Source organism: Vibrio rarus (genome assembly GCF_024347075.1).
In the GTDB taxonomy this organism is placed as follows: Bacteria; Pseudomonadota; Gammaproteobacteria; order Enterobacterales; family Vibrionaceae; genus Vibrio; species Vibrio rarus.
In genome coordinates, this window is the sequence record NZ_AP024900.1 from 2536431 (window position 1) to 2594101 (window position 57671).

General features: G+C 43.5%; 54 protein-coding genes and 10 tRNA genes (2 of these 64 cut by a window edge). 19 read left to right on the forward strand and 45 right to left on the reverse strand.

What is annotated here, in order from left to right; genetic code table 11:
- On the reverse strand, window positions 1-944 hold the 5' portion of the coding sequence (locus OCU56_RS11525) for a replicative DNA helicase (RefSeq protein ID WP_261873351.1). Its footprint begins 457 nt before the window's first position; 944 of the gene's 1401 nt are visible here — the first part of the coding sequence; its start codon is at window positions 942-944; its stop codon lies beyond the left edge, outside the window.
- 260 nt (window positions 945-1204) lie between these two features.
- Between OCU56_RS11525 and OCU56_RS11530 the strand changes: the two genes are divergently transcribed.
- On the forward strand, window positions 1205-1927 hold the full coding sequence (locus OCU56_RS11530) for a DUF481 domain-containing protein (RefSeq protein WP_261874814.1): 723 nt from the start codon (window positions 1205-1207) through the stop codon (window positions 1925-1927).
- A 64-nt stretch (window positions 1928-1991) separates the two neighbouring features.
- Here OCU56_RS11530 and rplI read toward each other — a convergent pair whose 3' ends face one another.
- The 17 genes from rplI to tsaE form a co-directional block, all read right to left on the reverse strand.
- On the reverse strand, window positions 1992-2444 hold the full coding sequence (rplI, locus tag OCU56_RS11535; RefSeq protein WP_261873352.1) for a 50S ribosomal protein L9: 453 nt from the start codon (window positions 2442-2444) through the stop codon (window positions 1992-1994).
- Window positions 2445-2477: 33 nt separating this feature from the next.
- Window positions 2478-2705 carry a 30S ribosomal protein S18 gene (gene rpsR / locus OCU56_RS11540; protein ID WP_000090472.1) on the reverse strand — a complete coding sequence of 76 codons (228 nt, stop codon included), beginning with the start codon at window positions 2703-2705 and terminating at the stop codon, window positions 2478-2480.
- Window positions 2706-2721: 16 nt separating this feature from the next.
- Complete coding sequence (gene priB, locus OCU56_RS11545) at window positions 2722-3024, reverse strand: primosomal replication protein N (RefSeq protein ID WP_261873353.1); 303 nt, start codon at window positions 3022-3024, stop codon at window positions 2722-2724.
- Between the two features lie 8 nt (window positions 3025-3032).
- Window positions 3033-3422 carry a 30S ribosomal protein S6 gene (rpsF, locus tag OCU56_RS11550; protein WP_261873354.1) on the reverse strand — a complete coding sequence of 130 codons (390 nt, stop codon included), beginning with the start codon at window positions 3420-3422 and terminating at the stop codon, window positions 3033-3035.
- A gap of 285 nt (window positions 3423-3707) precedes the next feature.
- Window positions 3708-4445, reverse strand: coding sequence for a 23S rRNA (guanosine(2251)-2'-O)-methyltransferase RlmB (rlmB, locus tag OCU56_RS11555; protein ID WP_261873355.1), 738 nt, complete (start codon window positions 4443-4445; stop codon window positions 3708-3710).
- A 12-nt stretch (window positions 4446-4457) separates the two neighbouring features.
- Window positions 4458-6914, reverse strand: coding sequence for a ribonuclease R (gene rnr / locus OCU56_RS11560; RefSeq protein WP_261873356.1), 2457 nt, complete (start codon window positions 6912-6914; stop codon window positions 4458-4460).
- Window positions 6915-7016: 102 nt separating this feature from the next.
- The gene (gene nsrR, locus OCU56_RS11565) at window positions 7017-7442 is read right to left on the reverse strand and encodes a nitric oxide-sensing transcriptional repressor NsrR (RefSeq protein ID WP_261873357.1); all 426 of its coding nucleotides are present in this window, start codon (window positions 7440-7442) and stop codon (window positions 7017-7019) included.
- A 247-nt stretch (window positions 7443-7689) separates the two neighbouring features.
- Window positions 7690-9006 (reverse strand): adenylosuccinate synthase, encoded by a 1317-nt coding sequence (locus tag OCU56_RS11570; RefSeq protein WP_261873358.1) that lies wholly within the window; start codon window positions 9004-9006, stop codon window positions 7690-7692.
- Between the two features lie 138 nt (window positions 9007-9144).
- Complete coding sequence (locus tag OCU56_RS11575; protein WP_261873359.1) at window positions 9145-9330, reverse strand: DUF2065 domain-containing protein; 186 nt, start codon at window positions 9328-9330, stop codon at window positions 9145-9147.
- A gap of 72 nt (window positions 9331-9402) precedes the next feature.
- Window positions 9403-10383, reverse strand: coding sequence for a protease modulator HflC (gene hflC / locus OCU56_RS11580; RefSeq protein WP_261873360.1), 981 nt, complete (start codon window positions 10381-10383; stop codon window positions 9403-9405).
- 2 nt (window positions 10384-10385) lie between these two features.
- The gene (hflK, locus tag OCU56_RS11585) at window positions 10386-11585 is read right to left on the reverse strand and encodes an FtsH protease activity modulator HflK (RefSeq protein WP_261873361.1); all 1200 of its coding nucleotides are present in this window, start codon (window positions 11583-11585) and stop codon (window positions 10386-10388) included.
- Window positions 11586-11630: 45 nt separating this feature from the next.
- Entirely contained in the window at window positions 11631-12920 is a 1290-nt protein-coding gene (hflX, locus tag OCU56_RS11590; protein WP_261873362.1) for a ribosome rescue GTPase HflX, read from the reverse strand.
- 49 nt (window positions 12921-12969) lie between these two features.
- Window positions 12970-13230 carry an RNA chaperone Hfq gene (gene hfq / locus OCU56_RS11595; RefSeq protein WP_261873363.1) on the reverse strand — a complete coding sequence of 87 codons (261 nt, stop codon included), beginning with the start codon at window positions 13228-13230 and terminating at the stop codon, window positions 12970-12972.
- Window positions 13231-13391: 161 nt separating this feature from the next.
- Window positions 13392-14324, reverse strand: coding sequence for a tRNA (adenosine(37)-N6)-dimethylallyltransferase MiaA (miaA, locus tag OCU56_RS11600; protein ID WP_261873364.1), 933 nt, complete (start codon window positions 14322-14324; stop codon window positions 13392-13394).
- Window positions 14317-16323, reverse strand: coding sequence for a DNA mismatch repair endonuclease MutL (mutL, locus tag OCU56_RS11605; RefSeq protein WP_261873365.1), 2007 nt, complete (start codon window positions 16321-16323; stop codon window positions 14317-14319). The genes miaA and mutL overlap by 8 nt, the downstream gene beginning before the upstream one ends.
- Complete coding sequence (locus tag OCU56_RS11610) at window positions 16320-17990, reverse strand: N-acetylmuramoyl-L-alanine amidase (RefSeq protein WP_261873366.1); 1671 nt, start codon at window positions 17988-17990, stop codon at window positions 16320-16322. Before OCU56_RS11610 ends, mutL begins: the two co-directional genes overlap by 4 nt.
- Complete coding sequence (gene tsaE / locus OCU56_RS11615; protein WP_261873367.1) at window positions 17987-18451, reverse strand: tRNA (adenosine(37)-N6)-threonylcarbamoyltransferase complex ATPase subunit type 1 TsaE; 465 nt, start codon at window positions 18449-18451, stop codon at window positions 17987-17989. The genes OCU56_RS11610 and tsaE overlap by 4 nt, the downstream gene beginning before the upstream one ends.
- A gap of 198 nt (window positions 18452-18649) precedes the next feature.
- On the opposite strand from tsaE, the gene queG reads away from it, so the two are divergent.
- A complete protein-coding gene (gene queG, locus OCU56_RS11620; RefSeq protein ID WP_261873368.1) occupies window positions 18650-19762 on the forward strand; it encodes a tRNA epoxyqueuosine(34) reductase QueG in 1113 nt (370 codons plus the stop codon).
- Between the two features lie 568 nt (window positions 19763-20330).
- Here the strand turns inward: queG and OCU56_RS11625 are convergent.
- The 11 genes from OCU56_RS11625 to orn all read right to left on the reverse strand — a co-directional run bounded on the left by OCU56_RS11625 (window position 20331) and on the right by orn (window position 22315).
- A tRNA-Met gene (locus tag OCU56_RS11625) sits at window positions 20331-20407 on the reverse strand.
- A gap of 58 nt (window positions 20408-20465) precedes the next feature.
- Window positions 20466-20541 (reverse strand) — tRNA-Gly (locus tag OCU56_RS11630).
- Between the two features lie 40 nt (window positions 20542-20581).
- Window positions 20582-20658: transfer RNA gene (locus OCU56_RS11635), tRNA-Met, on the reverse strand.
- A 55-nt stretch (window positions 20659-20713) separates the two neighbouring features.
- Window positions 20714-20789: transfer RNA gene (locus OCU56_RS11640), tRNA-Gly, on the reverse strand.
- 40 nt (window positions 20790-20829) lie between these two features.
- A tRNA-Met gene (locus tag OCU56_RS11645) sits at window positions 20830-20906 on the reverse strand.
- Between the two features lie 58 nt (window positions 20907-20964).
- Window positions 20965-21040, reverse strand: a tRNA-Gly gene (locus OCU56_RS11650).
- A gap of 40 nt (window positions 21041-21080) precedes the next feature.
- A tRNA-Met gene (locus tag OCU56_RS11655) sits at window positions 21081-21157 on the reverse strand.
- Between the two features lie 56 nt (window positions 21158-21213).
- Window positions 21214-21289: transfer RNA gene (locus tag OCU56_RS11660), tRNA-Gly, on the reverse strand.
- A gap of 40 nt (window positions 21290-21329) precedes the next feature.
- Window positions 21330-21406 (reverse strand) — tRNA-Met (locus OCU56_RS11665).
- Between the two features lie 168 nt (window positions 21407-21574).
- A tRNA-Gly gene (locus OCU56_RS11670) sits at window positions 21575-21650 on the reverse strand.
- Between the two features lie 119 nt (window positions 21651-21769).
- On the reverse strand, window positions 21770-22315 hold the full coding sequence (gene orn, locus OCU56_RS11675; RefSeq protein ID WP_261873369.1) for an oligoribonuclease: 546 nt from the start codon (window positions 22313-22315) through the stop codon (window positions 21770-21772).
- Window positions 22316-22484: 169 nt separating this feature from the next.
- Between orn and rsgA the strand changes: the two genes are divergently transcribed.
- Both rsgA and asd read left to right on the forward strand, forming a co-directional pair.
- On the forward strand, window positions 22485-23540 hold the full coding sequence (gene rsgA, locus OCU56_RS11680; RefSeq protein ID WP_261873370.1) for a small ribosomal subunit biogenesis GTPase RsgA: 1056 nt from the start codon (window positions 22485-22487) through the stop codon (window positions 23538-23540).
- A gap of 70 nt (window positions 23541-23610) precedes the next feature.
- Entirely contained in the window at window positions 23611-24471 is an 861-nt protein-coding gene (gene asd / locus OCU56_RS11685; protein ID WP_261874815.1) for an archaetidylserine decarboxylase, read from the forward strand.
- Between the two features lie 43 nt (window positions 24472-24514).
- Here asd and OCU56_RS11690 read toward each other — a convergent pair whose 3' ends face one another.
- Window positions 24515-25162, reverse strand: coding sequence for a TetR/AcrR family transcriptional regulator (locus OCU56_RS11690; protein WP_261873371.1), 648 nt, complete (start codon window positions 25160-25162; stop codon window positions 24515-24517).
- A gap of 93 nt (window positions 25163-25255) precedes the next feature.
- Between OCU56_RS11690 and OCU56_RS11695 the strand changes: the two genes are divergently transcribed.
- The 5 genes from OCU56_RS11695 (at window position 25256) to OCU56_RS11715 (ending at window position 30099) form a co-directional block, all read left to right on the forward strand.
- On the forward strand, window positions 25256-26158 hold the full coding sequence (locus OCU56_RS11695) for a 1,4-dihydroxy-2-naphthoate polyprenyltransferase (RefSeq protein WP_261874816.1): 903 nt from the start codon (window positions 25256-25258) through the stop codon (window positions 26156-26158).
- Between the two features lie 87 nt (window positions 26159-26245).
- Window positions 26246-26761: a ribonuclease E activity regulator RraA gene (rraA, locus tag OCU56_RS11700; protein WP_261873372.1), complete on the forward strand. Its 516-nt coding sequence runs from the start codon at window positions 26246-26248 to the stop codon at window positions 26759-26761.
- A 182-nt stretch (window positions 26762-26943) separates the two neighbouring features.
- Window positions 26944-28359 carry an SLC13 family permease gene (locus OCU56_RS11705; protein WP_261873373.1) on the forward strand — a complete coding sequence of 472 codons (1416 nt, stop codon included), beginning with the start codon at window positions 26944-26946 and terminating at the stop codon, window positions 28357-28359.
- Window positions 28360-28391: 32 nt separating this feature from the next.
- Window positions 28392-29111, forward strand: a complete 720-nt coding sequence (locus OCU56_RS11710; protein ID WP_261873374.1) for a glycerophosphodiester phosphodiesterase — start codon at window positions 28392-28394, stop codon at window positions 29109-29111.
- Window positions 29112-29211: 100 nt separating this feature from the next.
- Window positions 29212-30099 carry a DMT family transporter gene (locus tag OCU56_RS11715; protein ID WP_261873375.1) on the forward strand — a complete coding sequence of 296 codons (888 nt, stop codon included), beginning with the start codon at window positions 29212-29214 and terminating at the stop codon, window positions 30097-30099.
- Here the strand turns inward: OCU56_RS11715 and epmA are convergent.
- Window positions 30096-31070 carry an elongation factor P--(R)-beta-lysine ligase gene (gene epmA, locus OCU56_RS11720; protein ID WP_261873376.1) on the reverse strand — a complete coding sequence of 325 codons (975 nt, stop codon included), beginning with the start codon at window positions 31068-31070 and terminating at the stop codon, window positions 30096-30098. The two genes, OCU56_RS11715 and epmA, sit on opposite strands and share 4 nt — an antisense overlap.
- Before the next feature lie 227 nt (window positions 31071-31297).
- Between epmA and frdA the strand changes: the two genes are divergently transcribed.
- Genes frdA through frdD form a run of 4 tightly spaced genes read left to right on the forward strand, consistent with a single transcriptional unit; the run spans window position 31298 to window position 34614 of the window.
- Window positions 31298-33121: a fumarate reductase (quinol) flavoprotein subunit gene (gene frdA / locus OCU56_RS11725; protein ID WP_261873377.1), complete on the forward strand. Its 1824-nt coding sequence runs from the start codon at window positions 31298-31300 to the stop codon at window positions 33119-33121.
- On the forward strand, window positions 33118-33858 hold the full coding sequence (locus tag OCU56_RS11730; protein ID WP_261874817.1) for a succinate dehydrogenase/fumarate reductase iron-sulfur subunit: 741 nt from the start codon (window positions 33118-33120) through the stop codon (window positions 33856-33858). Before frdA ends, OCU56_RS11730 begins: the two co-directional genes overlap by 4 nt.
- Entirely contained in the window at window positions 33858-34241 is a 384-nt protein-coding gene (frdC, locus tag OCU56_RS11735; RefSeq protein ID WP_261873378.1) for a fumarate reductase subunit FrdC, read from the forward strand. Before OCU56_RS11730 ends, frdC begins: the two co-directional genes overlap by 1 nt.
- Before the next feature lie 10 nt (window positions 34242-34251).
- Window positions 34252-34614 carry a fumarate reductase subunit FrdD gene (gene frdD / locus OCU56_RS11740; RefSeq protein ID WP_261873379.1) on the forward strand — a complete coding sequence of 121 codons (363 nt, stop codon included), beginning with the start codon at window positions 34252-34254 and terminating at the stop codon, window positions 34612-34614.
- A gap of 82 nt (window positions 34615-34696) precedes the next feature.
- On the opposite strand, the gene efp is transcribed toward frdD, so the two are convergent.
- A complete protein-coding gene (gene efp, locus OCU56_RS11745) occupies window positions 34697-35263 on the reverse strand; it encodes an elongation factor P (RefSeq protein WP_261873380.1) in 567 nt (188 codons plus the stop codon).
- Between the two features lie 34 nt (window positions 35264-35297).
- Here efp and epmB point away from each other — a divergent pair, with 34 nt between their 5' ends.
- The gene (epmB, locus tag OCU56_RS11750) at window positions 35298-36323 is read left to right on the forward strand and encodes an EF-P beta-lysylation protein EpmB (protein WP_261873381.1); all 1026 of its coding nucleotides are present in this window, start codon (window positions 35298-35300) and stop codon (window positions 36321-36323) included.
- Window positions 36324-36450: 127 nt separating this feature from the next.
- Here the strand turns inward: epmB and OCU56_RS11755 are convergent, their stop codons facing one another.
- From OCU56_RS11755 to OCU56_RS11780, 6 genes are all read right to left on the reverse strand, one after another.
- Window positions 36451-37014, reverse strand: a complete 564-nt coding sequence (locus tag OCU56_RS11755) for a VC2662 family protein (protein WP_261873382.1) — start codon at window positions 37012-37014, stop codon at window positions 36451-36453.
- Between the two features lie 177 nt (window positions 37015-37191).
- Window positions 37192-38778 (reverse strand): ABC-F family ATPase, encoded by a 1587-nt coding sequence (locus OCU56_RS11760; RefSeq protein WP_261873383.1) that lies wholly within the window; start codon window positions 38776-38778, stop codon window positions 37192-37194.
- 103 nt (window positions 38779-38881) lie between these two features.
- Complete coding sequence (locus tag OCU56_RS11765; RefSeq protein WP_261874818.1) at window positions 38882-40318, reverse strand: ATP-binding cassette domain-containing protein; 1437 nt, start codon at window positions 40316-40318, stop codon at window positions 38882-38884.
- A 159-nt stretch (window positions 40319-40477) separates the two neighbouring features.
- Complete coding sequence (gene pulA, locus OCU56_RS11770; RefSeq protein ID WP_261873384.1) at window positions 40478-44386, reverse strand: pullulanase-type alpha-1,6-glucosidase; 3909 nt, start codon at window positions 44384-44386, stop codon at window positions 40478-40480.
- 362 nt (window positions 44387-44748) lie between these two features.
- Window positions 44749-46395, reverse strand: coding sequence for a chaperonin GroEL (groL, locus tag OCU56_RS11775; RefSeq protein WP_261873385.1), 1647 nt, complete (start codon window positions 46393-46395; stop codon window positions 44749-44751).
- Window positions 46396-46454: 59 nt separating this feature from the next.
- Entirely contained in the window at window positions 46455-46745 is a 291-nt protein-coding gene (locus tag OCU56_RS11780) for a co-chaperone GroES (protein WP_017027336.1), read from the reverse strand.
- Between the two features lie 228 nt (window positions 46746-46973).
- Between OCU56_RS11780 and OCU56_RS11785 the strand changes: the two genes are divergently transcribed.
- Window positions 46974-48323 carry an MATE family efflux transporter gene (locus OCU56_RS11785; protein WP_261873386.1) on the forward strand — a complete coding sequence of 450 codons (1350 nt, stop codon included), beginning with the start codon at window positions 46974-46976 and terminating at the stop codon, window positions 48321-48323.
- 67 nt (window positions 48324-48390) lie between these two features.
- Here the strand turns inward: OCU56_RS11785 and cysE are convergent, their stop codons facing one another.
- From cysE to OCU56_RS11805, 4 genes are all read right to left on the reverse strand, one after another.
- Window positions 48391-49212, reverse strand: a complete 822-nt coding sequence (gene cysE / locus OCU56_RS11790) for a serine O-acetyltransferase (protein WP_261873387.1) — start codon at window positions 49210-49212, stop codon at window positions 48391-48393.
- 27 nt (window positions 49213-49239) lie between these two features.
- Window positions 49240-50265: an NAD(P)H-dependent glycerol-3-phosphate dehydrogenase gene (gene gpsA / locus OCU56_RS11795; protein WP_315973177.1), complete on the reverse strand. Its 1026-nt coding sequence runs from the start codon at window positions 50263-50265 to the stop codon at window positions 49240-49242.
- Between the two features lie 169 nt (window positions 50266-50434).
- Window positions 50435-50911: a protein-export chaperone SecB gene (gene secB / locus OCU56_RS11800; protein ID WP_261873388.1), complete on the reverse strand. Its 477-nt coding sequence runs from the start codon at window positions 50909-50911 to the stop codon at window positions 50435-50437.
- 64 nt (window positions 50912-50975) lie between these two features.
- Window positions 50976-51449 (reverse strand): rhodanese-like domain-containing protein, encoded by a 474-nt coding sequence (locus OCU56_RS11805; protein WP_261873389.1) that lies wholly within the window; start codon window positions 51447-51449, stop codon window positions 50976-50978.
- 354 nt (window positions 51450-51803) lie between these two features.
- On the opposite strand from OCU56_RS11805, the gene gpmM reads away from it, so the two are divergent.
- Together gpmM and OCU56_RS11815 are read left to right on the forward strand one after the other, a co-directional pair.
- On the forward strand, window positions 51804-53342 hold the full coding sequence (gene gpmM, locus OCU56_RS11810; protein ID WP_261873390.1) for a 2,3-bisphosphoglycerate-independent phosphoglycerate mutase: 1539 nt from the start codon (window positions 51804-51806) through the stop codon (window positions 53340-53342).
- 66 nt (window positions 53343-53408) lie between these two features.
- Window positions 53409-54572: a murein hydrolase activator EnvC family protein gene (locus OCU56_RS11815; protein WP_261873391.1), complete on the forward strand. Its 1164-nt coding sequence runs from the start codon at window positions 53409-53411 to the stop codon at window positions 54570-54572.
- Window positions 54573-54632: 60 nt separating this feature from the next.
- Here the strand turns inward: OCU56_RS11815 and zapB are convergent, their stop codons facing one another.
- Window positions 54633-54875, reverse strand: coding sequence for a cell division protein ZapB (gene zapB / locus OCU56_RS11820; protein ID WP_261873392.1), 243 nt, complete (start codon window positions 54873-54875; stop codon window positions 54633-54635).
- Window positions 54876-55170: 295 nt separating this feature from the next.
- Between zapB and glpX the strand changes: the two genes are divergently transcribed.
- Window positions 55171-56178, forward strand: coding sequence for a class II fructose-bisphosphatase (gene glpX, locus OCU56_RS11825; RefSeq protein ID WP_261873393.1), 1008 nt, complete (start codon window positions 55171-55173; stop codon window positions 56176-56178).
- Between the two features lie 36 nt (window positions 56179-56214).
- Here the strand turns inward: glpX and OCU56_RS11830 are convergent, their stop codons facing one another.
- The gene (locus OCU56_RS11830) at window positions 56215-56637 is read right to left on the reverse strand and encodes a DUF805 domain-containing protein (protein ID WP_261873394.1); all 423 of its coding nucleotides are present in this window, start codon (window positions 56635-56637) and stop codon (window positions 56215-56217) included.
- 10 nt (window positions 56638-56647) lie between these two features.
- Entirely contained in the window at window positions 56648-56998 is a 351-nt protein-coding gene (locus OCU56_RS11835; protein WP_261873395.1) for a 5-carboxymethyl-2-hydroxymuconate Delta-isomerase, read from the reverse strand.
- 218 nt (window positions 56999-57216) lie between these two features.
- On the opposite strand from OCU56_RS11835, the gene tpiA reads away from it, so the two are divergent.
- Window positions 57217-57671 carry the 5' portion of a triose-phosphate isomerase gene (tpiA, locus tag OCU56_RS11840; RefSeq protein WP_261873396.1) on the forward strand. The gene runs 319 nt beyond the window's last position, so the window shows 455 of its 774 coding nt (coding positions 1-455); it begins with the start codon at window positions 57217-57219; the stop codon falls past the right edge of the window.

The following is a 57671-nucleotide window of genomic DNA, read 5'->3' on the forward strand; positions in this document are numbered from 1 at the left end:
TCGGTAGGCGTTAAACCTGAGCTGTCATCAATAAACATGTTCTTCTTCTGCATCAATACGCCCATAGTAGAAGAAATACGCGCCCAATCTTCATCGTCCAGTTGCCCTGTACGAATTTTGGTTTGATCTACCCGTGATAATGATGCCAACATCCTCATCATTATCTGTTCTGAGGGCATCTCTAAAGAGAAGATTAACACCGGCTTGTCCGATTCCATCGCGGCGTTTTCACACAAGTTCATGGCAAAGGTGGTTTTACCCATTGATGGACGAGCAGCCACAATAATCAAATCGGAAGGCTGTAAACCTGCGGTTTTTTTATTTAAGTCATTAAAGCCAGAGTCCACACCGGTCACACCATCTTGTGGCGTTTTATATAAGGTTTCGATACGTTCGAGTGTTTTCTCTAAGATATTGTCGACATTTTGCGGGCCGTCTTTTTCATTCGAACGCTCCTCGGCAATCGCAAACACCTTACTTTCAGCAAAGTCCACTAGATCACTCGACGAGCGACCTTGCGGGTCATAACCTGCATCTGCAATTTCATTGGCGACACCTATCAGGTTTCTTACCACTGCACGCTCTGCAACAATTTCAGCGTATGCATTAATGTTGGCCGCACTCGGGGTATTCTTTACCAAATCAGCTAGATAGGCGAAACCACCCACATCTTCTAGTTGTTCACGGCGCTCTAAAAACTCCGATAAGGTAATAAGATCTAATGGTTGGCTATCTTCAAGCAGGGTTTTTACTGCTTCAAATATCAGCCTATGCGGTCGGCTAAAAAAGTCCGTTGCCATGACTTTTTCGGCAACCGTATCCCAACGTTCATTATCGAGTAATAATCCACCAATAACCGACTGCTCCGCCTCCAGTGAATGAGGGGGAGCTTTAATTGCATCGACTTGAGAGTCTTGGTTTTTCTTTGTTCGTTGATCTACCATAGGTGTGCTCTATAACTTGCAGTTGCCGGCATTATACCAATGCTACAGGTGATGTGTTCAGAAAATTATGTTTAATACCTACGCTATTTAAAGCCCACCGACATTTAAACTCCATAACCCTAAGAGATGAGTCATACTAACTGTATAATTTTTCACTGGATATTGACTCAGACTTTCTGTGTTAATGTACAATATGCAACAGTAACTTAGATTAGAGGTATTTCGTGTCAAAAAAATGGCTATTTTGTCTGGGGTCTCTGATGTGCTCAGTACCTCACGCGGAAGAGCGTGAAGATACGGATATCGCAAGCCCTTCCCCCTTTAAAAGTGAAGTGGAGTTTGGCTATCAGTCTCACTCTGGTAATTCAGACTCTCAGTCTTTGAACTCGCGTATCAGCGGAGAATACATAAAGAACCGTTACCGTCTCAATGGTGAGTGGAAATATTATTTATTATATAAAGATGGCGCGGAAGATAAGCGGCAATCCACTTATGATCTTCAAGGAGACTACAAACTTGGTTCAAAGAGCTACGCTTATTCCAGTTTTAGTGGTTATGACTCTAAATACAGTGCCTATTTTACCGACTATACCGTATCACTCGGTTTAGGTTATCAAATCACCAACACTAAGTACGTACTCATAGAGGGGGAATTGGGCCCTGGTTATCGCTACCAAAAGCCAAATCTTGATGAAATTGGGGATGATGACATTATCTTTCCTGAAACTGTTCAAGAGCCGATTATTCGTGGCAAGCTGTCTATGGTATGGAAGCCTATTAAATCTTTATCCCTCGGCGGTAATCTCACCATAGCTGCGGGGGAAAGTAATACTCGAACGGATACCGAGCTGTCTGTAATCAATGCCATTACTGAAGATATTGCTCTGAAAATCGTTCATAACCGTCAATACCATAATAAAGTACCCGATGGGCTCAGCAATACTGATTCTGTGTTTTCCGTAAATCTGCTCTTTCTTTTTTAATTCAGGCATAAAAAAACACCGACCAAGGCCGGTGTTTTTATTAAGTTGTCTTTAGAGTAAAAAATTACTCTGCAGGTACAACTTGTAGGTTCACAGTTGCGAAAACTTCAGAGTGAAGTTGAACGCTTACTTCGAACTCACCAGTGTTACGTAGTGCGCCTTCAGGAAGACGAACTTCGCTCTTAGCAATTTCAACGCCAGCAGCTGTAACAGCGTCAGCGATGTCACGAGTACCGATAGAACCGAATAGTTTACCTTCGTCACCAGCTTTTGATGCGATAACAACAGCTTCTAGAGCGTTAACTTTCTCAGCACGAGCTTGAGAAGCAGCTAGTTGCTCAGCAACTTTAGCTTCTAGTTCAGCACGACGAGCTTCGAACATTTCAACGTTAGATTTAGTAGCCATTACTGCCTTATTTTGTGGGATAAGGTAGTTACGAGCGTAACCAGATTTAACATTAACAGTATCGCCAAGAGCACCTAGGTTACCGATTTTATCAAGTAGAATAACTTGCATTATTTAATCCTCTATTCTTAATAAACCGACCGATTACTGATGCTTATCAGTGTACGGAAGTAGTGCTAGGTAGCGAGAACGCTTGATTGCACGAGCTAGTTGACGCTGATATTTAGCGCTAGTACCAGTAATACGGCTAGGTACAATTTTACCAGCTTCAGTGATGTAGTTTTTAAGAGTTGCTACGTCTTTGTAATCAATCTCTTGTACGCCTTCTGCAGTAAAACGGCAGAATTTACGACGACGGAAGAAACGAGCCATGGGCTATCTCCTGATCTTAAATTTGAGTGATATCTTGGGCATGCAAAACCAGTTTTCCTAAGCCATTTTGGCTAGTTTGATAAGCGACAAAGCCACTTACCCTGATAGTGCTGCCTTTAACTAGTTCTTGAGTTAATGTGTGCGACCTTTTGCCACTCACCACTACAGGCATTCGACAGTAAACCTGTCTTGGAAGCTCTGCTTCCATCACATCTGAGCGATGCTCAAGCCAAAACTGGCAATGTGATATCCCCGAGGGGCATTGTGTTCGAACAGAGTCTTTAGTAACAGAGCCACTTAAGTCCATTCGATTGGTCATACAATCAATTACTCAGCAGATGCTTCTGGCTTAGCTTCAGTACGCTCTTCGCGACGAGGAGCACGCTCTGCACGCTCTTCTTTTTGCTTAAGCATGATTGATTGCTCAGTCACAGCGCCTTTAGTGCGCATGATCATGTTGCGTAGAACTGCATCGTTATAACGGAAAGCAGTTTCTAGCTCGTCGATCACAGCTTGATCAGCTTCAACGTTCATAAGAACGTAGTGAGCTTTATGAAGCTTGTTGATTGGGTAAGCCAGTTGACGACGACCCCAGTCTTCTAGACGGTGGATAGTACCGCCAGCTTCGTTGATAGAACCAGTGTAACGCTCGATCATGCCAGCAACTTGCTCGCTTTGATCAGGGTGCACCATGAATACGATTTCGTAATGACGCATTTGTTGCTCCTTACGGATTATTAGCTTCCACGAGTGGCTCGGTCGTCCAGAGGAAGCAAGGAACTAAAGATAAATGACCGAGTTTTAAGGACGGCAAATAGTACAGAAATCGCCCAATAAGATCAAGAGAAAAACACCTAATGTGCTGAGATAGTTTTCGGCTGTAGTAAACAGGCGTTTAATGCTTATAAATTAAACGTTTTTCACTATTTTTGGACGCAGAAAGTCTCCATATAAAAACAGGAGCCGAAGCTCCCATTTTTTAAATCATGAAAACAGTATTGGCTACTTTTGACGCTGTCTAACCGCTTCAAATAGACAAACACCTGACGCGACAGATACGTTAAGGCTCGATACAGAACCGGCCATAGGGATCTTAATCAAGTCATCACAGGTTTCGCGTGTTAGGCGGCGCATGCCATCCCCTTCCGCACCCATGACAATCGCTAGTGAGCCGGTAAGTTTGCTTTGGTACACGTCATGTGTCGCCTCGCCTGCCGTACCCACAATCCACACATTCTGCTCTTGTAAACGGCGCATAGTACGCGCTAGGTTAGTTACGCGAACCAAAGGTACGGTTTCTGCTGCACCACAAGCGACTTTACTCACTGTGGCTGTCAACGGCGCAGATTTATCTTTAGGAACGATTACAGCGGCAACACCGGCAGCATCAGCATTACGTAGACAAGCACCGAGGTTATGCGGATCCGTGACACCATCGAGAATCAGTAGCAGCGGGTTGGGATTAGAGGCCACTATGCTATCTAGATCATTTTCGTTTAAGGCTTTGGCCGCTTTCACTCGACCGATAATGCCTTGGTGGTTTGCGCCTTTAGATTTATCGTCTAGTGCTTTGCGTCCCATCTGTTGGATAGACACGCCGTACGCTTGAAGTTGGTTAATTAAAGGTAACAAACGGTCATCCTGACGCCCCTTTAATACAAATGCTTCGATAAAGCGTGCTGGATCATTCTCTAGCACGGCTTTAACTGCATGGATACCGTAAATATATTCGTTACTCATTAGTGACTTCTCTTATTTCTTAGGAGCGCGAGCTTTGTTCTTATTGCTACGTGCTTTATTTTTTCTGGCTTTTTGCGATTTTGACTTTTTGGCTGCAGGCTTAGCATCTGTACTGCCATCAGGACGTACAGTAGGCTCGACCAGAGTTTTAGCTCGTTTAGAGCGCCCTTTCTTTGCAGGGGCGTCTTTTTTGTCGCCAAAACGTTTTGCATCTTCTAACAAACGTTTTTTCGCCGTTTTACCTTTGCCTTTCGGAGTACGATTACTGCCTACTATTTCAAAATCAATTTGTTTGTCGTTTAGGTTCACGGCTAATACTTTCACCTTAACCTGATCACCAAGACGATAGATTTGACCTGAACTTTCACCGACTAAACGCTGACTGATGGCATCATAGCGATAGTAGTCGTTCGCTAATGTCGATATATGAACCAAGCCATCGATATGTAGCTCGGTTAATCGAACAAAGAAACCAAAGCCCGTCACATTGGCAATTACACCGTCTAACTCTTCACCAACATGATCTTGCATGTATTCACACTTGAGCCAGTCGGCAACATCACGGGTGGCGTCATCAGCGCGGCGTTCGGTCATGGAACATTGCTCACCAAACACATCCATATCATCGAAAGAATAATGGTAACCGCCTGTTGGGGTCCATCGATCCGTATTACGCCCTTCTTGTTTTGCAATTAAGTACTTAATTGCGCGATGCAATAACAAATCGGGATAACGACGAATAGGTGAGGTGAAGTGCGCATAACGCTTTAATGCTAGACCAAAGTGACCCGCATTGTCTGGATTATACACCGCTTGCTTCATTGAACGTAGTAGCATTGTCTGGATAAGCTCTTTATCCGGACGCTGAATCACCACTTGCATCAGATCAGCATAATCGGTTGGCGATGGTTCTAAACCACCATTTAAGGTTAAACCCAACTCACTCAAGAAATCTTTAAAACCGGTGAGTCTTTGCTCCCCTGGAGTTTCATGGATGCGATACAGTGCAGGCTCTTTCAGTTTTTCAACTAAAGAAGCAGAGGCAATGTTCGCTAAGATCATACACTCTTCAATCAGCTTATGCGCATCGTTACGAATGACAGGTTCAATACGGTCAATTTTTCTATCAGCATTAAAGATAAATTTGGTTTCTACCGTTTCAAACTCTATTGCACCACGACGCTCGCGAGACGTTTTGAGTATGCTGTACATATTGTGCAATTCTTGCAAATGAGGCACTAAAGACTCATAACGTTGATTCAGCTCTTCATCACCATTGAGAATATCGTTCACCTTGGTATAGGTTAAACGAGCGTGAGAGTTCATCACTGCTTCATAATGCTTATAACCAGAAAGCTTACCGCTTTCCGATACCGTCATTTCACATACCATACATAGGCGATCAACTTGAGGGTTGAGAGAACACAAGCCGTTAGACAACACCTCCGGTAGCATAGGCACAACCTGAGAAGGGAAATACACAGAGTTACCGCGGTTAATGGCTTCTTTATCTAAAGCGGAGTCAGGGCGAACATAATGGCTGACATCGGCAATAGCCACCCATAAGCGCCAACCACCGCTTTTTTTCTTTTCACAATATACGGCATCATCAAAATCTCGAGCGTCTTCACCATCAATGGTAACCAATGGTAACTCTCTTAAATCGACACGTCCCTTTTTCGCCTCTTCTGGCACCTGCTCTTCTAATGAGGCAATTTGCTGAGTGACTTCTTCTGGCCATTCATTAGGTATTTGATGAGTACGGATGGCAATTTGCGTTTCCATGCCCGGTGCTAAATTTTCACCGAGTACGTCAACAACTTGCCCTGTCATGCCTCGAGAGCGACTGCCTCTGTCTGTTATTTCAATAACAACGACATTGCCCATACGAGCACCCATTCGGTGCTCTTTAGGAATAAGAATATCTTGGTGGATTCGAGAGTCGTCGGCCACAACATACGCTTGGCCAAATTCAAGGAAGAAACGTCCAACAATTTGCATGGCACGCTCTTCTAGCACTCTTACAATACGTGCTTCTTTGCGGCCTCGCTTATCGGTACCGGACTGCTGAGCGAGCACGTAGTCACCGTGAATGATGCCGCGCATTTGATGAAAAGGCAGCACTAGGTCGTGATCTTTGCCTATAACACCTTCAGGACGAACCCAGCCAAAGCCATCTTTATGGCCAATAACATGGCCTTTAATCATCTCTAATTTTTCAGGAACCGCAAAACATTGGCGACGAGTGAAAACCAATTGGCCATCACGTAACATGGCATTTAAACGACGGCGCAAGCCTTCATACTGATCTTCACCGCTAAGCTCTAATGCGGTAAATAGGTCATTGCGATTCATTGGCACGCCAGCACCTTCAAGAAAGCTTAGAAGAAACTCTCTGCTTGGTACTGGGTTCTCGTAATTTTTAGCCTCTCGAGCGGCATGGGGGTCAAGAGATTTAGAATCGGACATGGATGTGCTCATTTATTAGAATAATTGTGTAAAGTATATTCTAGTAATGCCCCACAAGGAAAAAATGCTTTACAAATTAATGAAATAATCACCTTTTTGTTGCTAACCTTTAGATAAAAGAATCATTAATTGTGAATTATCGCCCACTAAGTCATTTAGATGGCATTTATCTAACTCTTGCAAAAAGGCTTCTTTGGCTTGGTGAAGGTAACTTTTCAAGCGGCAAGCGGGGGTGATATGGCAGAACTCGGGAGAACAGTTAATCACCATCAACGGTTCTAACTCTCTCACCACATTGCCAATATTTATTTTATCTACCGGTTGATTAAGCCTAATCCCACCATTCTTACCACGAATCGTTTTTATGAATCCCTTTTGACCAAGCTTATTTACGATCTTCACCATATGGTTACGCGATATATCAAATACTTCGCTTACTTTAGTGATATTAGTGAGTTCATCATCTTTAAGGGAGGCTAAGTATATGAGTGTTCGAATAGCATAATCCGTAAAGCTAGTAATTTGCATAGTGGTACTCCATGTCATTCCACAAGTGTAGTTCTTTTGTTGACTTTAATATACACCTTATGTGTGGCACTACTTGTGTAAAAGTGAATACGGCTTTAAGGAGTCAAGTTATCGCTCCACTAAAACACGCCCATCATTCATAAGGGGCTTAATTATGAGCGCATAATGAGCAGAAAAATTTGAGTTAGCGCGCGATAGACACAAAAAAACCGGCTAATGCCGGTTTTTTATCAAGATTTCACTGCAATTAAGAAGCGAAAGGATGGACCTTGATCATTGTCTCGTTACGGTCAGGACCCGTAGAGATGATATCAATAGGCACACCAGTTAACTCTTCAATACGTTTGATGTAGTCAAGAGCCGCTTGTGGTAATGCGTCAAGAGACGTCGCACCATAAGTTTTTTCAGACCAACCAGGCATAGTTTCGTAAATTGGTGTCGCTTCTTCGAATGCTTCAGCAGACATTGGAGAGACTTCTAGTACAGAACCGTCTTTCATTTTGTAACCAGTACAAATTTTCAGTTCTTCTAGGCCATCAAGTACGTCAAGTTTAGTTAGACAGAAACCTGAGATTGAGTTCAATTGAACCGCACGACGCATAGCAACAGCATCAAACCAACCAGTACGACGTAGACGACCCGTTGTTGCACCAAATTCATGGCCAACTTCACCTAAGTGTTTGCCGATTGGATCTTGCTGTTCCACACCGTCATACAACTCAGTTGGGAATGGACCTGAACCAACGCGAGTACAGTAAGCTTTCGCAATACCTAAGATGTAACCAATGTGACGAGGACCAAAACCAGAACCTGCAGCAACACCACCAGCGGTTGTGTTAGAAGAGGTTACGTACGGGTAAGTACCGTGGTCAATATCTAGAAGTGTACCTTGAGCACCTTCGAACATGATTTTATCGCCACGTTTACGTGCCGCGTCTAGTTCGTCAGTAACATCAATCACCATTGAAGTTAGAAGATCTGCATAGCCCATAGCTTGCTCAAGAACTTCATCGTAACTTACTGGTTCAACTTTATAGAAATGCTCTAGTTGGAAGTTATGGTAAGCCAATACTTCTTTTAGTTTTTCAGCAAATGCAACTTTATCAAATAGATCGCCAACACGTAGACTGCGACGAGCTACTTTATCTTCATACGCTGGACCGATACCACGACCAGTTGTACCAATTGCTTTTTTACCAAGCGCGATTTCGCGAGCCTGATCGATAGCGATATGGTAAGGAAGAATTAATGGACAAGCTTCTGAAATAAATAGGCGCTCACTAACCGGAATGCCACGCTCTTCAAGAGGTTTCATTTCGTTCAGAAGTGCATCAGGAGAAAGTACAACACCGTTGCCAATAATGCATTTCACATTATCACGCAGGATACCTGATGGAATTAAGTGAAGAACGGTTTTCTTACCGTCAATAACTAGAGTGTGGCCTGCATTGTGTCCGCCTTGGTAGCGTACAACATACTTCGCATCTTCAGTTAAAAGGTCAACGATTTTACCTTTACCCTCGTCACCCCATTGGGTGCCTAAAACAACTACGTTATTTCCCATCTTTCCAATTCTGATTGCTAGTTAAAAACAGATTTTAGCACCGAAAAATTAAATTTGCAGTCATTTTTTAAGCACTGGATAAAAAATAATGGTGCTTGTTCAAATTGATTTAAACAGCGACCGAAAGTTTTTCAATATTCACAGCAACATAAAGGTGATTACCGCCCCCGCGACAACCAAGCAGCCACCGAGTCGACGTAACTGATTATCGGGCTGCTGACTTAATTGCGCCATCATGTTACGCCAAGCATTAGGCGCGAGTAACGGGCCGATACCTTCCAAAACTAAAAGCAAACCAAAAGCTATCCAAATTCCCTGAGACATACGTTTTTCCTGTTTATTCTTTAAATGAAAAAAGGCCCCTAAATTAGGAGCCTTTACAATATCTAGCGAGTGTTACTTACGTGGTGCACCACTTGAATCATTCATAAAGCGGAAGAAGTCACTCTTAGGATCAAGGACCATAATGTCGCTTTTCTCAGAGAAGGATTTCTCATAGGCACGTAAAGAACGCACAAAGCTGTAGAACTCTGGGTCTTTATTGTACGCATCAGAATAAATCTTCGCGGCTTTCGCATCTGCATCACCTCGAGTAACTCGAGCTGTTCTATCTGCTTCTGCTAGTACCGTAGCCACTTCTAGCTCAGCTTGAGCACGGATGATTTCTGCTTTCTCACGACCTTGCGAACGGTGCTTACGAGCCACTGACTCACGTTCAGCACGCATACGACGGTAGATTGATTCAGAGATTTCATCCGGTAGGTTGATTTTCTTCATTCGGAAATCAACTACGCGAACACCTAAGTCATCCATAGCACTTTGACGGGTATCGTCTAAAACCACTGACATGATTTTGTCACGCTCACCGTCAATTTCAACGGCGGCACGTGCTGCTTCTGAAACGGTATCATCTAGCTCGGACTCATCCGGTAATATCGCTTTGTTGCGAGGGCCCGAAACAATCTGCTTGATCTCACGAGAACCGATTTCAGCACGAAGCACATCGGTAACTTTACGCTCTAATAGCGCTTGCGCTGTTAGTGCATTACCGCCACCGGTTGCTAGGTAATATTGACCGAAATCTTCAATACGCCATTTCACGTATGAATCAATGATAACGTCTTTTTTCTCAGAAGTTACGAAACGGTCAGAACGGCCATCCATTGTTTGAATACGCGCATCTAAACGCTTAACGTTATCAAATAATGGCATTTTGAAATGCAGTCCAGGCTCGTAGATACGAGACATTTCATTGTTATCTTTCAAGATACGACCAAATCGAACCACGATACCGCGCTCACCTTCTGGGACCACAAATACCGACATCAACAATAGTGCGATGATAACCACTACTACAGGGATCATTAACTTACGCATTTCTAGTATCTCCCTTGACGAGTGGTTGTAGTTGAACGAGAGTCCGTAGCGGGTGTTGACGTTTGCGCTGCTTTATCGGCATCTAACTCTATTTTATCGTAAGTTGAAGACGATTTATTCGCACGCTTAGTTGATGAACCTTCTTGACCCGCTAATTTATCAATTGGCAAGTAAAGTAGGTTACCGCTTGATTCAGAATCAATCAGTACTTTAGACGTATTCGAGTAAACTTCTTCCATTGTATCTAAATACAAACGGTTTCGAGTCACCTCTGGAGCCGCCTGATATTCAGGGAGTAGTTTTTCGAATTGAGCGACTTGACCAAACGCTTCATTCACGATGCGCTCACTATAACCCAGTGCTTCTTTCTTCAAACGTTCTGCACGACCTGTTGCCTTAGGCAAAATTTCGTTTTTGTATGCTTCAGCTTCACGGATGAAACGCTCTTCATCTTCTCGCGCAGCGATAGCGTCATCGAACGAGTCTTTCACTTGCTCTGGCGGACGTGCGGATTGGAAGTTGACGTCTACAATCAAGATACCCATATCATAGCCATCGATGATGCTATTTAATGTTTCTTGAGTGCTTTGACGAATTTGCTGACGACCACTGGTTAAAATACTGTCCATTAGTGAGTCACCAATTACCGCACGAAGTGCAGAGTCGGTTGCTTGACGCAAACTGTCATCAGCATTAGTCACACGATACAAATATTTATACGGGTCAGAAACTCGATATTGAACACCCATGCCAACTGTAACAACGTTTTCATCTTTTGTTAGCATCAAACCAGAAGCTTGCAAAGCACGAATAGCTTCAACGTTGACTGTTGTTACTTCATCCACAAAGCGTGGACGCCAGTTTAGACCAGGTTCAACGATGCGATCATATTTACCCAGACGTAGTACTACACCACGCTCGGCTTCGCCTACGGTATAGAAACCAGAAGCAAACCAAATCACAATGGCAATAAGAGCAATCAGACCAAAGCCCATTGCACCGCCACCGGTAGAGGATGAACCACCACCACGTTTACCAAATTTTCCACCCAGCTTTTGACTCAGCTTATTAAACACTTCGTCTAAATCTGGTGGTCCTTGGTTGCGACCACCGGATTGCTGTTTGCCACGATCATTATTACCCCAAGGGTCATTATCGCGGCCATTGTTTCCATTATTATTTCCAGGCTCGTTCCACGCCATTAGAAAACTCCATCACTAGATATGACGTTATAAAGTAACAGTCTTTTAACCGACTATAAAGTCGTCCAACTGCGCCTCTTCCCTCTTTTGCAGTCTAGCCCAATCGGCTTGCTGCATTCGAATATCAATCAACAAGTTACCTTCTTCATCATATGCCTCTTGTCGAATACATTTCAAGTTGAAAAATACACCGCGTAAACGCCCTTGGTATAAGGGAGGAATACTCAGGGTATATTCGACCATTTGGCTTGCTAAACGTTCAGTTAGCGCTTGAAACAGAAGGTCTAAACCCAAGCCTTCCATTGCAGAAACCCACACAGTAGTCGGTACGCCCTCATCATTATACTCAATACGAGGCGTTGCCTTTTCCATGTTGTCTATTTTGTTCATAACAAGCAAAACAGGGATTTCATGTGCATCGATCTCTTCTAAGACGATATCGACAGCTTGCACATTCTCTCTGAAACGGTCATCACTCGCATCTATAACATGTAACAAAATGTCAGCTTCTTGGGTTTCCTGTAACGTTGCTTTAAACGCGGCCACCAAATCATGCGGAAGATGACGGATAAATCCGACCGTATCCGCTAAGATGGCTAAGCCTACATCGTCTAACTCTATTTTACGTAGAGTTGGATCCAAAGTTGCAAACAATTGGTCGGCTGCATAGACACTGGCTTCTGTTATCCTATTGAACAATGTGGATTTGCCTGCGTTGGTATATCCAACTAAAGAGACAGTAGGAATTTCGGCACGTTTTCTAGCTCTGCGACCTTGCTCTCGTTGCTTAGCGACCTTATCCAAACGACGTAAAATCGCTTTGATGCGGTCTCTTAGTAAACGACGGTCGGTTTCAAGCTGGGTTTCACCCGGCCCTCTTAAGCCAATACCACCTTTTTGTCTCTCCAAGTGAGTCCAACCACGTATTAATCGGGTGGAGATATGGCGCAATTGAGCCAACTCTACTTGCAGTTTACCCTCATGGGTTCTCGCCCGTTGTGCAAAGATATCTAATATTAAACCGGTACGGTCTAGCACTCGACACTTACACATTTGCTCTAGGTTTCGTTCTTGGGCAGGGGAAAGGGAATGATTAAAGATAACGATCTCGGCCTCGAATTGCTGAACGATATCAGCAATTTCTTGAGCCTTACCCTCACCCACGTAATACTTTGCATGAGGGGATTGACGACTACCCGTCACTGTTTGCAAGTTATTTACGCCTGCAGAAGACACTAGCATTTCAAATTCTGCTAGGTCTTCCCATTCCCCTTCTTGTGTAAAATTAATATGAACAAGTACCGCCTGTTCACCTGATTCATACCGGTCAAACAAACGATAAGCTCCTTACACAAATTTGTTGATGATTAAATAACTTTTTCAATTAGTCTTCTGACTTCTCTGCTGTGCGTTCAACGCGTTCGTTAGCACTGTGATGAGTTACTGCTCGAGCAGGAACTACCGTCGAAATAGCATGTTTGTATACCATTTGGTTTACTGTGTTCTTCAATAAAATGACGAATTGGTCAAAAGACTCAATTTGCCCTTGAAGTTTAATGCCATTGACAAGATAAATAGAAACCGGCACGCGCTCACGACGCAGTGCGTTCAAAAACGGGTCTTGTAAAGATTGCCCCTTTGCCATTGTTATTTTCCTTATTAGTATGTTGTTGTAATTATTTAGCAAATGACAGTAGAAATTGTACTGTTTGCGCATCCTAGCTAAACCGTTCAATACCTCAAATAGTTAAACGTTCCTTGTAGAGGTATTGTTTATGCAAAACGATCATATTATACACAGCAAATTCAATTAGATGCTATGGTATTTGCGATAGTTTCGACGCCTTGATCGATATTTTGGCTATCTAGCCAAGTTAAATCTTTCCAGCTACGAAGCCAAGTAATTTGTCGCTTCGCTAACTGCCTTGTTGCGCATATGCCTTTGAAGATTGCTTCATCAAAATCATATTCACCTTCTAGGTATCCCCACATTTGACGATAGCCTACGCAACGAATAGAAGGAAGATCTGAGTGTAAATCATCACGTTGATGTAACATTCTAACTTCATCTTCAAAACCCGCTGCTACCATATTTTCATAACGAAGTTCGATCCTACGATGCAACTCTGAACGCTCTTTAGGTGCAATAGCAAACTGCTTCACATCATAAGGGATTGGCTCCCCTTTTTGTTGTGTCAGTTCCGTTAACGATTTACCGGTGATCTTAAATACTTCGATGGCACGAGATAAACGCTGAGGATCGTTAGGGTGAATGCGCTCAGCCGATACTGGATCAATAAGCTTAAGTTCATCGTGCAGTGCTTGCCAACCTTTTTGCTGAGCTTGTTGCTCTATTTGAGCGCGTATCTCAGGGTCTGCTGCGGGTAATGGCGATAACCCTTCTAATAACGCTTTGTAATACAGCATAGTGCCACCCACTAGCATAGGGATTTTCCCTTGCGAGGTGATCTCATCCATCAGCAGCAATGCATCACGGCGAAAGTCCGCAGCGGAGTACGATTGTGATGGATCGATAATATCAATCAAACGGTGGGGAGCGGCCGCTTGTTCTGCTGCTGTAGGCTTAGCTGTGCCTATATCCATTCCTTTATAAACTAGAGCTGAGTCAACGCTGATCAACTCAATAGGAAAACGGCTACGTAAGCGAATAGCCAATTCAGTTTTTCCTGAAGCCGTTGGGCCCATTAAAAATATCGCCAGAGGCAATTTATCATTCATGTAATAACGCTTTAATTGATGTGGAAAAATCCACTAATTGAATAAGTTTAGTATCTTTTAAGTCGAGCGCTTGTTCTGATACGCCTTCTAGGTCTGAAAGTAACTGAATAGCTTCAGATAACGTGTATATTTTATTTTGCTGGGCTATCTCAGAGGCAAGCCATAAGCTCAGTTGTTCAACGGTAAATTGTCGCTCATCGCTGAGTTGGCGGAGCAACTGAGAAAAAATGTGCTGTAAATTATGTTGTCTAAGAGGTTGTGGCACCGCCATTACCATCACTTTGGCACCGGCTTTAAACATTAACTGGATAGCAAAGCGTTCTAACACTGGCTGAATTTGCTTTAAGCGAGTGATGTCCTCACTGGTGACCCTCAAGGCTAAGGGGATTAATAACGGTTGTTTGATCAGTGGTCTTTCATTCACCGATAATTGCCCGCGTAACTTTAAGACCTCCGCTTGCGCTAAAGCCAGTAACCCACATCCAGCATTGGTGTTTATTAATAGATAACGCTCATGCACAACAGCAAGCGCCTTACCCAATTGAGTTATCGCTTGTGTTGGGGTTGTAACTGAGGCGGAAGTTGCTACATGTGATGGTTGAGATTCCGTACTTGGCGCTGGCGTCATCAGTTGCTGGTATAGCTTTGATTCTTGTTGCGATAGCTGAGGTTTATCTACTCTGCCCGCACTTTTATTGCCCCAGTTGCGATTTAAATTTTCATTTTTTTCGGCAATCAGCCCTCTTTCATCGCTCTCTCTTGCACTTTGCTCCTTTCCACCTTGCGCCCTTGCAGAGTGCAAAGGATAAGTATCATCCGCTCTATTAGGGTATGCCGGAATATGTTGCATCCCTTGCGCTTCTGCTTGAGAAACGGTTGAGCTATTTTGAGTGTGAGAGAGGTCGTTAGCCGTACTCGTTTGATTTTCAGACTCAGCCTCTAATGTAGGTTGAGGTGTGGCAAATGCACTTTGACGTCGTTCTTGACAGAGCAGTTGTTCTGACTGACCTAAGGCATCCACTAAAGCCTGATAAATAAAATCATGCACTAAACGGGCTTGATGAAAGCGTACTTCATGTTTGGCTGGGTGGACATTCACATCCACTTGATGTGCATCTATCTCAATAAATAACACATAGGTCGCAAACTGATCCGGTCTTAGCGTTAACTCATAGCTCTGACGAATCGCGTGGTTGATCAACTTATCGCGCATCATACGTCCATTCACATAGCAATACTGTAAATCACCTTGTGAACGTGCGGCGGTCGGTGTTGTAATCCAGCCATGCAGTTTGAGATCTTGGTGTTGCAACTCCACTTTGAGCATGTTTTCTGCAAAGTTTTTTCCACATACCGCTTGAATACGTTGCTCAATTTGCCGTTCTGTTTTTGCACCACGATATTGTTTTATCAGTTTGCCGTTATGACGCAGGTTTAAAGTGACATCAAAGCGGCTTAAGGCTATGCGCTTTAATAATTCCTCAATATGCGTGAACTCGGTTTTTTCAGTACGTAAGAACTTACGTCTTGCTGGTGTATTAAAAAACAGATCCAGAACTTCCACCGAAGTGCCCACGGGGTGCGCTGTAGGTTGCAGTTTTACCTGCATATCGCGCCCTTCAGAATACGCAGACCACGCCTGCTCTTGTGTCGCTGTGCGCGAAGTCATGGTTAAGCGTGCAACAGAACTGATACTAGCAAGGGCTTCACCACGAAATCCTAAGCTCATAATCGCTTCAAGGTCATCTAAGGTGGTGATCTTAGATGTCGCGTGACGACTTAAAGCCAGCTGCAATTCATCTTTGATAATGCCTTTGCCATTATCTCTAACACGAATTAGCTTACTGCCCCCTTTTTCGATATCGACATCAATGCGAGTCGCACCCGCATCAATACTATTCTCAACCAGTTCTTTTACTACAGAAGCAGGCCTTTCAACCACTTCCCCTGCTGCTATCTGGTTTGCCAGTCTTGCTGGCAAGATTCTTATTTCACTCATCGGTTTGGAATAATTAGTACCTGCCCAACGGCAAGGGAATCTGAACGAAGTTTATTAGCACTGCGGATGCTGCTCACAGACACACCATATTTAGCCGCAATTTTACCTAAAAACTCACCGCGCTGAACTTTGTGCTTACGAATCGGCTTATCTTTAACGGCCACCGTAATTTTCAGTTTTTGCCCCACATGTACTGTGTTCGATTTAAGATTATTTTCACGCTTAATGGACGCGACAGGCACTTTATACTGACTGGCAATTTTGCCTAAGTACTCTCCGCTTCGTACTGTATGTGTTATCACTCTTGTTTCAACAGAGTTCAAGGTACTTGAAGCAATAGCTCTCCCAGGTATAGCGAGTTTCTGCCCCACTTTTAAGGTGTCACTTTTTAAGTTGTTGGCCGCCTTAAGGGCATTTACAGACACTTTGTGGTTTTGCGCTATTTTGGAGAGAAAATCACCACGCTTAACAATATAGAATCCTGAATGATGAGGCACTGACTTATCAAAGCTTGTGCCTTCTGGCGGGTTACTGTGTAAATACGTCACAATGGCTCGTGAAAGAGCTGAGGCTAATTTATCCTGATATGAACGCTGGAACAGCAACTTCTCTTCTTTAGGGTTAGAAATAAAACCCGTTTCCACTAACACTGAGGGAATTTGCGGAGAACGCAATACCGCTAAGCTCGCTTCACTTGGTTTGCTCTTATGTAAGTGCGCCACTTTTTTGAGCTCTTTTAGTATATCAATAGCCAACTTCTCGCCTTCGCGCTTTGAATGAGTGAACTGCAAATCAAGCAAGGTTTGATTCACGTTCTTATCATTACGAATGACCGTAGAGGTGCCACCCAGTTTTCTGGATTGACGCTCTTGGTTTTCAACCCAACGCGAGATCTCAGTGTTTCGACGGCGGTCATTTAAGAAGAATACCGATGCGCCTCTTGGGCGTGGTGAGGTAAATGCATCAGCATGGATAGATACAAATAAATGCGCATTTTTCTTATCTGCAATGGCAACGCGCTGGTCTAAAGGCACGAAATAATCGCCACTTCGTGTGAGCTTAGTTGTGATACCCGGTATCGCATTGAGTTGTGCCGATAATTTCTTAGCAATATTTAACGTGACAAATTTTTCATATTTACGACTTGGACCAATAGAGCCTGGATCTTTACCACCATGACCGGGATCAATCACAATCAGCACATCTTGTCGGTGAGGGACTGTCATTTTGCTGGCAACCACAGGTTTATTCGCGACAGCCTTTGTTTGCACCCCAAAAGGAATATCCACCACCAATCGATGGCCATTGCCTTTATCTGGCCCTAGTTTAAAGACATTTGGGGAAGCCTTGCCTTTTAATTCAAAAACTAAGCGAACCGTATTCTTATGCGGTGGCGAACTTTTACGGACTTTAGATAAAATCGGACTTTTCGTAACTAACTTAGGTAGCTTGGCACTGTTTGAGCTGCTTTTAATATCTACCACTACGCGCTCTGGGCTCGCTAAGGTAAAGAAACTGTATTCAGCAGCGTGAGTAAGGTCAATCACAGCCCGAGTATCTTTATTGGTGGTGGAGATACGAATGTTTTTTATTTCATTTGCCTGCACAGTGGCAAACAAGGTTGAAATAAATAGCAAAGTAAGCGCCCATACTGAGTTCTTAATCAATTTAGCTCCAGATTTTTTAGCAGTGTTAATCCATTGTCACTGTTTGCAGTCACAGTGGCGATACGACCATTGCCTTGATAGCGAATATCCAACTCAAGGTCTGCGGCAGGTAATAAACCAACGCCTCTCTGTGGCCACTCGACGAGACAAATAGCATCAGGCGTAAAATAATCGCGGATCCCCATGAATTCTAGCTCTTCTGGATCAGCAAGGCGATAAAGATCAAAGTGGTACACTTGCCACTGTTGTAAATCATAAGGCTCAACTAAAGTGTAAGTCGGGCTTTTTACATTCCCCTTATGCCCCATAGATTGGATAAAACCTCGACTAAAGGTTGTTTTCCCCGCCCCCAGATCACCATGCAAATAAATCGTTGTTTGCTCAGAGCATAAGGCAGACAGGCTTGCCCCTAACTTTACTGTGTCGTGCTCATCCTTAAGAGAGAAATGCTTCTGGGTCATAAACGTTAATCTTCGATTGGTTTTAATAAATAATGGCCTAATTATCTCTACTGAGCGCGTTTTGTCGAGCAAAGCTACTTCTTTGGTAGACTCTAAACAAAAACTTTTGTTCCTAAACAGAGAGAAATAGTCACTATATTACCTGTTCGCTGTTTTATTCGCTAAAATAATGGCAACTTTCTCCAATTTATCAAAACAATGGATCTTCAACGTTTAGCAGAACAAATCAAACTTTGGGGTAACGAACTTGGTTTTCAAAAAGTAGGCATCACGGATATCGACCTATCCGCCCATGAAGCTGGATTAAATAAATGGCTCGCACAGGGCTATAACGGCAGTATGGAATGGATGGAACGTAATGGAGATAAGCGAGTACACCCAGAATTATTGCATCCTGGCACGGTTAGGATCATCAGTGTCCGTCTAGATTATCTTCCTCCTGAGGCGCATTTTGCCAGTAATTTATCGGATTCGACTCAAGCGTACATTAGCCGTTATGCTTTAGGACGTGATTACCATAAATTGATGAGAAATAAGCTAAAGCACTTAGCGACTAAAATAGAACAAGAGGTCGGCCAGTTAAATTACCGACCTTTCGTGGATTCAGCACCAGTATTAGAAAGACCGTTAGCAGAGAAAGCAGGGCTAGGCTGGACAGGTAAACACTCCTTGTTACTTGATGAGCATGCCGGTTCTTGGTTTTTTCTCGGTGAATTGATGGTAGACCTGCCATTACCCGTCGATAAAGTAATAGAAAACCAATGTGGTAAATGTCGATCTTGCATCACCAGTTGCCCTACAGGAGCAATTGTTGAAGAGGGCGTAGTTGATGCTCGCAAGTGTATTTCATACTTAACTATTGAATATGACGGCATCATTGACAAGGCTCTATGTGATGTCATGGGCAATCGCATCTATGGTTGCGATGACTGCCAACTTGTATGCCCATTTAACCGACAAGCAAAGATCACTAAGCAAGCTGATTTTCATCGCAAAGAGACCATCAAAAACAGCGATTTATTGCATCTATTTTTATGGGATGAAAGCACTTTTTTAAAGAATTTCGAAGGCTCAGCCATTCGGCGTATCGGCTATATTCAATGGTTGAGAAATTTATCTATTGCTATCGGTAATAGTCATTATTCAGAAGATGTGATTAACACATTAAAAACTAAACTGGGTCTAAATGATGTACTCGACCATCATATTAACTACGCCATAGAACGACTCACATCCCAAGCGTCATCCGTTTCAACCAAGCAACAAAGATTGATTCGTATCGTACAAAAAGGATTACCCAGAGACGCGTAACCCTAGACGCAAAAACCAACCTTACTCCGCCCTGCTAATCCCCAACTTTCACTAGAATATAATTCGTAGGCTACATAAAAAACCGCCTTTTATGCACATTATTTCATTTGAAACTAGCGAAATGTATTGGGGCGTAGGGCAATGTGGAAAAAGAAGCTGAAGAGAAGCCCATTTAAGCACGCACTAAAGTTAAACACAGAAGATAAATATGATAAAGATCAAATAATAAGGTAACCAAGATCGAATAATCACATTGCAACGATCAATGGTTTTACTTGTTATCCCTTTTATATCAATTAGTTATAGTGATGGTAGAGTGTATTATTGTGCTGCAATATGAAATAGATCTTGACAGAGGATCTTGTAAATTCAATATTTTTTATTTTTATCAACCAAGTTATCCACAGTTTTGCTTTTGTGGGTAACTCTGTGCATTAATTATTAACTTCATGTGTTAAACACAGGAAAAACTAAAGATTAATGATAATTAGAGCTAAAAATGGTCAATAGGGATAAGTAGGACTTAAATAACCTTAGGAAGACGCATGAGGAGTTAAACAATAGAAATTGGTTGCGGGGGCTGGATTTGAACCAACGACCTTCGGGTTATGAGCCCGACGAGCTACCAAGCTGCTCCACCCCGCGTCCGTATTGTGTCACCGTTAAGTACGATGAAGACTTTTTATCTCTCAAAGAAAGAGATTGGAGCGACACACGAGGTTCGAACTCGTGACCTCAACCTTGGCAAGGTTGCGCTCTACCAACTGAGCTAGTGTCGCATTCCGCTGACAACCCGATATTTTCAAGTTATCTAGAATTTGGTTGCGGGGGCTGGATTTGAACCAACGACCTTCGGGTTATGAGCCCGACGAGCTACCAAGCTGCTCCACCCCGCGTCCGTATTGTTTCACCATTTAAAAGCATGGTTAAGCTTGATATCTCAAAAGAGATTGGAGCGACACACGAGGTTCGAACTCGTGACCTCAACCTTGGCAAGGTTGCGCTCTACCAACTGAGCTAGTGTCGCATTCCGCTGACAACTCGATATTTTCAAGTTATCTAGAATTTGGTTGCGGGGGCTGGATTTGAACCAACGACCTTCGGGTTATGAGCCCGACGAGCTACCAAGCTGCTCCACCCCGCGTCCGTATTGTGTCACCGTTAAGTACGATGAAAACTTTTTATCTCTCAAAGAAAGAGATTGGAGCGACACACGAGGTTCGAACTCGTGACCTCAACCTTGGCAAGGTTGCGCTCTACCAACTGAGCTAGTGTCGCATTCCGCTGACAACTCGATATTTTCAAGTTATCTAGAATTTGGTTGCGGGGGCTGGATTTGAACCAACGACCTTCGGGTTATGAGCCCGACGAGCTACCAAGCTGCTCCACCCCGCGTCCGTATTGTGCCACCGTTAAGTACGATGAAGACTTTTTATCTCTCAAAGAAAGATTGGAGCGACACACGAGGTTCGAACTCGTGACCTCAACCTTGGCAAGGTTGCGCTCTACCAACTGAGCTAGTGTCGCATTCCGCTGACAACTCGATATTTTCAAGTTATCTAGAATTTGGTTGCGGGGGCTGGATTTGAACCAACGACCTTCGGGTTATGAGCCCGACGAGCTACCAAGCTGCTCCACCCCGCGTCCGTATTGTTTCACCATTTAAAAGCATGGTTAAGCTTGATATCTCAAAAGAGATTGGAGCGACACACGAGGTTCGCTTTCCCTTGAACATAAGCGTGACCTCAACCTTGGCAAGGTTACACTCTACCAACTGAGCTAGTAGTTACATTCAATTTTCTCAAAAGAGATTGGAGCGACACACGAGGTTCGAACTCGTGACCTCAACCTTGGCAAGGTTGCGCTCTACCAACTGAGCTAGTGTCGCATCATAAACGTGTTTAAATCGTTTAGGGGTGCGAATTATAAGAGGTTATTTTTGTGATGCAAGCCTTAATTCTGGTTTTTTTTCTTATCGCTCATTTAATGAGCGATAATTGAGCAAAATTAGATGTTCATTATCGTCTGACGGTAATAACGAAGCTCTGCAATAGACTCTCTAATATCATCTAAAGCTAAATGTACGCCCTGCTTAGAAAAACCGTCAAGAATCTCTGGTTTCCAGCGACGAGTTAATTCTTTTAAAGTACTGACATCCACATAGCGATAATGGAAATATTGCTCAAGTTCTGGCATGTGCTTGTACAAAAAGCGACGGTCTTGGCCAATACTGTTACCACAAATAGGTGAAGCGCCTTTAGGAACCCATTGTTCTAAAAACTCAATGGTTAATGCCACTGCTTTATCTTCATCTATCTCACTATTGATGACTCGTTCAACCAATCCACTATTGGTGTGAGTATTGGTACACCAATCATCCATTTTTGCTAACTCAGCCTGCGATTGATGAATTGCAATCACGGGCCCCTCAGCCAAAATATTAAGCTCGCTATCCGTTACGATAGATGCGATCTCAATGACCTTATGGACTTCAGGATCTAACCCAGTCATTTCAAGGTCAACCCAAATTAAATTTTTATCGTTCAACGCCATGGATTAAATTGCCTATTATTGTTGTGGAAGAAACACCAGAAAAGTTACCAAAATGTGGCCGTGATAGTCGCATAATTACCAACAGATACCGCTTAATCTCGCATCTTAAGGTCAATTAGGTATATCATACTCTTCAATTATAGAAAGCCAACTGGACACATAAGAATACATGGCTAAAAAGAAAAAGCTAACCAAAGGACAAGTACGTCGTGTTCGCGGTAATCAAAAGAAACGATTACAACAAGACAATACAGTTCAATGGGACGAGCAAATGCTTGGTGAAACCAAAAAGGGATTAGTTATCACTCGCTTTGGCCAGCATGCCGATATCGAGGATACTGAAACTGGGGATATACACCGTTGTAATTTGCGTCGTGGTATCGAAAGTTTAGTCTCTGGTGACCGTGTGCTTTGGCGTATTGGACTTGAGTCCATGGCTGGGATCTCTGGGGTGGTTGAAGCGGTAGAACCAAGAACATCCATGCTAACAAGACCAGATTATTACGATGGTCTAAAGCCTGTAGCGGCCAATGTTGAGCAAATGGTTATTGTCTCTTCTGTACTGCCTGAGCTATCGCTCTCTATTATTGACCGTTACTTGGTAGCCTCAGAAACTCTCAGCATTGCTCCGCTGTTAGTGCTCAATAAAATCGATTTAACCACGGCGGAACAGCTGAAAACGCTTAAAAAGCAGTTGAAGATTTATAGTGATATTGGTTATAAAGTTTTGCTAGTAAGTAAAGAATCTGGCGAAGGCATCACAGCCCTTGAAAGTGAACTTGCTGGAAAAATTAATATCTTTGTAGGTCAATCTGGAGTAGGTAAATCGAGTTTAGTGAATGCGTTAATGCCCGAACTTGATGTCGAAGAAGGCGTAATCTCAGAAAACTCAGGTCTTGGTCAACATACCACTACAGCGGCTAGGCTGTATCACTTCCCTGCAGGAGGCGATCTTATCGACTCTCCAGGAGTTAGAGAATTTGGCCTTTGGCACCTTGAACCCGATGAAGTCACCAACGCTTTTGTTGAATTTAGAGAGTTCTTAGGGCTATGTAAATTCCGCGATTGTAAGCATGCTGACGATCCTGGCTGTGCATTACAACAAGCGATTAGTGATGGCAAAATACATCCTAATCGCTTTGAAAACTATACAAGAATTATTGAAAGCATGGCGGAAAATAAAGCAAACCGTCAGTATTCAAAAAACAAAAAGTTAGACCAGTAGTTAATTTAGACAAATCGCGGCAGTTTAAGTAACATCCCGCGCAAATTTACGAATAATGGACTTTATTGTGATAAATAAAATCAAAGTCGGTGCCCAATACTGGATGCCACAACACGGCCTTACACGCCTAGTTGGAAAGCTTGCATCTGCGAAACTTGGCGGGGTTACCACGTCGATTATTCGCGGTTTCATTAAGCAATATAAAATTAACATGGACGAAGCGTTGCACTCAGATCCAGCGCATTTCGCAACATTTAATGACTTTTTCGTTCGCGAACTCAAACCAGGAATAAGACCCATCGTTGAAGATGAGTCTGTCATTACTCATCCTGCTGATGCCTGTGTTAGTCAATTTGGTCCAATCGTAGATGGTCAGTTGATTCAAGCAAAAAAACATAACTACTCTGCACGAGAACTGCTCGGTGGTGATCTAGAACTCGCTGACGCTTTCGCTGATGGCAGTTTTGCTACTCTGTATTTATCGCCAAGTGACTATCACCGCGTGCACATGCCCTGTGATGGCACATTAAAGCAAATGATTTATGTGCCTGGTGACCTGTTCTCCGTTAACCCATTAACCGCTGAAAACGTAGAGAATTTATTTGCACGTAACGAGCGTGTAGTTTGTATTTTTGACACTGAATTTGGCCCAATGGCACAAGTATTAGTGGGTGCAACTATCGTAGGTAGCATAGAACTTACTTGGGCTGGGACTGTCACACCACCACGTGGTAACACTGTGTATCGCTGGGATTATCCAACACAAGGGGACAAAGCGATTCATATTAAGAAAGGGGAAGAAATGGGTCGTTTCAAACTCGGCTCAACGGTTATCAACTTATTCCCTAAAGATGCCATTGAGTTTGACTCTAGCATGCAATTGGAAGCGATTACACGCTTGGGTGCCGCTTACGCTCATCAACGTAAATAACGGCCACTTAAACAGCATAAAGGAGCTTCGGCTCCTTTTTTATTTACTGTTGTTCTGTAGGAAATGCCATTTCTAAGCTTTCCTCAAGTAACTGCAGTTGTTCTTTTCCTGTTATGGTCGCCAAAGGTTTCACCATTGCCAAGATCTGTAGCATTCCTTGCATGATCATCGACTCAGTCACTTTTTTATTGGAGTTCATGGCCGATTGATAACCTAACCACCCCGTAGCAATCAAATGCAAATTGGTCACCAAACGAGAAATATCCTGCCCCTCGACACGAATAAGCCCCAACGTTAAAAAAGATCTCACTATGGCAACTAAGTTCACGCGTAGTTTATCTTGAACGGCGCAGTATGCTGCGTGAAGTTGAGTATCACGACTTACGATGTCAGCGAGGTTGACGTATAAAAAACGATATTTCCACATTAAAGAAAACGTAGAATTAATGTAATGCTTGAGTAGTACTAAGCTTTCTTCTTGCGCGGCGTAAGGGCGGAACCTATCCAGTAATTCGGCAGTATAATCATCAAAAATGGCACGAATAATCTCTTGTTTATTCGAATAGTGATAATAAAGATTTCCTGGACTCATCCCGAGATGTTCTGAAATATGGTTAGTGGTAATGTTACGTTCACCATGTTGGTTGAATAGCTCTAGAGCTCCATGCACGATTCTTTGCTTTGTTTTCATTTAGCGACTCTATACCCTAGGCCATTGTTAAATTGATCAAATAGAAAATAGTTTTGCTATACTCAGCACTTTCACAATAACGTAAAAGCTATTATTACTTTGTCTGCATCTCATTGGCTATCTGCCGCTAGACCTAAAACATTGCCTTTGGCTCTCACTTCCATCGTTACTGGAAGCTGCCTGGCCTATACCCACCAGCATTTTTCTTGGAAAGTGAGTCTTTTAGCACTGCTAACGGCGACGCTATTGCAAATATTATCAAATCTAGCTAACGATTTTGGTGATGCTAAACAAGGAACCGACAATCATGACAGGCTTGGACCTACTCGGGCTATCCAATCCGGCGAAATTACGGCCAAACAAATGCAAGTGGCGATGGTTGTCTGTTCCATATTGAGCTTAATGTCAGGTCTTGCCCTCATTCTATCATCACTCACTACCCTGTTAGATATTGCTATTTTCCTTGGGTTAGGTGTTCTTGCGATATTTTGTGCCATTGCCTACACCGTAGGTAAACGTCCATACGGGTACATGGGTTTGGGTGATTTAGCTGTTTTTGTATTCTTTGGTTTACTCGGTGTCGGTGGGACATTTTATTTACACACTCTGAGCATCTCAGGCGATTTATTATTACCGGCCACAGCAACTGGTCTGCTGGCCGTCGCGGTGTTGAACGTCAACAATATGCGCGATATCGACAATGACAAAGCCTTTGGCAAAACCACGGTGGCGGTTCGTTTAGGGCTCACGAAAGCCAAGCAGTACCACGCCTTTTTGATTTTAACGGCATGGCTTGCTTATTTGGCTTTTGTTTTAAGTAACCATTGCAGTTCATTGAGCGTCTTGATGACCGCGCTGATCTTAGTACCAAGCGCATTACATCTTCGCGCTCTACAGAGTGCAAAAGATAGCTTAGCCATTGCGCCTTTGATGGCCGGAGTGGTAAAACTGGCCTTAATTGCTAACTTAGTCTTTTCTCTGGCAATTATTGTTTAATCAAAACGTTAACTTGCATCAACTATCCAAGGCTGTTGCAATATATACTCAAGCTTAAGAATACTAACTTAGAAGGTGACACTGATTATGGAATACAACACTTCAGCCCTGTGTGATGTCTACTTAGATCAGGTTGATGTCGTAGAACCAATGTTTAGCAATTTTGGTGGCAGCGCTTCATTTGCAGGTCAAGTAACCAGCATCAAATGCTTTGAAGATAATGGACTAATACGTTCTGTTCTAGAGCAAGATGGCCAAGGTAGAGTATTACTGATTGATGGCGGTGGCTCCTTAAGAAAAGCGCTTATTGATGCTGAAATAGCCTCCCTAGCCGAAGAAAATGAATGGGAAGGCATCGTTGTTTATGGCTCTGTTCGTGAAGTAGACGAGCTAGAAGAGATGAATATCGGCATTCAAGCACTCGCTTCTATCCCTGTTGGCGCCATTCAAAGTGATGCGGGTGAAGTGGATGTCCCCGTTAATTTTGGTGGAGTGAGTTTCCTACCAGAAGACTACATTTATGCTGACAATACCGGCATCATCTTATCTCAAGAACCTCTAGATACTAACTTCGACCTGGATGAGAGTGAAGAAATAGCGTAATTTCAGCCCTTGCCATGGGATATATTTAGAAACAGTTCGATAAAATCGAGCTGTTTTTTTTTGATTAAAAGCAAAGTAACCACAAATAATTGACTCGCATTTGCAAAAAAGTGTAGAACGTCCGAATAATTGCAACATGTTTCTTATACCCTGCCATTTCTCAGAGAAAAGGAAATAGCGGGATGAACAAAGAACACTCAAGCCAGGTCACTAAACTCGCATTTTGTATCCTGATACCGATATTGATACTAATGATGCCAAGCACTTGGTTTCCCATTGACGACCTGACTGTGATACAGCATCGACTGTTGGCTATTTTTATTATGTCGGCACTACTTTGGGTACTGGAACCTGTACCGGTTTTTGCCACTTCAATATTGATCATCACATTAGAGTTAATCTTTTTATCTGATAAAGGCTTAACGGTTTTACGCATTGATCATGCTAACGAATCTTTTGGCTCATTAATTCCATATACCGATATCTTAGGCTCATTTTCTTCGCCCATTATCATACTGTTTATGGGGGGATTTGCCCTTGCTATTGCCGCCTCTAAATATCAATTAGATAACAACCTAGCTCGAGTACTGTTAAAACCATTTGGGACACAACCTAAATACATCATGCTAGGGCTCATGCTCATTACTGCTGTGTTCTCTATGTTTATGTCCAATACAGCGACCACTGTCATGATGTTGGCCTTACTAGGACCTATCGTCGCCTCAGCAAAGCCTGGCGATCTTGGAATTAAAGCCTTGGTACTTTGTATTCCTATTGCCGCCAATACAGGCGGGATAGCGACGCCCATAGGCACCCCTCCTAATGCCATTGCCTTACAGTACCTTACTGGTGAGCACAGTATCGACTTTTTAAGCTGGATGATGTTTGGCCTACCCTTTGTCATCATTCAATTAGCGATTGCGTGGGTGTTACTACAAAAACTATTCCCGTCGTCACAAGAAAAAATGGTGCTGGCTTTAGAAGGTGAGTTTCTAAAATCTTGGCAGGCCATAGTGGTGTACATCACTTTTGCGCTCACCATAATTTTATGGATGACCACCAAACTGCACGGAATGAACACCTATGTAGTATCTGTGATTCCTTTAGCCGTCTTTACCTTAACTGGCATTATGGGTAAAACAGAGATCAAACAAATTAACTGGGATGTACTGTGGTTGGTTGCCGGTGGTATTGCCATTGGACTGGCTTTAGACAAAACCGGTCTTGCCAAAGCCTTAGCGCACTCCATTGATTATCAAAGCTTATCTCCTGTGGCTGTGGTGCTGACTCTATCCATCATCTGCTGGCTAATGGCTAACTTTATGTCCAACACAGCCACCGCTAACCTATTAATGCCTATTGCAGCGGCAATAGGGGCATCCATGCCAAGCCTAGTGGCCATTGGTGGCCTACAAGGATTACTCATAGTGGTCGCCTTCTCTGCGTCACTGGGTATGATTTTACCTGTATCGACACCGCCTAACTCTTTGGCTTATTCCACCGGCCTCATCGAAAGCAAAGATATGGCAAAAACAGGGCTTATTCTCGGTATCTTTGGTTTAATACTGGTGTACATCGCCATGTTTCTCTTAACTTAACTGGCTAAGATTGACTACATAAGGAGGCCGCTATGTTTGTTATTGCTCATCGAGGTGCCAGAGAAACCCACCCAGAGAATACGTTACTGGCCTTTGATAACGCATTAAAAGGGGGCGCAAAAGCCATTGAGCTGGACATTCATCAACACCAGCAGCAATTTTGGGTGATTCACGATAGTTGGGTTAATCGCACGACCAATGGTGTCGGTCTATTACATTGGTTTAGCACACAAAGCCTTAAAAAATTGGATGCAGGACAAGGGGAATGCATACCGACATTAAAAGAAACCTTACGCCACTTAGCTGGGAGTTGCGCCTTAAATATAGAGCTAAAAGGAATGGACAGCATAGCGCTACTCATAGAGCACCTAGACTATGCGATCAATAAATGTGGATTTTCCCATGAGCAGTTACTGGTATCTTCTTTTAATCATCATTGGCTTGCAGAGCTTCACCAGCAAAGACCCGATATAAAATTGGCGGCTCTAACAGCCAGCAAGCCCATAGGTTTATGTCTATTTGCACAACAGCTTAATGCCTACAGTGTCAATATTGATCTCCATGTCGTAGATAGTGAGATGATAAACGACGCCAAACAACGTGGACTAAAAATCTTTGTCTATACAGTCAATCAAGCAGAGGATTGGGCTCGCCTGCAACAAATGGGAGTCGATGGCATTTTCTGTGATAATCCCCAGCAAGCTGTCAGCTATTTTTCCTCGAATATTCGGCAAAACCCAAGCTGGCCTTAACCAGTCCCCCCGGCTTATTTCCCTATGGTTTGGGGTTTCTTATTCCACCTCAATGATGCATATTGAGAGCATCTTGCGTAACTACACATAAATAAACACCATGAAATACGAATGGCTCGCCCTTGCTGCGGCGTTCTTATGGGCTATATCTAGCCTTATCTCTGTTAAACCTGCTCGCTACTTAGGTCCTTTTGCCTATAGTCGCTGGCGAATGGGTTGTACCGCTGTCATGTTAACCGCTATGGCCGCCTTCACCGGTGGGTGGTCTACGGTGAACTCTGAGCATATTACCCCTATGATGCTGTCTGGTTTAGTCGGTATTTTTATTGGCGATACCGCATTATTTGCCTGTATGAATCGAATGGGACCACGCCAAGCAGGGTTATTGTTTTCCTGTCACGCTGTCTTCTCTGGCATTATCGGTTACTGGCTGTTTAGTGAAACCTGGCAAGGAATGGAATTACTCGGGGCAATATTGGTGTTCTCTGGAGTCGTTACGGCGATCTTTTTCGGCCGTAAACAATCAGGTAAACATGAATGGGAATCCTTGCAGGGAAAAATGGCCATTGGTATTGGCATGGGGCTTCTTGCGGGGCTTTGCCAAGCGCTCGGGGGCATTATTGCTAAACCGGTTATGTTAACCAGTGTTGACCCTATTGCTGCCTCTGCTATTCGAATGATTAGTGCTTTTGTAGCTCACTCGCTGTTTTATTTCAGTGGCTCGAAACAGGCCAAAGCCAAGCAAAAAATCAACCTCAATATTTTTGCCATTACCGCCTTAAATGGCTTTTTAGCTATGGCTGTAGGAATGACATTAATTCTCTACGCATTGCAAGATGGTAATGTGGGCATGGTGGCCCTACTTTCTTCAACAACCCCAATCATGATACTGCCGCTGCTTTGGTTTATCACTAAACAGCGGCCTAACCGCTACGCATGGTATGGCGCAATATTGGCCGTAATCGGTACCGGTATGATAGTCCTTTAAGCGCGCGGAAAAGCAAACGCCGTAACTTTATCAATGTGCGTCTGTTGGCAAGCCAGCATAATAAGACGATCTATACCGAGGGCGACGCCTGAACATTGCGGCAACCCGTGCTTAAGCGCCTCAATTAAATGATAATCAATAGGTTGAGGTGACAATCCCATCTCAAGGCGCTTTTTATTGTCTTGCTCAAAGCGCAGTAGTTGCTCGTCGGCATTATCAAGCTCATGAAAGCCATTCGCTAATTCAATGCCTTTAAAATACACCTCAAAGCGGTCAGCCACACGGCTATCTTGGGCATTGATTTTAGCCAGTGCGGCTTGAGATGCGGGGAAATCATAAACAAACGCCGGTGCTTTCAAGCCTATTTTTGGCTCAACACCAACACTAAAGAGTAGCTGTAATAAGGTATCTCGATCGCTCTCTGATTGGGCAATGTCGGCCAACCCTAAATGGGCGGCTGCGACCTTTAATTCATCCATTGATGACTGCAAAGGACACACCTGTAGCTGTGATAAAAATGCCTGTTGATACGTCATTTTTTCTGCTGCGTTACAACCTAAGACAAGCTGTAGCAATTGGTCCATTTCATTCATAAGTTGATGATGGTCAAAGCCGATACGATACCACTCTAATAGCGCAAATTCTGGGTTATGGTAACGACCGGCCTCTTCATTTCTAAACGCTTTACCTATTTGATAAATACAGCCACTACCTGCTGCCAATAATCGCTTCATATGAAATTCAGGACTGGTCATAAAGTAAAGTTTTTTTCCATCAGCAAACCCAGGCCCAACAAACTCTGTTTGAAAGGTGTGCAAGTGAACATCGGTGACGGTGGCATGACTCATGGCAGGGGTATCCACTTCTAGCACGTTTCGTTCAACAAAAAACTGTCGAATGGCTGCGATAATTGCAGCTCTTTTTCTTAAAGAAGATATCTCTGCTGATGGTTGCCAGCTATCGGTGCTCATAATGCGTCCTATGAAATAAATTTAATATTAAAAATCGGTTTTCCCCCTATTTTGGCATGATAACGATCACAGTCCTTGCTGTTTTTAGCTTTTTTGACATTAATCAATATGAAAAAACCAATTGAATCAATTTTTTCGTAACACGAATCCCCTAGAATGACAGGTAAAGTATATTTATAGATTTACAACCACGAGCAGGACAACCTGCCTTACTCTGGAGGATAACTGTGAAGATACTCAACACAGATATCGCGGTAATCGGCGCAGGGGGTGCCGGTCTTCGAACTGCTATCGCAGCAGCTGAAGCGAACCCTGAATTGGAAGTGGCTCTCATTTCTAAAGTTTACCCAATGCGCTCACATACTGTGGCAGCTGAAGGTGGATCTGCCGCCGTCGTTAAAGACGAAGACAGCCTAGACAATCACTTCAATGATACTGTTGGCGGTGGTGACTGGCTTTGTGAACAAGACGTTGTTGAATATTTTGTTGAAAATGCAACCCGTGAAATGATCCAAATGGAGCAATGGGGTTGTCCGTGGAGCCGCAAGGAAAACGGTGAAATCAATGTGCGCCGCTTTGGTGGTATGAAAGTAGAACGCACTTGGTTTGCAGCGGATAAAACTGGCTTCCACATGCTACACACTCTCTTCCAGACATCGATGAAATACCCTCAAATAAAACGCTTTGATGAGTATTTTGTTGTCGATTTACTTGTGGTAGATAACGAAGTCCAAGGCTTGATTGCTATTCATATGGCTGAAGGCGAATTAGTGACGATTAAAGCAAAATCCGTGGTATTGGCTACTGGTGGCGCTGGACGTGTTTACCATACCAACACGAACGGTGGCATCGTTACGGGTGACGGCATGGCAATGGCGTATCGTCATGGTGTGCCATTGCGAGATATGGAGTTCGTCCAATATCACCCAACCGGCCTTCCAGGCACTGGCATATTGATGACCGAAGGGTGTCGTGGTGAAGGCGGTATCATAGTTAATAAAAATGGCTATCGCTATTTGCAAGACTATGGCATGGGGCCTGAAACCCCAGTAGGACAGCCGAAAAACAAACACATGGAGCTTGGCCCTCGCGATAAAGTATCGCAAGCATTTTGGCACGAGCAACAAAAAGGCAACACCATCAAGCACCCACTCGGTGATGTGGTACATCTCGATCTTCGCCACCTTGGGGAAGAGTACCTACAAGAGCGCCTGCCTTTCATTTGTGAATTGGCTAAAGCTTACGTCAACGTTGATCCGGCTAAAGAACCTATCCCAATTCGTCCTACGGTTCACTACACCATGGGGGGTATTGAAACCGATGCAAGTTGTGAGACACGGATTAAAGGTCTATTTGCTGTAGGTGAGTGTGCTTCTGTAGGTCTGCACGGTGCTAACCGTTTAGGCTCTAACTCTTTAGCCGAGTTTGTGGTATTTGGCCGCGTTGCGGGTGAAGCTGCTGTGAAACATGCCTCTGAGTTTACTGAGTGGGATGACGATGCGATTCACTCCCAAGTAGAGTTGGTTGAAGCGCGTATTCAAGCTCTTATGGATCAAGAAGGCGATGAAAACTGGGCAACCATTCGCACTGAAATGGGTAATACCATGGAAGCGGGTTGTGGTATCTATCGCAGTGAAGACTTGATGAAAGAGACCATAGACAAGCTTACCGAGCTCAAAGAGCGTTACAAGAAAATCAGCATCAAAGACAAAGGTAAAGTGTTTAACACGGATCTACTGTACGCCATTGAAGTGGGCTACGGGCTAGAAGTAGCGGAAGCGATGGCGCATTCAGCGTTATTGCGTAAAGAGTCTCGTGGTGCTCACCAACGCCTTGATAGCGGTTGTACAGAGCGTGATGATGAGAACTTCTTGAAACACTCACTGGCCTTCTACAAACCCAATCATGCCCCGAGTATTGATTACAGCTCAGTGAAGATCACTAAATCACAACCAAAAGCCCGTCTCTATGGCGCTGAAGCCGAAGCCGCTGCTGCTGCAGAAGAAAAAGCGGCTAGCGATGCTGCCAATAATGCAGAGGAGCAAAAATAATGCCCGCTCGAATTCAAAAAGTAGATATTCTGCGTTACGACCCAGAAAAAGACTCAGAACCGTACTTTCAATCTTTTGATGTGCCCTTTGATGAGACTATGTCTGTGCTGGATGCGCTAGGTTATATTAAAGATAATCTAGATAAAGACTTAGCTTATCGCTGGTCTTGCCGTATGGCCATCTGCGGTTCATGTGGCATCATGGTCAACCAAGTGCCTAAATTAGCGTGTAAAACCTTTTTACGTGACTACCCTAACGGCGTAAAAATTGAAGCACTGGCCAATTTCCCTATCGAAAAAGATTTAATTGTAGATATGACGCCTTTCATTGAGCGTCTTGAAGCTGTTAAACCTTATATCATAGGCAATGATCGCACCCCTGAAGATGGCACAAATATCCAAACCCCAGAGCAAATGGCGCGCTATAAACAATTTGCCGCCTGCATTAACTGTGGCCTATGTTATGCCGCTTGCCCGCAGTTTGGTTTGAATCCAGATTTCTTAGGGCCTGCTGCGCTAACCTTAGCTCATCGCTATAACTTAGACAGCCGAGATGATGGTAAGCAACAACGTATGCCACTTATTAACAGTGACAACGGCGCTTGGGGTTGTACCTTTGTTGGTTACTGCTCTGAAGTTTGTCCAAAGAGCGTCGATCCAGCAGGTGCTGTAAACCAAGGCAAGATTGAATCGTCAAAGGACTTTGTCATTGCAATGTTTAAGCCGGAGGATGCGTAATGTCTAACCGTAAACCTTACGTACGAGAAATGAAGCGTAGTTGGTGGCAAAACCACCCTTTCTATCGCATGTATATGCTAAGGGAAGCCACTGTAATCCCTTTAATCCTGTTTACCTTGTTTATCACATTTGGTTTAGGTGCGCTGGTAAAAGGGCCTGATGCATGGGCAACTTGGTTAGCGTTTATGAGTTCCCCTATTGTGGTACTGATTAATATTCTGGCGCTCATTGGCAGTCTATTTCACGCATATACTTTCTTTAATATGATGCCTCAAGTTATGCCAATGCGTTTTAAAGGCAAAACACTGGACAAGAAAGCTATTGTTCTTGCTCAGTGGGCTGCGGTCGCCTTTATCTCTCTCATTGTTCTAGTCATTGTTTAAGGAGTCAACTGTGATGAATAAAAACCCTAAACGCTCAGATGAACCAGTATGGTGGGGACTCTTTGGAGCCGGTGGCTCATGGTTTGCAATGATAACGCCCGTCACTATTTTTGTGCTGGGTATTCTTGTGCCTCTTGGCATCATAGATTCGAATGCGATGAGCTATGAGCGAGTATCCACCTTTGTGACATCTATTATCGGTGGCCTATTTGTCATTGCGACTATTGCGCTACCTATGTGGCACGCGATGCATCGCTTGCATCACGCTATGCATGACCTTAAATTCCACACAGGCACGGCTGGCAAGGTTGCAGCCTACTTTGTGGCGGCCTTTTTAACGGGTCTTGCCATTGTGTTTGTATTTATGGTGTAACGCCTATTACCTAAAGACAAAAAGCCGCGGTTCCTAAGAACCGCGGCTTTTTTAATGCATTTTAAACAATGTTATGAATGCGTTATTTTACACGACCAACGTATTCGCCAGAGCGTGTGTCGCACTTAACAACTTCACCAATTTGAATAAATAGCGGAACACGAACCACAGCACCTGTGCTTAGTGTTGCAGGCTTACCACCTGTACCTTGAGTATCACCTTTCAAGCCTGGGTCTGTCTCAACCACTTCTAGCTCAACAAAGTTTGGTGGAGTAACTACAATTGGGTTACCATTCCACAAAGTGATCATACACGTGTTGTTTTCAACGAGCCATTTAGCGTTATCGCCTACAGCTTTAGCGTCAGCAGCAATTTGCTCAAAAGTTTCGTTGTTCATGAAGTGATAGAATTCACCATCTGAATAAAGATAATCTAGATCGATATCTAGAACATCAGCAAGCTCAACAGATTCACCAGACTTAAATGTCTTCTCTAGAACTTTGCCAGATAGTAGTTTACGAACTTTAACACGGTTGAACGCTTGGCCTTTACCTGGTTTAACGTATTCGTTTTCTAGGATTGAACATGGCTCGTTATCGAGCATGAACTTTAGACCGCCCTTGAATTCATTGGTACTTACAGTAGCCATTTTTTCCTCTTTAGATTCTTAGAGTAAGTTTTTAATGTCGCATATAATACCCCAAAAAAACCTATCTGTTGAACAAAACTGGTTACAACAACTGGCGAATGGGATCTCTGATCCTGCAGAATTGCTTTCTATACTTAATATAGATCCGAAAAATTATGCTACTGACTTCAGTGCTCGTACACTTTTCGCACTGCGTGTACCGATAAGTTTTGTCGAAAGAATGGAAAAAGGCAATCCGAATGATCCTCTTTTACTGCAAGTTATGCCTGTTAAAGAGGAGTTTCAGCACGTTGCCGGATTTAGCACCGATCCACTAGAAGAGCAAAACAACACACAACCCAGTTTGCTGCATAAATATAAAAACCGAGTGCTGCTAGTTTTAAAAGGTGGTTGTGCTGTTAATTGTCGCTACTGCTTTCGCCGTCATTTTCCTTATTCCGAAAATAAAGGCTCTAAATCCATCTGGCAAAAGAACCTACAATATATTGCTGACCACCCGGAGATCTCTGAAGTTATCTTATCTGGTGGCGACCCGCTCATGGCCAAAGATCATGAGTTACAATGGTTAATTAAAGAAACCGAAAAAATTAAACACGTTCGTACATTTCGCATTCACACCCGCTTGCCGGTAGTTATTCCAAGTAGAGTCACCGACTCCCTTTGTTCTATGCTCAAAGAAACACGCCTTAATACGGTGGTGGTCACACATATTAATCATCCTAACGAGATAAATAATGAACTGGCTCATGCCATGACCATGCTCAAACAGAGTAACGTCACTTTGCTTAATCAAGGCGTTATGCTGAAAGGAGTGAACGACAACGTGGCAACACTCGCCTCTCTAAGTGAAAAGCTATTTAGTATCGGTATTTTACCTTACTACATGCATGTATTAGATAAGGTACAAGGTGCGGCGCATTTTTATATTAGTGATGAGAAAGCAAAACAGTTAATGCGTGGATTAATGGCGGAAGTCTCTGGGTATTTAGTCCCCTCCCTCACCCGAGAAATCGGTGGCAGGAGCAGCAAAACACCATTGGATCTTAATTTATGCCAATAATAGTAAGATTACTCTCAGCAATAGCGTAAAAAAGCTTTGAGAGTAAAGCCCCGAAAAATATCGAGGCTTATACTTAGTGCAGTCAATCACCGTTCATTCTAGCGAGTGACGGTGAGGCTGCTAACGGTTACTTAGCAAAGTTCACAATTGGGAAGCACTTAAAGAAACCATTGTCTGCACAGTTAATTAAACCTATTTGCACACCTTCAATGTTATCCGTTTTATTGAAGATACCGAGCTGGAATGTCGATGTCTTAGAGATACTAGCAAATGCTACGTCAGCCACCGTTTTGCCTTCTGAGTAGTTAGCAAGACCTAAGTTAAGCCCTTTCACATTGTTAGTAATGTTCACCATACTGATGTTGGCACCGGTAGTATTACCCGGCATCCAGTTAAATAAACCAAATGCAGCGCCAGTCATCTGTTGGTTTACCTTAGCACCACCAAAAAGAATCCCTAAGTTCACGCCGGTCATTTTATCGCGCTCTGACATGCCCAATACCGAAATATCAAGCCCTTTCACTTCACTCACTTGACCGTGTAATACTGAAAGGCGAACACCACCTACTGAGTTGGCATTTGGCGCATTAAAACCATTTAAAGAAGAAAACATCACAGGTGCACTATCTGCCATAGCAAATGGAGAAGCGAGTGCCGCTGTTGCTGCTAGTGCTATTAGTCGTTTTTTCATTATTAAAATCCATCTTGTTGAGAACAACTTAACAGGTTTGATATACAAACCCTGTAGAAATAAGCATAAATCAAATTCAACTTATTGCATATAAATTATCACTATTTCAGGAACTTATAATAAAAAAAGCCCCTGCTTATGCAGAGGCCTATAAAAGATTCAACAATGTGATTCGGTTTAAATTCCGCGAGCTTTTAAAAACTCAGCATACGTACCGCGGAAGTCCATGATCTTATTGTCTTTAATTTCTAAGATACGCGTAGCCAATGAATCTACAAATACACGGTCATGAGAAACGAAGAACAGTGTGCCCTTGTAGTTTTCAAGTGCTAGATTCAAAGACTCAATGGATTCCATATCCATGTGGTTGGTTGGTTCATCCATTAACAAGATGTTTGGTTTATGCATCATAATCTTACCTAGAAGCATACGACCTTGCTCACCACCAGAGAGTACCTTAACCGATTTTTTAATATCGTCCTGACCAAACAGCATACGACCTAAGAAGCTACGTACAACCTGCTCATCGTCCCCTTCTTGACGCCATTGCGCCATCCAGTCAAATACTTTTAAGTCTTTCTCAAAGTCATGAGCGTGGTCTTGAGCATAATAACCAATGTTCGAGTTTTCTGACCACTTATACTCACCGCTGCGAGGAGCTAAAGCACCCGCTAAAGTGTTGAGTAATGTTGTTTTACCTACACCGTTCTCACCGATAATAGCAACACGCTCACCCACTTCAAAAATCGCATTGAAATCCGTGTAGAGATCGTCTTCAAAGCCTTGAGTGATATTTTCTACAATCAATGCATTACGGAAAAGTTCTTTCGATTGCTCAAAACGAATGAAGGGGTTTTGACGGCTAGACGCTTTCACTTCATCCAGTTGGATTTTATCAATCTGCTTAGCACGAGAGGTGGCTTGTTTTGCTTTTGAGGCGTTAGCCGAGAAGCGAGAAACGAAGGTTTGTAGCTCCGCAATTTGCGCTTTCTTCTTGGCATTGTCCGATAATAGACGCTCACGAGCTTGTGTTGCCGCTGTCATGTACTCGTCGTAGTTACCTGGGTATAAACGCAGCTCACCATAATCTAAATCGGCCATATGCGTACATACAGAGTTTAGGAAGTGACGGTCATGGGAGATGATGATCATGGTGCAGTTACGTTGGTTTAACGTCTCTTCTAGCCAGCGGATCGTATCCATATCCAAGTTGTTGGTAGGTTCATCAAGTAACATGATATGCGGGTCAGCAAACAGAACTTGAGCGAGAAGCACACGCAGTTTCCAGCCGGGAGCCACTTCGCTCATTAAGCCAAAGTGTTGCTCTTCTGGAATACCTACAGCCAATAGCAGTTCACCTGCTTTAGCTTCGGCCATATACCCATCCATTTCCGCGAACTCAACCTCAAGGTCGGCCACTTTCATGCCATCTTCTTCACTCATTTCTGCTAATGAGTAAATACGATCACGCTCTTGCTTTACTGACCATAGCTCTTTAAAGCCCATGATAACGGTATCGATAACCGTAAATTCTTCATAGGCGAACTGGTCCTGATTTAGTTTCGCTACACGCTCATTTGGATCGTAACTCACATTACCACCAGAAGGCTCAAGCTCTCCGCTCAAGATCTTCATGAATGTGGACTTACCACAACCATTTGCACCGATCAGACCATAGCGATTGCCTTCGCCAAATTTAACTGAAATGTTTTCAAATAGTGGTTTTGCACCAAATTGTTGAGTGATATTAGCTGTGGAAATCAAACCAGACCCTTATGCATTGAGAATTTAACCGCGCAAAGGTACTCGTTTGCGCTAAAAATAGCCAGTAAAGTTTGAACCAGCACACATATTTATATGCAAAAGATTAACTAATCACCAGTCTGTGCCCTTGTTCTACGGGTTCAAAATCGATGAAATGGTCTATGGCCTCTAATGAATCTTCAGCGTAGTGCGTCACATACAGTAATTGGCTCATATTGGTCTTAGCAATACGGTTTAGCACAAACAGCACTAATTTACGGTTAATGTAATCTAGCCCTTGGTAAGGTTCGTCTAGTACTAATAATGCAGGTTGTTTAATTAAAGCTCGGCCAATAAGTAGCAAACGTTGCTGCCCATAATCTAGAGTTTTAAAGCCGACTTTTTCAAACTCCGCCATTTCCAACACTTTGAGCCATTGTTGGGCTATTTGGATTTGTTTTTTGCTCGGTCGCTCATACAAACCTATGCTGTCATAGAAACCCGACAACAAAACATCTAGGGCATTACAGTTGACTCGATATTGCAGATGCAAGGCCGATGACACTATGCCTATCTGCTTTTTAATGTCCCATATGCTTTCCCCTGAACCACGCTTCATGCCTAGTACGGTAATATCGTTGCTATAGCACTGCGGGTGGTCCCCCATGATTAAGCCCAATAAAGTACTCTTTCCGCATCCGTTCGGACCACGAATTTGCCAATGTTGTCCCAACTTTGCTTGCCAATTAAAATCTTTAAAAATCACCCCATCTAGATACTCTACTTTGACATTATTCATATCAATCAAAGGATCTGGGAGAGTTTGTGGCTCATGATAAGATTCAATTAACTCAAAAACGCCGCCCCCTTTTTGTTGAGATAACTTTTTAATGTGCTGTTTTATGGGGTGGTTTTGCCACTCTTCTAAAGTCATTGTTTGGGTTAAAGCGTGCTGATTGAACAGCGCCACATGGCTAATGCAATCGGGCAGTTCATCTTCACGAGAGGTGATAACGATTAACTGCATTTGCTGAGCGCAAAGGTTAAGCAACTGGCTAAGGGCCAATCGATGCTCTTTATCTAACCCTGTATAGGGTTCATCTAAAATCAATAACTCCGGCTTGGTCACTAAAGCACGGGCCAGCATAACCCGTCTTGTCTCACCGGTAGACAGTTGGCGAAAAGGACGCTGGCGCAAAGCGTCTAGATCCGTCTTGTTAATCACCTCTTCCAACTCCGATGAAGTGCAACCCATATTAGAAATCAGCTGTTGTACTGTAGACCCATAATCAATACTGTCTTGAAAATCCGTTTCATCCTTAGCAATTTCTTCTTCTAGTAAACGTTGTTGATGCAACAAAGACACGCAAGCAATGCGTTGAGGACTATCAGAGATCTCACCTGAATTAGCACTTAACTCACCACTTAATAGCTGAACAATGAGCGCCGAGCACTGGCTTTGAGATGAAAAAATGCCCCAGTGTTGCCCTGTCTCAATATGCCAATCCGCTATGGATAGCGCAGCCATGCCATCTTTGTATTTCAGTTTCTGTATGTGCATCATTGTTCTCTAACTGTTTCGATGAGCTTAGTGTGCAAGATATTTGAAGGGAAGACTAGTCACCAATACACATAAAAAAAGCACCACTTAAATAAGTGATGCTTTGTTTTAAGCCAACGAAGCTAGTGATCAATAATCACAGATAGATGGTAAACACCTCTATTGTTGTTTAATGGAAACCACTTTGCTTAAAAAGTTGAACGTGACTTCATAAGTCGCTGTCGCAACTGGAGTGAAATTTAGATTGCCACCATTTTCATCAATCGCTAGAGAATCACTCGCGATGGATACATCGGTATACCCATGCTCACACGCTCCCCAATCACCACAGGTCATTTTGAACTCATAATCCACTCCTGAAGTGAGTTCGGCAGTTGTAAACAACGCGACGCCTTTTTCTTCAGAAAAAACCATTTTACGTTCATCAGTATGATCCCAGTTACCGGAAATGGAACCTGGGATATACCACTGTTTACCTTCGTAGCTCTCCACCAGTTTAGCCTCGACAATTTCAGGAGTAGACGTATCACTCGCATTCAAAGCAAACTCATACATTCCCATTTCGTTGACTTCTACTAAGCAGTTTTCACCATCACAACCAATAGCACTGTCCCAATCACCCAGTGTGAATTTATACTCAGCACTCTCACTTAAACCCAGAGTAACGCTGTACACACCATTGGTTAAATAAGGCACTTCTATTGTTGCAGGCTCCCAAGATGCCGCAGGAAAGCTCCCAGCAATGTAAACCGGTGACGCGCCAAAGGGGGGAAGATCTTGATCTTTTTCAGCAACCGCTAATCCATTTCCTTGTGTATCCCCCTGAGGTAGCACAAAAACAGCCGTGGTTAATGCAGGAACAGAGAAAGCTCCCTCGGAGAATGTTGCAGTACGCACAATTGAGTCAGCGGATGCGGCGTGCACCTCATGAAGTTCAAAACCGGCTGCCCCCTCAATGTTAAAATGCTGCTCTTCTGCCGAAGCATTAATCACCACCACTATGGCGTCATTATTAGGGTCAAGGTCATCCCCGGCATAAACACCATCATCAATAGACATAACGATTAGGCCCTGAACTTGCCCTTCACCTACGTTACGAAAGTCTACGCGTTTCATTACCTCTTCTTTAGAACCAAGTAAGAACAATTCACTAGAGTTGCGAATGTGCAATAACTCGAGGAATTGCTGCTTTGCCAGTTCAATATCTTCGACACTTGGTTTATTCGTGCTATCGGCAATAATGTCAGAGATTAAAGGCCAATTTGCACCATCCTTATCAAAACGAGGTAATCCAACGTTCCAGTTATTATCTGAACCATCAAATCTCACTCGGTTAAACCAATCACCAGAGTCATAAGAGTCTCGCTGCATGGATTTAGAACGAAGTAGCTCTGATCCCATGTGTATAAATGGTATCCCTTGCCCCATCATCACAGTAGAGATACCAACAGACTGCATACGAGCGCGCTGATCTGAACTCACTGCTGTCGCCGTTTTATAAGCATTGTTGTCCCAGAAGGTTTGGTTATCATGCTTAGAGACATAAGAGATATTTTCTGACGGATCTTGGGTGTAGCCAGCAGGTGCACCATTGTAGTCAATGCTACTTCCTTTTTGAGTTACCCCTTCATAATCCACTAAAATAAAGTCAGCCAAATTTCCTGCCATACCCAAGCGCACTAAATCTTGATTATGTAATAGGTCTTCGGTTTCTTCTGCGCTCATCTCTCGACGTTCATTTGGATAGGCCGCATTAGCAAAACCCTGATTTCTGCGCAAACCAGTACCATCGCCATCAAATGGGCTACCACCACGCACAGCATCACGCAATCGATCAGAGAAAGTACCAATACCGGTTCCGGCCATGTTTATCTGAGTGGCTTGCTCGAAACGAGCATTATTAGCCACTTCACCAAAGTCCCAACCTTCACCGTAGAACAAAATATCTGGGCGAATTTTGCGTATCTCTTCCAGAGCTTCAATCATTAAGTCTTTAGGTTGGTGCGCCATGAGATCAAAGCGGAATCCATCCACATTATAATCTTTTGCCCACGTTACTAATGAATCAATCATTAGCTTGCCCATCATTAAATGTTCGGTTGCAGTGTTGTCGCAACAGGTTGAGTTTTCTACGCCACCCGTATTCACATTCAAGCGGTGATAATATCCAGGGACAATCTTATCTAGTACGGACTTATCATTGGTACCAGAAGCATTGGTATGGTTATAAACCACATCCATAATCAATTTAAGATCCATATCATGAGTGGCTTTCACCATTTCACGAAACTCTTTTACACGATAAGAGCCTTCGGCATTAGTCGCATAACTCCCTTCTGGGACCGTATAATGGAATGGGTCATATCCCCAGTTAAAGCTGTCTAAATCACGTAAATCGTTCATTAGAAGCTGTACTTGGTCGGTTGTTGGATCGTAGCTTTGTAGGACACTTTCTAAAGTAGCGCTTGAATCCTCAGCACCACACACCACCGCACTTGGCCTTACCTCACAAAGTTCAGCGACCGTATCATTAATATCAACGGTGTCTTCTTCATTTACGGTGGCGATATCAAAGGCGGGAAGAATATGGAGAGTGTTTAAGCCTGCCGCTTGAAGTTCTTTAAGGTGACTCACCGATTCACGATCTTGTTCAGTAAGAGCAAGATATTTTCCGTTGAGGCTTGCCGTGCCCTTGGTATCACTGAAGCTAAAGTCTCTCAGGTGCGATTCGTAAAGTACATGAAACTCATCTAAGTACTCTCCATCACTGTTTTTCGGGGTTTCTGGTCTATCGTAGTTATCCCAATTATCAGGTTTCAGATCCGGATCATTGTCTAAATCGACAACTTGAGAATAGGTAGAATTAGCAGAAACACTTAAAGAGTAAGGGTCTGTCACCATAACGGTTTCAATTTTCTTCGTCGTTGGGTGATAGACAGTGACTTCATAGCGATAATACTGATCTACAACACCCGCTACCTCAGCGGACTCCCATACCCCAGTTTGCCTGTTCTCCGTTAATGGCACTTGCTTAACTTGCTCTTTAGCAGAGTTATAAATATACAGGTCTACATTCTGCGCTGTGGGTGCCCAAAGTTTGAATACTGTCGTTGAGTCATTAACAAGGGCGCCAAGCTGTTGTGAAATAGCATTACCTGCCCCCTCACGAACAAAGACATCATCCAATACACCGGCTTTCTGCACTTCAGTTGAACTGGTTAGCTCATCACTTTCATTGTAAGTCGCTAAGACAATCTGGCTTTTTAGTATCTGAGTTAATGTATTGTCATCCACATCGATATGAGTGGCCGTCAAACCCGCGAGGTGCGGGAAATTCGATTTAAGTTCATCACTTAAACTGCCTTGAATTTGTAAAGTAACTGAGGTGCCACCCGTGATGATTTTAGAGTCAGCATCAAGGGCGATATTGTTGGTAGGTGAATAATAGAGCACTACTTTTGTCGCCGTGGCAGCCGCTTCTAAGCCAATGGTTTGCTTATCTAACCAATGGGCTTTTTGCCCATCAATCGCTACTGGACGTTCGGCGATAGGCTCATAATAAAGTTCACTACTGCCATGAAAACCAAATAAGCTACGGCTGTCACCCAACTGCACTAGCTGCACTTTTTGGTTGGCACTACCAAAGCCTTTTTCATCGCCTTTATGCAGAATAAAGTTCATACATTGGTGAGGATCAGAAGCGAGCTCATCCACTTTCAGGACATAGTAGGCACCGTAAGTTCGATTAAAACCAGTGGCTAGGTAAGGTTCAGCCCAACTTGTACCGGAGTCACTTATGCCCATATCCTCTAGGTCAGTGCTGGTACAACCTTCGCCATTCCACAGGTGTAGACCCCAATCGTCATAGTCACTTTCTGCCGCGCCATCACGTTTATAATAGATAACAACTTCATCCGCTTGTGCGGGATAAAGAGCTTCATTGCCAGGAGTATCATCAGGCACTAGTGGGTTATCAGGAGAGAGATCATCGTCTCCACATCCAGAGAGTAAAGCTGCCACTAACATCGGCATGGTCGCCTTCGCTAGTATATTCACGTTAAAACTCATATGTCTTCCCTTATGTCTTTATTATTATGATTAAACTTCAAGATTATTGGCTCTTGATAGACCGACATAGTAGTGAAGAACATAAACTACATAACGTGATTGACCACAAACAAAATCAATAAAAACAAACACATAAGACAACTCAAGAATAGGATCACACTTTGCAGGTATACAAAACATTATCACTCTCAACGTTTGTACGCTGAGTCGCTACGCCTCAAAAGTAGCGATGTACGCCCTCTTGTATCCCCCTATTGGCATAATCAGCCTTGTCACCTCACACATTGTGCTTTATAGCGTTTTTAAACAAAAAACGGGAGCCTAATAGGCTCCCGTTTCTAATTTAAAGGTAAATGATGCGTTTACATCATGCCAGGCATGCCGCCCATTCCACCCATGCCGCCCATATCAGGCATTGCTGGTGCATCGGCTTGTGGCTTGTCAGTTACCATAGCTTCTGTGGTGATCATAAGACCGGCAACAGAGGCTGCAAACTGAAGTGCGCTACGAGTGACTTTCGTTGGATCAAGGATACCCATCTCTAACATGTCGCCGTATTCACCCGTTGCTGCGTTGTAGCCGTAGCTACCTTCGCCTGCTTTAACGTTGTTAGCAACCACTGACTCTTCATCACCTGCGTTAGTGGTGATTTGACGAATTGGCGATTCCATAGCACGTAGAGCAACGCGGATACCGACGTTTTGTTCTTCGTTGTCACCGGTAAGCTCAGTTAGCTTAGAGGCTGCGCGAATGAGAGCAACACCACCACCAGCAACTACGCCTTCTTCAACCGCTGCGCGAGTAGCTTGTAGAGCATCTTCTACGCGGTCTTTTTTCTCTTTCATTTCAATTTCAGTTGCTGCACCAACTTTGATTACTGCAACACCACCAGCCAATTTAGCGACGCGCTCTTGAAGTTTTTCTTTGTCGTAATCAGACGTTGCATCTTCAACTTGCTGACGAATCTGAGATACGCGAGCGTTAATTGCCACTTCGTCACCAGCGCCATCAATGATAGTTGAGTTTTCTTTCGTGATAGACACGCGTTTAGCTTGACCTAGGTCTTCTAGAGTTACTTTTTCAAGGTCTAGACCGATTTCTTCAGAAATCACTGTACCGCCAGTTAGGATAGCAATGTCTTGAAGCATCGCTTTACGACGGTCACCAAAACCAGGCGCTTTAACAGCGGCAACTTTAACGATGCCACGCATGTTGTTTACAACTAGCGTTGCCAGTGCTTCACCTTCTACATCTTCTGCAATGATAAGCAGTGGACGTGATGCTTTAGCCACCGCTTCTAGCGTAGGAAGCAACTCACGGATGTTAGAGACTTTCTTATCAATAAGAAGAATGAATGGGCTTTCTAGATCAACACTGCCCGCTTCTTGGTTATTGATGAAGTAAGGAGATAGGTAGCCACGATCGAACTGCATACCTTCAACTACGTCTAGCTCATCTTGTAGAGCCTGACCTTCTTCAACAGTGATAACACCGTCGCGGCCTACTTTTTCCATCGCTTCTGCAATGATGTTACCGACTGTCGCATCAGAGTTTGCTGAGATAGTACCCACTTGCGCAATAGCTTTAGTGTCAGCACATGGTTGAGATAGCGCTTTTAGCTCTTCAACTGCCGCAATAACCGCTTTGTCGATACCGCGTTTAAGATCCATTGGGTTCATGCCCGCAGCAACCGCTTTTAGACCTTCAGTGATGATAGATTGTGCAAGTACTGTTGCAGTTGTTGTTCCGTCACCTGCTGCATCATTTGCTTGAGATGCAACTTCTTTCACCATTTGTGCGCCCATGTTTTGGAACTTGTCTTCAAGTTCAATTTCACGCGCTACAGATACACCATCTTTAGTGATCGTTGGTGCACCAAAAGATTTGTCTAGAACGACGTTACGGCCTTTAGGACCTAACGTTACTTTTACTGCGTCAGCTAGAACGTTGACACCTTCTAGCATTTTGATTCGTGCGTCGTTACCAAATTTAACGTCTTTAGCAGCCATTTTTTAATTCCTTTCTAAATTCGATTCTATTTTTAGTTGTTGATTCAGAGAATGGTTACTTATTCAACAATCGCCATGATGTCATTTTCAGACATGATAAGAACTTCTTTGCCATCAATCTTTTCAGTCTTAGTGCCGTAGCCTTCAGCGAAGATCACTGTGTCACCAACTTGAACGTCTAGAGGTTGAACGCTGCCGTTCTCTAGGATGCGACCTTTACCGACTGCAAGGATTTTACCGCGAGTAGATTTCTCAGCAGCAGAACCAGTTAAAACGATGCCGCCAGCAGACTTGGATTCAACTTCTTGACGTTCAACGATAACTCGATCATGTAATGGACGAATATTCATCGATTGATTCTCCTAAATAATGTTTCTAACAAATGGATAAAATGCCGTTTCTTGGCTAGTGAAGAATATGTTGGGGACAATCCGTGTGATCGCAAGGGTCAGCAGAGAGTTTTTTACAAAAACTTCATATAAATGTGCGCTTTGATAACTTACATTCGTGATTACTTCTCTGGTTGAATGAGATGTTACAGGTTATTCTAAGCGCCCAATCAAAACAGCAGAGCCTCTATGCAAGATAAACATGGCCTACTCACCGCTCCTATCGACAAGGTTTTACGTCAAATGACGCTGCCTATGGTGTTCGGTATCGTGGCTATCTTAATGTTTAATCTGGTGGATACTTTCTTTATTTCTCTGCTAGGTACTGACGCCCTTGCCGCCATCAGTTTTACGTTTCCGGTCACTTTCGCCATCAACTGCATCACTATGGGGATAGGCATGGGGCTCTCCACCCATATTGGGCGATTTTTGGGGCAAAACCTCCCCGAACAAGCGGCTCGATTTGCTAGCCATGGCATATTACTCGCCATTGTGTTGGTTAGTCTTGCTTCCTACGCTGGACTGCACAGTATCGACCCACTATTTACTCGGCTCGGCGCAGAAACCAAACTACTGCCTCTTATCGACCAATATATGTCCATATGGTATCTCACCATCCCGTTATTAGTGATCCCTATGAGTGGCAATGCCGCTATTAGAGCCAGTGGTGATACCAAGACTCCCGCCAAAATCATGATCTGTGCCGGTATAGTCAACGGTATCTTGGACCCATTATTCATCTTTGGTATTGGTCCATTTCCGCAACTGGGCATTCAAGGTGCCGCTATCGCCAGTGGCATAAGTTGGTTTGTCGCCATGATTGGCGCATTTTACTTTTTGGTCACTCGGGTCAAGTTACTGGCGCCACCTAAACCGAAACAACTGTTTAGTGATTGGAAGTGCATACTACAAATTGGCACACCTGCAGCGCTTTCTAGTGCGCTCAACCCAATCAGTGCCGCAATTTTAATGATGATGCTAGCGGCACATGGTACAGCGGCCGTCGCCGCTTATGGCGCAGCACAACGTATTGAGTCTTTGCTTCTTATTGTGTTGATGGCACTCACTTCAGTTCTAACCCCCTTTATGGCACAAAATCTAGGGGCAAAAAACCCCCACCGAAGCCTTAAAGCATTATTTATGTGTATTCGGTTCTCGCTCACTTTTCAATTGCTTATCTTTATTATGATGGTACCGCTAAGTGCTCCTATTGCGCGCCTTTTCAGCCAAGAAGAGAGTGTTCGTCATTTACTGTGGTTGTACTTGATTTGCGTGCCTGTTAGCTATGGGTTCCAAGGGGTGATTATGCTACTGGTGAGCAGTTTAAATGCGATGCACAAACCCATATTGGCTTTTATTTGGAGTTGCTTACGTTTGTTTGTGTTCACCCTGCCCTGCGCTTGGATAGGAAGCCAATGGTTTGGTATTACTGGGCTGTTTTTAGGGGTTGCACTAGGCAATATACTCGGTGGGATAGCGGGGTATGTTTACGCGTTAAAATTGCGCCACCTCAGCGTCAATGAAATCAGTCCAGCCTAGGCTGGACTTATTGCTTAAAATTAAATGCTGTCATCTATAAGGTAGCGGCAGCGGATAAGGCACAATATTAAATGCCTGCACCATCGATAAAATGTTGTGAGCGACCATTAAAATTTTGATCCATATCTTCTGCTGGCTTATCAGATTTAGGCTTGCCCATAATCTTCGCTGGCACACCTGCAACCGTAGTATGTGGTGGCACGGCTTGTAGCACCACTGAACAAGAGCCAATCTTGGCGCCCTCGCCCACTTCGATATTACCGAGCACCTTAGCGCCCGCACCTATCATCACCCCTTCACGGATTTTAGGGTGTCGATCGCCCCCTTCTTTACCGGTACCGCCCAGTGTCACGTCTTGCAAAATAGACACGTCATTTTCTACTACAGCCGTTTCACCGATAACAATGCCTGTGGCATGGTCTAGCATGATCGCTTTGCCAATTTTTGCAGCTGGGTGAATATCTACCTGACAGGCGACAGATATTTGGTTTTGTAGGTATGTGGCAAGAGCTACACGACCTTGCTTCCATAGCCAATTGGCAATGCGATAACCTTGTAATGCGTGATAGCCCTTTAAATACAATAACGGTATCGAGTACATTTCTACGGCAGGATCTCGATTGACTGTAGCGCAAATATCACACGCGGCAGAATCGGTAATACTCGGATCAGCGGCCAGCGCCTCTTCCACCACATCACGAACTCCCATGGCGGGCATGCTTGCGGTTTTTAGCTTATTTGCCAGTATGTAACTTAGCGCTGCGGCAAAGCTATCGTGGTTAATGATGGTTGCGTGATAAAAACTCGCCAGCATAGGCTCTTGTTCTGCTTGCTCTCGAGCTTCTCTAACAATGCATTGCCATACTGCATTTGCTTCACACTCATCCATAAATACAATCCTTTCTACTCTATGCGATTATCTTTCTGCTTTTTTGTCACGAGCTAATAAATCTTGAGCCGCTACCATGGCATCTTTGTCTTGATAAAGAACTTGATAAATTTGCTCAACGATTGGCATTTCTACCCCTTGGCGACTCGCCAACATCCATACTTCCTTAGTATTTCTGTAGCCTTCAACCACTTGGCCTATCTCTTGTTGCGCGGTATCTACATCTTGCCCTTTACCTAGCGCGAGTCCAAAGCGGCGGTTGCGTGACTGATTATCGGTACAAGTAAGTACTAAGTCACCTAAGCCGGCCATGCCCATAAAGGTCTCTGGCTTGGCTCCCAAAGCAATACCAAGACGTGTCATTTCAGCAAGCCCACGGGTAATCAGTGCTGTACGCGCATTAGCACCAAAGCCAATACCATCTGACATTCCTGCCCCTATGGCGATCACGTTTTTCACCGCACCGCCGAGCTGCATGCCAATAAAGTCATCATTGGCATAGACACGGAAAGATTTGCTGCAGTGGATTTTTTCTTGCAGTTGGCTGGCAAACTGGCAATCAGAAGAGGCAACGGCAATCGCCGTAGGTAATCCCATGGCCAACTCTTTGGCAAAAGTAGGACCGGACAATACCGCCAAAGGATAGCTGTCGCCAAGTTTCTCTTGAGCCACATCTTTTAACAGGCGTCCCGTTTCAGGCTCAAGGCCTTTCGTTGCCCAGCAAATACGCGAATCCGCTTTTAAGTGAGGCTTTAATGAGTCGAGTACGATGCCAAAAACATGGCTAGGTACAACCACTAGCAGATCTCGACTGGCGGCCACCGCTTTCGCCAAATCGGCTTCTACTGTCAAAGAATCAGGAAAAGGGACATCCGGCAAGAACTCTCGATTCATACGATCGACTTGCAAGTTCTGCATATGCTCAATCTCGTGACCCCAAATGACGACTTTTGCTCCATTACGAGCGAGAGATATCGCCAATGAAGTCCCGTAAGAACCCGCACCAATAACTGTCATTGATACGTCTTTTAGCTCACAATTTGTTGCTGCCATATTCCAATCCATAATGCGTGATAAATGGTCTAGCGACCGCGCCAGTTAAGAGCAACTGGACAATTAAGATAGTATAAATAAAAAATGCACAATGCATCCGTTAATCCGGTGCAATGTGCATTTTAATTTCTAAATAAATTCAATCAACTATGATTGAAGCTATCTTTTATTAAGCGTCAGCTGGAGATTGCTCTTCTTGCTGCTGTTGGCTTTGCAGGTAGTTCATGAACAATGCATCGAAGTTTACTGGAGCAAGGTTCAATTGTGGGAACGTACCTTTAATTACTAGGCTTGAGATAGTTTCACGAGCGTATGGGAATAAGATGTTAGGGCAGAATGCGCCTAGGCAATGAGCAAGTTGACCTGCTTCCATTTCTTCTGCAGTGAAAATACCTGCTTGTTGCACTTCACATAGGAAAGCCGTCTCTTCAGCATTTTTAACTGTAACAGTTAAACGAAGAACAACTTCATATACGCCTTCACCTAGTTGAGCACTTTTAGTGTCTAGGTCTAGGTTTACATCTGGTTGCCATTCTTTTTGGAACATGCTTGGTGAACTTGGTGCTTCAAAAGAAACATCTTTCAGGAAGATGCGTTGAATAGTGAAGTTCTGTTGTGGTGCTTGGGTTTCAGCTGCTTCAGACATTATTTTATTCCTTAAATTACATATTTTTGTATTGAACACTCTGCATAGGTGTTCAATTCATTATTTATTCGGTTAGAGCTTTCTGTTTTTTCTTCTTGCGCGGCTCTTTTTTAGCTCGAACTAGAGGAAGATTGGCATCACTCCAAGAAGATAAACCGTGTTTCAAAACGAAAACTTGTTCAAAACCAGCTTTCGCTAACAAGTTGGCACTATCGACTGCTGTTTGACCTGTCTTACATACAACAATGATTGGGTCGCTTTTCTTGTTTTCAAGCGCTCCAAAAGTACCATTTTTAATTTCAGACGGTAAAATGTGAACCGAGTCAGTAATATGACCCTTTTTAAACTCTTCTTTAGTACGTATATCGGCTACTACACCGTTTTCACGGTTAATCAAAGACGTCACACCCTGGGTATCTACTTCTTTATACTGTGCAGTGGAAGACTTAATAATGTTCATCACAAGGGCGACAACAATACCAACCCAAACTACAGCCAGAATCATGTTCTGGTGAAGGAAATCTAAAATTTCTTGCATCGTCGGATACTCTTTTTAATTCATAAGCGGTAATTTTAACGCGCAGTATACCATTACAAACGTAGGATGCGAGATAGAGCCTACCCTGTTCACTTTTTAAAAAAGAAACCTAGATCACGATTACACGACTATTCACGCAAAAATTTCAATATTTAAACTCGAGCGCAACCTAATAGATCGTAAATACACACTTTTTTTGAAAGTCAGTTACTCCTACTGTCTAAAATTTCATCGCATTGTGCTTTGCAAAGCCATAATAGAAAAATTAATTTGATCTTAAACGACTGCAATTGGGGTATTCTGTAGTAAAATTACGCTAATTAAAGCTATTGAAACTTAAAACGAGGCCAAACTATGTCAGCTAAGAAGCCTATGGCTCTAGTGATCCTTGACGGTTACGGATACCGCGAAGATAAACAAGATAACGCTATCGCAAATGCAAAAACTCCCATTTTAGATGGTTTAATTGCCAATCAACCAAGTACTTTAATCTCAGCTTCTGGCTTAGATGTTGGTCTACCTGACGGTCAAATGGGTAACTCTGAAGTAGGTCACACCAATATCGGTGCTGGACGTGTGGTATATCAAGATCTGACTCGTATCACTAAGTCTATTGCTGATAACGAATTCCAAAGCAATGCCACTCTTGTTGACGCTATGGATAAAGCGATCAAGTCAGGCAATGCCGTACACATTATGGGACTTATGTCTCCAGGTGGCGTTCATAGCCATGAAGATCACATCTATGCTGCTATCGAAATGGCGGCTGAACGTGGTGCAGAAAAAATCTACCTACACTGCTTCCTCGACGGACGTGATACCCCACCTCGCTCAGCAGAGAACTCTCTACAGCGTTTCCAAGAGTTGTTCGCGAAGCTAGGCAAAGGCCGTATCGCTTCTCTTGTTGGTCGCTACTACGCTATGGACCGTGATAATAACTGGGATCGCGTACAACAAGCTTATGACCTTCTCACTGAAGCAAAATCTGAATTCACATTTGATGATGCGGTTGCTGGCCTTGAAGCGGCTTATGCTCGTGACGAAAACGATGAGTTCGTTAAACCAACGGAAATCAAAACGGAATCAGAAGCGTCTGCCGCTATCGTTGATGGCGATGCCGTTATCTTTATGAACTACCGTGCTGACCGTGCACGTGAAATCACTCGTTGTTTCGTAACAGAATTTGCAGGTTTCGAGCGCAACGTATTCCCTGCCGTTGATTTTGTTATGCTAACTCAATACGCAGCTGACATCCCTCTACTATGTGCATTCCCACCAGCTTCGCTAGAAAACACCTACGGTGAATGGCTATCGAAAGCGGGTAAAACTCAGCTTCGTATTTCTGAAACTGAAAAATACGCTCACGTGACTTTCTTCTTCAATGGTGGCATTGAAAGCGAATTTGCTGGCGAAGAACGTCAACTTGTTGCTTCACCAAAAGTGGCTACTTACGATCTACAACCAGAAATGAGCGCTCCTGAGCTAACTGATAAATTGGTTGCTGCTATCAAATCTGGTAAATATGACGCTATCGTTTGTAACTACCCTAACTGTGACATGGTTGGTCACACAGGCGTTTACGATGCAGCAGTGAAAGCAAGTGAAGCACTAGACGCATGCCTAGGGCGCGTAGTTGAAGCCATTAAAGAAGTGGACGGTCAAATGCTGATCACCGCAGACCACGGTAATGCTGAAATGATGGTGAACCCTGAAACGGGTGGTATCCACACGGCGCATACTAACCTGCCAGTTCCTTTAATCTACGTTGGTAACAAAGACCTAGAGTTTAAAGACAATGGTAAGCTATCTGATCTTGCACCAACTATGCTTAATTTGGTAGATATGGACATCCCAGCTGAGATGTCTGGTCAGGTTCTTGTAAATCTGAAATAATCATTGCCTATTATTCTTTGTCACAGTGTATGCTGTGGCAAAGAAAGCCAAGATTAAAGATTTAGGATGAATCTCATTCCTCATAAGCCAACATTATTCAAAAAATCAAACGTCAGTGCCATTTGTGCTGGCGTTTTGTTATGCCTATCGTCTGCGATTTTTACCTCAACACCCGCTTCAGCCAATACGGAAGAATTAAAAGGGGTGAAGGGAGAGATTACTCGTCAGCAAAAAAACTTATCTCATCAGCAAAAAGAGCTCGATAAGCTACAAAAGCAACTTAAAAGTGACGAGCTTGCTATTGCCAATACCAGCAAAAGTCTTGCTCAAACTCGCACTTCACTCAAACGCTCGAAAGCAAACCTTAAAGCGTACGATGAACAGCACCGAGAGTTAATGGCAAAAACACAATCACAAGCGGAAGCGTTGCAGAAGCTAGTGAAGTCCTATTACATGATGCAGACTAACGCCAAAATTGAAAGTTTTCTTAGTCATGAAAGTACTCAAGAAAAAGACCGTATCAGCCAATACTACCAACACCTCGCCAAGCAACGTGCTGCGATTATTAGTGAACTGCAACAAAGCAATATTCAATTAGAGAAAAAGAATCAACAGTTAGTGGCTGAACAGCAACAGATTGAGTCGCTACTCGATCAGCAAACCCAACAACTAACAAAAAGACGCAGTAGCCAAGCCAACCGAAAAACAACCGTGGCGAAAATTAAAAAAGGCATTGCCGGTGATAGCGCTTACCTCAATGAGTTAAAACGCAACGAATCTAGACTAAAAGCTGAAATCGCTAAAGCAGCGAAGCGTAATTCGGTTCCTATGGACGGACTAGCCAAACATAAAGGTAAACTGCCTTGGCCGGTTAAAGGACGTATTCTGCATTACTATGGCACAAAACAAAGTGGCCAAATGAATTGGAAAGGCTTGGTAATTAACGCCAAGTATGAACAACCTGTTAAAGCTGTTTATCCTGGTACCGTGGTCTTTGCTGACTATCTACGTGGGTATGGGTTAGTTCTATTGTTAGATCATGGTAAAGGTGACATGACCCTTTACGGCTACAACCAAGTACTGACTAAAAAAGAAGGGGATAAAGTCACCGCAGGGGAAACCATTGCTCTGGCAGGTGATACCGGTGGTCAGTCTCGACCTTCGGTTTATTTTGAACTGCGCCGTAACAGTCGAACGCAAAATCCTCGCTCTTGGCTTACCCGCCACTAAAGACAGAAACGCCAGCTATTAAGCTGGCGTTTCTGTCTTTAGCAATTAAGCAAGTAGTGATTATTCTACTTCTTCCATCTTGCCTAGCATGTTGCGAATGCGTTCTTGCCACGCATCGTGCTCAGCTTGAACTTGATGTGCACGTTGTTCTGTTTCTACTTTCTCATTACGCAACTGTTCTGCTTCATTAACGAGTTGTTGCTTTTGCTCTTTCAGTTCTTCAACTTCCATTTGCAACAAAGTAATTGTATCAACCGCTGTTTGCACTTTGGCTTCTAGTTTTTCTAATACTTCTAAAGACATCTTGGCCTACCTAATTCGTTATCTATAGTTAAAGACTACTTACCCATTCTACCCACAGCCATGTATATAAACACACCTAAAAATTTAATTCTGGTTTAAGTGAACAAAAATACTACGATTTTAATCAAATCCTGACAATGAAAAACGGATAGTTGTAATAAATGCCGCAGAAACAGAAAAAGGCATCCCATTCCTCCCCCTATTGAGGCTTAAAGTTGCACAATTTACGCAAACCTTCAGCGAAAGATATGCTAAAATCTCGGCTATTTTTTGAACCCTTTTGATTGGAGTCGATATGAAACGCGATTTAGCAATAGCCTTTTCTCGTGTAACTGAAGGTGCAGCCCTAGCCGGTTATAAATGGCTTGGCCGTGGAGACAAAAATGCGGCTGATGGCGCCGCAGTTGAAGTAATGCGCACCTTGCTCAATAAAACAGAAATCAGCGGTGAAATTGTTATTGGTGAAGGTGAGATCGACGATGCACCTATGTTGTACATTGGTGAGCATGTTGGTGTTGGCGGTGATGCTGTAGATATCGCCGTTGATCCTATCGAAGGCACACGCATGACAGCCATGGGCCAATCTAACGCCTTAGCGGTATTGGCGGCTGGCGAAAAAGGCAGCTTCCTTAAAGCGCCGGATATGTACATGGAAAAACTAGTGGTAGGCCCTGGAGCTAAAGGGGTTATCGACTTAGCGAAGCCACTGACTGAAAACTTAGTCAACGTAGCAAAAGCTCTAGGTAAATCACTGCATGAACTAACGGTAATCACACTGGCTAAACCTCGTCATGACAAAATGATTAAAGACATGCAAGCCATGGGCGTACGTGTGTTTGCTGTGCCTGATGGTGATGTTGCAGCATCAATTTTAACCTGTATGCCAGATAGCGAAGTAGACATGATGTACTGCATTGGTGGCGCACCAGAAGGTGTTGTGTCTGCAGCGGTTATTCGTGCCTTAGACGGTGACATGCATGGTCGCCTACTTCCTCGTCATGAAGTGAAAGGGGATACAGAAGAAAATCGCATCTATGGCAACGAAGAACTCAAACGTTGTGCTGAGATGGGTGTAGAAGCCAATGTGCTGTTAACCATGTCAGATATGGCTCGCAGTGATAACGTAGTCTTTGCCGCAACCGGTATTACTAAAGGTGATTTACTAGAAGGTATTACTCGTAAAGGCAATATTGCTACCACTGAAACATTACTGATTCGCGGTCGCTGTCGTACTATTCGTCGCATCAAGTCTATTCATTACCTTGAGCGTAAAGATGACGAAATTAAAGAGCACATCCTTTAATTTCCCCGCAAAAACGCAGCGTTCTCGCTGCGTTTTTTAATTTTTAAACGCTTCGCCATAGCTATTATCACCTTGGCTGCCCTTCAAAAAACCACACTCCACTAAAATCCATAAACCGCACGCAAGCGCAATCAATGAAAACAGACGCGACAAGCCTTCAGCTGTTTCAGCTTGAGCTGAGACGGGGAGCAGAAGTCGTCCCACAATCAGCGGAATATTAAGCAATAAAAACCGATTCGACTTATTACGATCATGCCAACGTTTTGCCGTTACGGCTAAATCAGGGTAGAGCAGGATCAAAGACATGCACGGCACGGCGTATAACGCCACAGTCGGTGACATTTGTGCCAGCGCAGATCCTAACATCGACAGGAATAGGTAATAGCTGATGTTCCACAACCAAAACTGCTTTCTTCCTATACGCCCATCAAAGGAAAGTAATAGCCATTTAAGGTCCATATTTCGCTTCCTATATATTGGTCTGCTTACAAAAACAGTCCATATCCATATCTCTTATATTGACGGTTAAACTCCCCACCCAAGCGGCTTGTTCAATTAGTAATTGAAAAATACGTTGAGAGAGCAACCTCTTCTGCTCCGCCGTTCTTCCACCGAGCATTTCCACTGTAATATGAATAAAATCATGCTGATCTTCTGAATCACCAATAAGCCACGAATGACAACGTAAAGCCCGAGATTTGATCGAGTTTAATTCAAATAGATCACTTTCGATCATGGCTTGGTGGGTATCTTGTAACAACCCATGAATATTCAGTCGACTCTCTAAAGAATCCGTATATTCCATTACTAAATTCGGCATTGTTGGTTCTCCTATAGCTCTAAACCATACACCAAGCTCACCACTTTTTACGGCTATGACGCTGTTTTTGCTGATGGGATCACCCTTGTCTCATTTATCAAATGAGACAAATGTAGCAGCCACAATACAACAAATGATAGTGATTGAGATTTCACTGTTTTTATCTGTTATATTCTCTGCAACGTATATCTTTTACTAATTTAGAAGGGAGTATTTTTATGCGTCATCCTGTAGTTATGGGTAACTGGAAGCTAAACGGCTCCAAAAAAATGGTTATCGACTTATTAACTGGCCTAAATAAAGAGCTAGAAGGCGTAACCGGCGTTGATGTGGCAGTCGCGCCACCAGCACTTTACATCGATCTTACTGAACGCACGTTAACCGATGTTGGCAGCGCAATCATAGTGGGCGCTCAAAACACCGACGTGAACAACCAAGGGGCTTTTACTGGTGACATGTCTCCAGCAATGCTAAAAGAGTTTGGGGCAACTCACATTATCATTGGTCATTCTGAGCGTCGTGAGTATCACCAAGAATCAGACGAATTTGTTGCTAAAAAATTCGCATTTCTAAAAGAAAACGACTTAACACCTGTACTGTGTATTGGTGAGTCTGAAGCGCAAAATGAAGCGGGCGAAACCGAAGCAGTATGTGCACGTCAAATTGACGCTGT

What these genes read in the sequence shown, in the direction of transcription:
- OCU56_RS11705 (WP_261873373.1), top strand. Translation starts at nt 26,944, where the DNA reads ATGAACAAAGAACACTCAAGCCAGGTCACTAAACTCGCATTTTGTATC.
- OCU56_RS11710 (WP_261873374.1), top strand. Translation starts at nt 28,392, where the DNA reads ATGTTTGTTATTGCTCATCGAGGTGCCAGAGAAACCCACCCAGAGAAT.
- tsaE (WP_261873367.1), bottom strand. Translation starts at nt 18,451, where the DNA reads ATGACCCAGAAGCATTTCTCTCTTAAGGATGAGCACGACACAGTAAAG.
- gpmM (WP_261873390.1), top strand. Translation starts at nt 51,804, where the DNA reads ATGTCAGCTAAGAAGCCTATGGCTCTAGTGATCCTTGACGGTTACGGA.
- cysE (WP_261873387.1), bottom strand. Translation starts at nt 49,212, where the DNA reads ATGGATGAGTGTGAAGCAAATGCAGTATGGCAATGCATTGTTAGAGAA.
- OCU56_RS11780 (WP_017027336.1), bottom strand. Translation starts at nt 46,745, where the DNA reads ATGAATATTCGTCCATTACATGATCGAGTTATCGTTGAACGTCAAGAA.
- OCU56_RS11805 (WP_261873389.1), bottom strand. Translation starts at nt 51,449, where the DNA reads ATGCAAGAAATTTTAGATTTCCTTCACCAGAACATGATTCTGGCTGTA.
- queG (WP_261873368.1), top strand. Translation starts at nt 18,650, where the DNA reads ATGGATCTTCAACGTTTAGCAGAACAAATCAAACTTTGGGGTAACGAA.
- OCU56_RS11690 (WP_261873371.1), bottom strand. Translation starts at nt 25,162, where the DNA reads ATGAAAACAAAGCAAAGAATCGTGCATGGAGCTCTAGAGCTATTCAAC.
- OCU56_RS11715 (WP_261873375.1), top strand. Translation starts at nt 29,212, where the DNA reads ATGAAATACGAATGGCTCGCCCTTGCTGCGGCGTTCTTATGGGCTATA.
- rplI (WP_261873352.1), bottom strand. Translation starts at nt 2,444, where the DNA reads ATGCAAGTTATTCTACTTGATAAAATCGGTAACCTAGGTGCTCTTGGC.
- rsgA (WP_261873370.1), top strand. Translation starts at nt 22,485, where the DNA reads ATGGCTAAAAAGAAAAAGCTAACCAAAGGACAAGTACGTCGTGTTCGC.
- hflC (WP_261873360.1), bottom strand. Translation starts at nt 10,383, where the DNA reads ATGCGTAAGTTAATGATCCCTGTAGTAGTGGTTATCATCGCACTATTG.
- OCU56_RS11765 (WP_261874818.1), bottom strand. Translation starts at nt 40,318, where the DNA reads ATGCACATACAGAAACTGAAATACAAAGATGGCATGGCTGCGCTATCC.
- OCU56_RS11530 (WP_261874814.1), top strand. Translation starts at nt 1,205, where the DNA reads ATGTGCTCAGTACCTCACGCGGAAGAGCGTGAAGATACGGATATCGCA.
- OCU56_RS11835 (WP_261873395.1), bottom strand. Translation starts at nt 56,998, where the DNA reads ATGCCGAATTTAGTAATGGAATATACGGATTCTTTAGAGAGTCGACTG.
- pulA (WP_261873384.1), bottom strand. Translation starts at nt 44,386, where the DNA reads ATGAGTTTTAACGTGAATATACTAGCGAAGGCGACCATGCCGATGTTA.
- OCU56_RS11785 (WP_261873386.1), top strand. Translation starts at nt 46,974, where the DNA reads ATGCAAGATAAACATGGCCTACTCACCGCTCCTATCGACAAGGTTTTA.
- glpX (WP_261873393.1), top strand. Translation starts at nt 55,171, where the DNA reads ATGAAACGCGATTTAGCAATAGCCTTTTCTCGTGTAACTGAAGGTGCA.
- rraA (WP_261873372.1), top strand. Translation starts at nt 26,246, where the DNA reads ATGGAATACAACACTTCAGCCCTGTGTGATGTCTACTTAGATCAGGTT.
- OCU56_RS11575 (WP_261873359.1), bottom strand. Translation starts at nt 9,330, where the DNA reads ATGTCTCAGGGAATTTGGATAGCTTTTGGTTTGCTTTTAGTTTTGGAA.
- efp (WP_261873380.1), bottom strand. Translation starts at nt 35,263, where the DNA reads ATGGCTACTGTAAGTACCAATGAATTCAAGGGCGGTCTAAAGTTCATG.
- zapB (WP_261873392.1), bottom strand. Translation starts at nt 54,875, where the DNA reads ATGTCTTTAGAAGTATTAGAAAAACTAGAAGCCAAAGTGCAAACAGCG.
- epmA (WP_261873376.1), bottom strand. Translation starts at nt 31,070, where the DNA reads ATGAGCACCGATAGCTGGCAACCATCAGCAGAGATATCTTCTTTAAGA.
- hflK (WP_261873361.1), bottom strand. Translation starts at nt 11,585, where the DNA reads ATGGCGTGGAACGAGCCTGGAAATAATAATGGAAACAATGGCCGCGAT.
- gpsA (WP_315973177.1), bottom strand. Translation starts at nt 50,265, where the DNA reads ATGGCAGCAACAAATTGTGAGCTAAAAGACGTATCAATGACAGTTATT.
- hfq (WP_261873363.1), bottom strand. Translation starts at nt 13,230, where the DNA reads ATGGCAAAGGGGCAATCTTTACAAGACCCGTTTTTGAACGCACTGCGT.
- rpsR (WP_000090472.1), bottom strand. Translation starts at nt 2,705, where the DNA reads ATGGCTCGTTTCTTCCGTCGTCGTAAATTCTGCCGTTTTACTGCAGAA.
- frdC (WP_261873378.1), top strand. Translation starts at nt 33,858, where the DNA reads ATGTCTAACCGTAAACCTTACGTACGAGAAATGAAGCGTAGTTGGTGG.
- priB (WP_261873353.1), bottom strand. Translation starts at nt 3,024, where the DNA reads ATGACCAATCGAATGGACTTAAGTGGCTCTGTTACTAAAGACTCTGTT.
- rpsF (WP_261873354.1), bottom strand. Translation starts at nt 3,422, where the DNA reads ATGCGTCATTACGAAATCGTATTCATGGTGCACCCTGATCAAAGCGAG.
- miaA (WP_261873364.1), bottom strand. Translation starts at nt 14,324, where the DNA reads ATGAATGATAAATTGCCTCTGGCGATATTTTTAATGGGCCCAACGGCT.
- nsrR (WP_261873357.1), bottom strand. Translation starts at nt 7,442, where the DNA reads ATGCAAATTACTAGCTTTACGGATTATGCTATTCGAACACTCATATAC.
- OCU56_RS11815 (WP_261873391.1), top strand. Translation starts at nt 53,409, where the DNA reads ATGAATCTCATTCCTCATAAGCCAACATTATTCAAAAAATCAAACGTC.
- epmB (WP_261873381.1), top strand. Translation starts at nt 35,298, where the DNA reads ATGTCGCATATAATACCCCAAAAAAACCTATCTGTTGAACAAAACTGG.
- groL (WP_261873385.1), bottom strand. Translation starts at nt 46,395, where the DNA reads ATGGCTGCTAAAGACGTTAAATTTGGTAACGACGCACGAATCAAAATG.
- secB (WP_261873388.1), bottom strand. Translation starts at nt 50,911, where the DNA reads ATGTCTGAAGCAGCTGAAACCCAAGCACCACAACAGAACTTCACTATT.
- rlmB (WP_261873355.1), bottom strand. Translation starts at nt 4,445, where the DNA reads ATGAGTAACGAATATATTTACGGTATCCATGCAGTTAAAGCCGTGCTA.
- mutL (WP_261873365.1), bottom strand. Translation starts at nt 16,323, where the DNA reads ATGAGTGAAATAAGAATCTTGCCAGCAAGACTGGCAAACCAGATAGCA.
- OCU56_RS11570 (WP_261873358.1), bottom strand. Translation starts at nt 9,006, where the DNA reads ATGGGAAATAACGTAGTTGTTTTAGGCACCCAATGGGGTGACGAGGGT.
- rnr (WP_261873356.1), bottom strand. Translation starts at nt 6,914, where the DNA reads ATGTCCGATTCTAAATCTCTTGACCCCCATGCCGCTCGAGAGGCTAAA.
- OCU56_RS11755 (WP_261873382.1), bottom strand. Translation starts at nt 37,014, where the DNA reads ATGAAAAAACGACTAATAGCACTAGCAGCAACAGCGGCACTCGCTTCT.
- orn (WP_261873369.1), bottom strand. Translation starts at nt 22,315, where the DNA reads ATGGCGTTGAACGATAAAAATTTAATTTGGGTTGACCTTGAAATGACT.
- OCU56_RS11830 (WP_261873394.1), bottom strand. Translation starts at nt 56,637, where the DNA reads ATGGACCTTAAATGGCTATTACTTTCCTTTGATGGGCGTATAGGAAGA.